Annotated in this window: 45 protein-coding genes, 1 tRNA gene and 4 pseudogenes; 26 read left to right on the forward strand and 24 right to left on the reverse strand. The window is 71.6% G+C overall.

Translation table 11 applies throughout. From position 1 onward, the window contains the following. Positions 1-62 precede the first annotated feature (62 nt). Genes ABZ370_RS42725 through ABZ370_RS42735 form a run of 3 tightly spaced genes read right to left on the reverse strand, consistent with a single transcriptional unit; the run spans position 63 to position 2,824 of the window. The gene (locus ABZ370_RS42725) at positions 63-1,481 is read right to left on the reverse strand and encodes a deoxyribodipyrimidine photo-lyase (RefSeq protein WP_358633575.1); all 1,419 of its coding nucleotides are present in this window, start codon (positions 1,479-1,481) and stop codon (positions 63-65) included. A 24-nt stretch (positions 1,482-1,505) separates the two neighbouring features. Further along, a complete protein-coding gene (locus ABZ370_RS42730; RefSeq protein ID WP_358633578.1) occupies positions 1,506-2,309 on the reverse strand; it encodes an anti-sigma factor in 804 nt (267 codons plus the stop codon). Next, positions 2,306-2,824 (reverse strand): sigma-70 family RNA polymerase sigma factor, encoded by a 519-nt coding sequence (locus ABZ370_RS42735; protein WP_358633581.1) that lies wholly within the window; start codon positions 2,822-2,824, stop codon positions 2,306-2,308. The genes ABZ370_RS42730 and ABZ370_RS42735 overlap by 4 nt, the downstream gene beginning before the upstream one ends. Before the next feature lie 248 nt (positions 2,825-3,072). Here ABZ370_RS42735 and ABZ370_RS42740 point away from each other — a divergent pair, with 248 nt between their 5' ends. Further along, entirely contained in the window at positions 3,073-4,017 is a 945-nt protein-coding gene (locus ABZ370_RS42740; protein ID WP_358633584.1) for a class I SAM-dependent methyltransferase, read from the forward strand. An 18-nt stretch (positions 4,018-4,035) separates the two neighbouring features. Here the strand turns inward: ABZ370_RS42740 and ABZ370_RS42745 are convergent, their stop codons facing one another. The 5 genes from ABZ370_RS42745 to ABZ370_RS42765 all read right to left on the reverse strand — a co-directional run bounded on the left by ABZ370_RS42745 (position 4,036) and on the right by ABZ370_RS42765 (position 9,967). Next, positions 4,036-5,211, reverse strand: a complete 1,176-nt coding sequence (locus ABZ370_RS42745; protein WP_358633587.1) for a S1 family peptidase — start codon at positions 5,209-5,211, stop codon at positions 4,036-4,038. A gap of 186 nt (positions 5,212-5,397) precedes the next feature. After that, positions 5,398-6,234: an aldo/keto reductase gene (locus ABZ370_RS42750; RefSeq protein WP_358633590.1), complete on the reverse strand. Its 837-nt coding sequence runs from the start codon at positions 6,232-6,234 to the stop codon at positions 5,398-5,400. A gap of 44 nt (positions 6,235-6,278) precedes the next feature. Further along, positions 6,279-6,959 (reverse strand): hypothetical protein, encoded by a 681-nt coding sequence (locus ABZ370_RS42755; protein ID WP_358633593.1) that lies wholly within the window; start codon positions 6,957-6,959, stop codon positions 6,279-6,281. 81 nt (positions 6,960-7,040) lie between these two features. Further along, positions 7,041-8,867, reverse strand: a complete 1,827-nt coding sequence (locus ABZ370_RS42760) for an AMP-dependent synthetase/ligase (RefSeq protein ID WP_358633596.1) — start codon at positions 8,865-8,867, stop codon at positions 7,041-7,043. Between the two features lie 221 nt (positions 8,868-9,088). Continuing rightward, positions 9,089-9,967: a LysR substrate-binding domain-containing protein gene (locus ABZ370_RS42765; RefSeq protein ID WP_358633599.1), complete on the reverse strand. Its 879-nt coding sequence runs from the start codon at positions 9,965-9,967 to the stop codon at positions 9,089-9,091. 141 nt (positions 9,968-10,108) lie between these two features. Between ABZ370_RS42765 and ABZ370_RS42770 the strand changes: the two genes are divergently transcribed. Beyond that, positions 10,109-11,200, forward strand: coding sequence for a bile acid:sodium symporter family protein (locus ABZ370_RS42770; protein ID WP_358633602.1), 1,092 nt, complete (start codon positions 10,109-10,111; stop codon positions 11,198-11,200). A 23-nt stretch (positions 11,201-11,223) separates the two neighbouring features. Here ABZ370_RS42770 and ABZ370_RS42775 read toward each other — a convergent pair whose 3' ends face one another. The 3 genes and pseudogenes from ABZ370_RS42775 to ABZ370_RS42785 all read right to left on the reverse strand — a co-directional run. Beyond that, on the reverse strand, positions 11,224-13,167 hold the full coding sequence (locus ABZ370_RS42775; RefSeq protein ID WP_358633604.1) for a sialidase family protein: 1,944 nt from the start codon (positions 13,165-13,167) through the stop codon (positions 11,224-11,226). A gap of 128 nt (positions 13,168-13,295) precedes the next feature. After that, positions 13,296-14,534, reverse strand: a complete 1,239-nt coding sequence (locus tag ABZ370_RS42780; RefSeq protein ID WP_358633607.1) for a serine hydrolase domain-containing protein — start codon at positions 14,532-14,534, stop codon at positions 13,296-13,298. A 112-nt stretch (positions 14,535-14,646) separates the two neighbouring features. Beyond that, positions 14,647-14,751: pseudogene (locus ABZ370_RS42785) on the reverse strand (short-chain dehydrogenase); the annotation flags it as partial. A 418-nt stretch (positions 14,752-15,169) separates the two neighbouring features. On the opposite strand from ABZ370_RS42785, the gene ABZ370_RS42790 reads away from it, so the two are divergent. The 3 genes from ABZ370_RS42790 (at position 15,170) to ABZ370_RS42800 (ending at position 19,120) form a co-directional block, all read left to right on the forward strand. Continuing rightward, complete coding sequence (locus ABZ370_RS42790) at positions 15,170-15,688, forward strand: hypothetical protein (RefSeq protein WP_358633610.1); 519 nt, start codon at positions 15,170-15,172, stop codon at positions 15,686-15,688. Between the two features lie 220 nt (positions 15,689-15,908). Further along, positions 15,909-17,945 (forward strand): DUF6571 family protein, encoded by a 2,037-nt coding sequence (locus ABZ370_RS42795; RefSeq protein ID WP_358633613.1) that lies wholly within the window; start codon positions 15,909-15,911, stop codon positions 17,943-17,945. A gap of 56 nt (positions 17,946-18,001) precedes the next feature. Further along, positions 18,002-19,120 (forward strand): hypothetical protein, encoded by a 1,119-nt coding sequence (locus ABZ370_RS42800; RefSeq protein ID WP_358633616.1) that lies wholly within the window; start codon positions 18,002-18,004, stop codon positions 19,118-19,120. A gap of 173 nt (positions 19,121-19,293) precedes the next feature. On the opposite strand, the gene ABZ370_RS42805 is transcribed toward ABZ370_RS42800, so the two are convergent. The 4 genes from ABZ370_RS42805 to fdhD form a co-directional block, all read right to left on the reverse strand. Next, positions 19,294-20,052: a glucose 1-dehydrogenase gene (locus tag ABZ370_RS42805; RefSeq protein ID WP_358633619.1), complete on the reverse strand. Its 759-nt coding sequence runs from the start codon at positions 20,050-20,052 to the stop codon at positions 19,294-19,296. Then, positions 20,049-21,494, reverse strand: a complete 1,446-nt coding sequence (locus ABZ370_RS42810) for an MFS transporter (protein WP_358633622.1) — start codon at positions 21,492-21,494, stop codon at positions 20,049-20,051. Before ABZ370_RS42810 ends, ABZ370_RS42805 begins: the two co-directional genes overlap by 4 nt. A 74-nt stretch (positions 21,495-21,568) precedes the next feature. Then, the gene (locus ABZ370_RS42815) at positions 21,569-22,153 is read right to left on the reverse strand and encodes a TetR/AcrR family transcriptional regulator (protein ID WP_358633625.1); all 585 of its coding nucleotides are present in this window, start codon (positions 22,151-22,153) and stop codon (positions 21,569-21,571) included. Between the two features lie 91 nt (positions 22,154-22,244). After that, the gene (gene fdhD / locus ABZ370_RS42820; protein ID WP_358633628.1) at positions 22,245-23,108 is read right to left on the reverse strand and encodes a formate dehydrogenase accessory sulfurtransferase FdhD; all 864 of its coding nucleotides are present in this window, start codon (positions 23,106-23,108) and stop codon (positions 22,245-22,247) included. Positions 23,109-23,297: 189 nt separating this feature from the next. On the opposite strand from fdhD, the gene ABZ370_RS42825 reads away from it, so the two are divergent. Further along, the gene (locus ABZ370_RS42825; protein WP_358633631.1) at positions 23,298-23,975 is read left to right on the forward strand and encodes a GntR family transcriptional regulator; all 678 of its coding nucleotides are present in this window, start codon (positions 23,298-23,300) and stop codon (positions 23,973-23,975) included. A gap of 33 nt (positions 23,976-24,008) precedes the next feature. Here ABZ370_RS42825 and ABZ370_RS42830 read toward each other — a convergent pair whose 3' ends face one another. After that, positions 24,009-24,296: a ribosomal protein L7/L12 gene (locus ABZ370_RS42830; protein WP_358633633.1), complete on the reverse strand. Its 288-nt coding sequence runs from the start codon at positions 24,294-24,296 to the stop codon at positions 24,009-24,011. Between the two features lie 191 nt (positions 24,297-24,487). On the opposite strand from ABZ370_RS42830, the gene ABZ370_RS42835 reads away from it, so the two are divergent. The 16 genes from ABZ370_RS42835 (at position 24,488) to ABZ370_RS42910 (ending at position 46,102) form a co-directional block, all read left to right on the forward strand. After that, entirely contained in the window at positions 24,488-25,669 is a 1,182-nt protein-coding gene (locus ABZ370_RS42835; protein WP_358633636.1) for an ROK family transcriptional regulator, read from the forward strand. A gap of 755 nt (positions 25,670-26,424) precedes the next feature. Then, a complete protein-coding gene (locus tag ABZ370_RS42840; protein WP_358633639.1) occupies positions 26,425-27,963 on the forward strand; it encodes a sugar ABC transporter ATP-binding protein in 1,539 nt (512 codons plus the stop codon). After that, positions 27,957-29,036, forward strand: a complete 1,080-nt coding sequence (locus ABZ370_RS42845; RefSeq protein ID WP_358633642.1) for an ABC transporter permease — start codon at positions 27,957-27,959, stop codon at positions 29,034-29,036. The genes ABZ370_RS42840 and ABZ370_RS42845 overlap by 7 nt, the downstream gene beginning before the upstream one ends. Beyond that, the gene (locus ABZ370_RS42850; protein WP_358633644.1) at positions 29,033-30,085 is read left to right on the forward strand and encodes a substrate-binding domain-containing protein; all 1,053 of its coding nucleotides are present in this window, start codon (positions 29,033-29,035) and stop codon (positions 30,083-30,085) included. The genes ABZ370_RS42845 and ABZ370_RS42850 overlap by 4 nt, the downstream gene beginning before the upstream one ends. A gap of 107 nt (positions 30,086-30,192) precedes the next feature. Next, positions 30,193-31,413, forward strand: coding sequence for a Gfo/Idh/MocA family oxidoreductase (locus ABZ370_RS42855; protein ID WP_358633646.1), 1,221 nt, complete (start codon positions 30,193-30,195; stop codon positions 31,411-31,413). A 12-nt stretch (positions 31,414-31,425) separates the two neighbouring features. After that, complete coding sequence (locus tag ABZ370_RS42860; RefSeq protein WP_358633648.1) at positions 31,426-32,427, forward strand: sugar phosphate isomerase/epimerase family protein; 1,002 nt, start codon at positions 31,426-31,428, stop codon at positions 32,425-32,427. Between the two features lie 666 nt (positions 32,428-33,093). Then, positions 33,094-35,532, forward strand: a complete 2,439-nt coding sequence (locus ABZ370_RS42865) for a PQQ-dependent sugar dehydrogenase (protein WP_358633650.1) — start codon at positions 33,094-33,096, stop codon at positions 35,530-35,532. Positions 35,533-35,697: 165 nt separating this feature from the next. Continuing rightward, a complete protein-coding gene (locus ABZ370_RS42870) occupies positions 35,698-37,002 on the forward strand; it encodes a ThuA domain-containing protein (protein WP_358633698.1) in 1,305 nt (434 codons plus the stop codon). 369 nt (positions 37,003-37,371) lie between these two features. Further along, a complete protein-coding gene (locus ABZ370_RS42875; RefSeq protein ID WP_358633701.1) occupies positions 37,372-38,481 on the forward strand; it encodes an inositol-3-phosphate synthase in 1,110 nt (369 codons plus the stop codon). Next, positions 38,478-40,037: an SCO3242 family prenyltransferase gene (locus ABZ370_RS42880; protein ID WP_358633652.1), complete on the forward strand. Its 1,560-nt coding sequence runs from the start codon at positions 38,478-38,480 to the stop codon at positions 40,035-40,037. The genes ABZ370_RS42875 and ABZ370_RS42880 overlap by 4 nt, the downstream gene beginning before the upstream one ends. Continuing rightward, the gene (locus tag ABZ370_RS42885) at positions 40,034-40,933 is read left to right on the forward strand and encodes a sugar phosphate isomerase/epimerase family protein (protein ID WP_358633653.1); all 900 of its coding nucleotides are present in this window, start codon (positions 40,034-40,036) and stop codon (positions 40,931-40,933) included. The genes ABZ370_RS42880 and ABZ370_RS42885 overlap by 4 nt, the downstream gene beginning before the upstream one ends. After that, positions 40,927-41,589, forward strand: coding sequence for an EboA domain-containing protein (locus ABZ370_RS42890; RefSeq protein ID WP_358633655.1), 663 nt, complete (start codon positions 40,927-40,929; stop codon positions 41,587-41,589). Before ABZ370_RS42885 ends, ABZ370_RS42890 begins: the two co-directional genes overlap by 7 nt. Continuing rightward, positions 41,589-42,485 (forward strand): TatD family hydrolase, encoded by an 897-nt coding sequence (locus tag ABZ370_RS42895; RefSeq protein ID WP_358633658.1) that lies wholly within the window; start codon positions 41,589-41,591, stop codon positions 42,483-42,485. The genes ABZ370_RS42890 and ABZ370_RS42895 overlap by 1 nt, the downstream gene beginning before the upstream one ends. 4 nt (positions 42,486-42,489) lie before the next feature. Beyond that, positions 42,490-43,674 (forward strand): metabolite traffic protein EboE, encoded by a 1,185-nt coding sequence (gene eboE / locus ABZ370_RS42900; protein ID WP_358633661.1) that lies wholly within the window; start codon positions 42,490-42,492, stop codon positions 43,672-43,674. Continuing rightward, the gene (locus ABZ370_RS42905; protein WP_358633664.1) at positions 43,671-45,095 is read left to right on the forward strand and encodes a nucleotide pyrophosphatase/phosphodiesterase family protein; all 1,425 of its coding nucleotides are present in this window, start codon (positions 43,671-43,673) and stop codon (positions 45,093-45,095) included. Before eboE ends, ABZ370_RS42905 begins: the two co-directional genes overlap by 4 nt. Continuing rightward, positions 45,092-46,102, forward strand: a complete 1,011-nt coding sequence (locus ABZ370_RS42910) for a sugar phosphate isomerase/epimerase (RefSeq protein WP_358633666.1) — start codon at positions 45,092-45,094, stop codon at positions 46,100-46,102. The genes ABZ370_RS42905 and ABZ370_RS42910 overlap by 4 nt, the downstream gene beginning before the upstream one ends. Before the next feature lie 9 nt (positions 46,103-46,111). Here the strand turns inward: ABZ370_RS42910 and ABZ370_RS42915 are convergent, their stop codons facing one another. The 4 genes from ABZ370_RS42915 to ABZ370_RS42930 all read right to left on the reverse strand — a co-directional run bounded on the left by ABZ370_RS42915 (position 46,112) and on the right by ABZ370_RS42930 (position 52,660). Continuing rightward, entirely contained in the window at positions 46,112-47,503 is a 1,392-nt protein-coding gene (locus ABZ370_RS42915) for an OFA family MFS transporter (RefSeq protein ID WP_358633669.1), read from the reverse strand. Between the two features lie 78 nt (positions 47,504-47,581). Then, positions 47,582-49,732: an acetate--CoA ligase family protein gene (locus ABZ370_RS42920; protein ID WP_358633671.1), complete on the reverse strand. Its 2,151-nt coding sequence runs from the start codon at positions 49,730-49,732 to the stop codon at positions 47,582-47,584. Positions 49,733-49,734: 2 nt separating this feature from the next. Then, positions 49,735-50,961 (reverse strand): formyl-CoA transferase, encoded by a 1,227-nt coding sequence (frc, locus tag ABZ370_RS42925; protein WP_358633674.1) that lies wholly within the window; start codon positions 50,959-50,961, stop codon positions 49,735-49,737. 16 nt (positions 50,962-50,977) lie between these two features. After that, complete coding sequence (locus ABZ370_RS42930) at positions 50,978-52,660, reverse strand: thiamine pyrophosphate-binding protein (RefSeq protein WP_358633677.1); 1,683 nt, start codon at positions 52,658-52,660, stop codon at positions 50,978-50,980. A 424-nt stretch (positions 52,661-53,084) separates the two neighbouring features. Between ABZ370_RS42930 and ABZ370_RS42935 the strand changes: the two genes are divergently transcribed. The 3 genes and pseudogenes from ABZ370_RS42935 to ABZ370_RS42945 all read left to right on the forward strand — a co-directional run. Next, positions 53,085-53,169, forward strand: a tRNA-Leu gene (locus ABZ370_RS42935). Between the two features lie 206 nt (positions 53,170-53,375). After that, positions 53,376-53,429 (forward strand): annotated as a pseudogene (locus ABZ370_RS42940) (hypothetical protein); the annotation flags it as partial. Between the two features lie 83 nt (positions 53,430-53,512). Further along, positions 53,513-53,617: pseudogene (locus tag ABZ370_RS42945) on the forward strand (hypothetical protein); the annotation flags it as partial. A gap of 138 nt (positions 53,618-53,755) precedes the next feature. Here ABZ370_RS42945 and ABZ370_RS42950 read toward each other — a convergent pair. From ABZ370_RS42950 to ABZ370_RS42960, 3 genes and pseudogenes are all read right to left on the reverse strand, one after another. After that, a pseudogene (locus ABZ370_RS42950) lies at positions 53,756-53,866 on the reverse strand (dioxygenase); the annotation flags it as partial. A gap of 154 nt (positions 53,867-54,020) precedes the next feature. After that, a complete protein-coding gene (locus tag ABZ370_RS42955; RefSeq protein ID WP_358633680.1) occupies positions 54,021-54,380 on the reverse strand; it encodes a DUF6069 family protein in 360 nt (119 codons plus the stop codon). An 89-nt stretch (positions 54,381-54,469) separates the two neighbouring features. Then, a complete protein-coding gene (locus tag ABZ370_RS42960) occupies positions 54,470-54,904 on the reverse strand; it encodes a DoxX family protein (RefSeq protein ID WP_358633683.1) in 435 nt (144 codons plus the stop codon). A 584-nt stretch (positions 54,905-55,488) separates the two neighbouring features. On the opposite strand from ABZ370_RS42960, the gene ABZ370_RS42965 reads away from it, so the two are divergent. Continuing rightward, a complete protein-coding gene (locus ABZ370_RS42965) occupies positions 55,489-55,653 on the forward strand; it encodes a hypothetical protein (protein ID WP_358633686.1) in 165 nt (54 codons plus the stop codon). 142 nt (positions 55,654-55,795) lie between these two features. Here ABZ370_RS42965 and ABZ370_RS42970 read toward each other — a convergent pair whose 3' ends face one another. Next, positions 55,796-57,124 carry a family 43 glycosylhydrolase gene (locus ABZ370_RS42970; protein ID WP_358633689.1) on the reverse strand — a complete coding sequence of 443 codons (1,329 nt, stop codon included), beginning with the start codon at positions 57,122-57,124 and terminating at the stop codon, positions 55,796-55,798. Positions 57,125-57,283 lie beyond the last annotated feature (159 nt).

Genomic DNA, 57,283 nt, shown 5'->3' on the forward strand with positions numbered 1-57,283 from the left:
CCCGTAACCGGGGGCTCCGCCCCCGGTTACGGGGAGGGGCGGGGTGGGGGAGACGAGCCCGGTCAGTCGGCGTGGCGGGAAGCGTGGAAGCGGGCTGCGGCTTCGGAGAGGTCGACGATCGGGGCGGGGTAGGGGAGGGCGGCGCGCTCGGGCTCGGGGAGCGTCCAGGGGGTGTGGATGTGGCGGGCGGGGAGGTCGGCCAGCTCGGGGAGCCATCGTCTTACGTAGGCACCGTCAGGGTCGAAGCGGCGGGCTTGCGCAAGGGGGTTCAGGATGCGGTTGGGGCGGGTGTCGGTGCCGGTTCCGGCCACCCACTGCCAGTTCAGCTGATTGTTCGCCACGTCCCCGTCCACCAGCAGATCCAGGAAGTGCCGCGCCCCCACCCGCCAGTCGACGTACAGCGTCTTCGTCAGGAAGCTCGCCACCAGCAGCCGGGCCCGGTTGTGCATCCACCCCTCCGCCGCCAGCTGCCGCATACCGGCGTCGACCAGCGGGTAGCCGGTCCGGCCCGCCTTCCAGGCGGCGATGGCCGCGACGGCGGACTCGTCGGAGCGCCAGCGGTCGCCCCGTGGGCGGTAGTCGGCGTGGGAGGCGTCGGGGCGGGCGGCGAGGACCTGGTGGTGGAAGTCGCGCCAGGCGAGCTGCCGTACGAAGGCGTCGGCGCCCGGCCCGCCGGACTCCCGCGCCCGGCGCACCAGCTCCACGGGGGAGAGGCAGCCGAAGTGGAGGTAGGGGGAGAGCCGTGAGGTGGCGTCGCCCGCCAGGTCGTCCTGGCGGTCGGCGTACGCGGCAAGACCGGACCGCAGCCACGAGTGGAGGCGGCGGCGCCCGGCCCGTTCGCCGCCCTCGGGCAGTCCGGGGGAGAGGCTGCCGGAGGCAGAAAGGGACATGGCGGCGGCCTGTTCGGACCGCACCCCGGACGGCACCCGCAGGCGGCGCGGCGCGGCGAGCGGCCTGCGCTGTGCGGCGCCCTGCCAGGCGCGGAAGTACGGGGTGAAGACGGCGAAGTGGTCCTTGCCCGAAGCCCGGGAACCGCCGGAGGGGGTTACGGTGCCGGGCTCGACGGCCGTGAGCACGGTTCCGTGCACCCGCAGCGCGACCCCGCCCACCCCGCCCACCCCGCCCAGCGCCTCCCGCAGCCGCTCCTCCCGCCGCCCCGCGAACCCGCTCACGCCGCCCGCGATGTGCACCTCCCCGGCGCCGACCTCCTCGGCCACCCGGCGGATCTCCTCCACCGCGTCACCCGTACGGACGACGAGTCGTCCCCCGCGCTCCCGCAGCCCCGCGTCCAGGTCGGCCAGACAGTCCCGCAGGAACGCCACCCGGTTGGGCACGGCGAACCCCGCCGCGGCCACCCGGCGGTCCACGACGAACAGCGGAACGACCTGGTCGGCCGAGCGGACCGCGGCGTGGAGCACGGGGTTGTCGCGCAGCCGCAGATCGGAGGTGAAGACGGCGATCGAGGTGCTGGTTGTGGTCACCCCTCTCCCCTACACCCGGCGCCCTCACCCCGCCGGGAGCGACATCAGCCCGATCGGATCGGTGGTCGGCGCCCGCGAACCCCCGGCGGGCTCGACCGTCACACCCACGCCGGACGCCTTCCCGACCGCGCCGCTCAGCAGGGCGGCCGTGCCGTCGCCGGTCCCGGTGTCCGCGGAGTTCATGAGCCCGGCCGACCGCATCGTGCCGCCGTCGCTGAACCACAGCTGGTACACCCGCCCCTCGGGCGGCTTCGGCAGGCCGGAGGCGAGGAACGCGGCCTTGTCCAGCGCGTGCGAGACCACGACCGTGCCGGTGGCCCCGTTCGTCAGCTTGGCGTTGCGGCTGTGGGCGTCCGGGGCGGCCAGCACCTCGGTCACCGCCTCCACCTGCGCCACGCGCTGTTCGGAAGCGCGGGCCGTATCGCGCGCGTCGGACGCCTGTCCGCTCTGCCACGCGGCGACCCCGCCGAGCGCCACCGCCCCGGCGAGACAGGCGGCCAGGGCGACATTCTGCCACCGGCCGCGCGCGGGACGCCGGTGCGGGGTGACGCCGGCGGAGAACTCCGGTTCGTTCCGCGCCACCCGCGGCGGGTCCTGACGGACCGTGGCGATGCGCCGCATCACATCGTCCTTGAGTACCGGTGACGGTGTCAGTGAGGTGGCCATGCCGAGTTTGGCCGCGGTGGCCCGTAGCTCCCGTACTTCCTGGGCGCAGGCCTCGCAGTCGGCCAGATGCCGTTCGAAGGCCAGCAGTTCCCGCCCGGAGAGGGAGTACACCGCGTAGGCGCCGGTCAGTGTGTGCAGATCCGCTCGGTCCGCTCTGGTCATGCCCCGACCCCCATGCAGTCGCGAAGCCGGATGAGTCCGTCCCGCAGTCTGGTTTTCACCGTGCCGAGCGGGAGCTGCAGCAGCTCCGCCACCTCGCGGTAGGTACGGCCACGGTAGTAAGCGAGCGTCACGGACTGACGCTGCAGTTCGGTGAGGGTCTGCATGCAGCGGCGTACCTGCTCGCGCTCCAGCCTGGCCTCCACCTGCTCCGTCACCTCGTCGAAGGCCGGGGTGCGGTTCAGCAGGGCGGCTCGCTCCTCGCGGTCCGACGCGGACTGCGCGGACCGTACGCGGTCGACGGCGCGCCGGTGCGCGAGCGTCATGATCCACGCCATGGCGCTGCCGCGGGCGGGCTCGAACCGGGCCGCGGTCCGCCACACCTCGACCAGCACCTCCTGGGTGACCTCCTCCGCCTGGGCGGGGTCGCGCAGCAGACTGCGCGTCAGGCCGAGGACGGAGCCGCTCACGGCGTCGTAGAGCGCTGCGAAGGCGTTCTGGTCCCCCCTGGCCACCATTCCGAGCAACTCCTCGAGGTCCGGACCCCTGGGGGCCGGTCCACCGATGAACACGGGCTCTCTCACTAGCCGTCCTTCCGGATGAGCGTTACGACACCACGAAGGTGTCGTATCTCATTCGTCGCCCGAGCGGGTGCGGATTGGTCAACATGAGCCGAACACGTGAGTCGCGGTCGCACGGATCTGCGAATTTGCCGGTCCGGCAAGGAGATTTGGCGCTACGGCCCCGGTGCGGGCAATCTCGGGACATGACCGCACATCATGAGGCACGCCATTCGGCACACGTTCAAGAGCACGTGCACGGTCACGGGCACGGCCATGGGCACCAGTCCACGGACCAGCCCGACTGGGACGCCTTCGCCCCGTTCCTCGAACGCGGCGCCGAGGTGCACACCCCCGTCTACGACCAGGCCACCGCCTGGCTGCGCGAGCGCTTCGCCGCGGGCGGCCACTCCGTACGCCGCGTCCTCGACGTCGGCAGCGGCCCCGGCGTGGTGACCTGCCTCCTCGCCCGGGCCTTCCCGGACGCCGAGGTCGTGGCCCTGGACGGGGCGCCCGCCCTGCTGGAGCGGGCCCGGGAGCGCGCCGCCCGGCTCGGGCTCGCCGACCGCGTCACCACGCTGCCCGTCGAGATGCCGGAAGGACTCGACCCGGCCACGCTCGGCACCGCGGATCTGATCTGGTCGAGCAGGACCGTGCACCATCTGGGTGATCAGCGCGACGCGCTGCGCCGGCTCGCCGCCGCCCTGCGCCCCGGCGGGCTGCTCGCGATCGGCGAGGGCGGGCTGCCGACCCGCTTTCTGTCCCGGGACGCGGGGCTCGGCCGCCCCGGTCTGCTGTCCCGGCTCGACGCCGCCCAGGAGGTGGCGTTCGCCGAGATGCGGGCCGGGACGCCGGGCGCGGTGGAGACCGTCGAGGACTGGCCCGGGCTGCTCACGGCGGCCGGTCTCACCGGCGCCGCCAGCCGCAGCTTCCTGCTCGACGTGCCCGCCCCGCTCGACGCGACGGCCCGCGAGTATCTGCGCGCCGAACTCGTCCGGTGGCGCGAGGCCGCCGCCGACCGTCTCGACGACGGCGACCTCGCCGCCCTGGACCGGCTGCTCGACCCGGACGACGAGGCCGGGATCGCGCGGCGGCCGGACGCCTTCGTGCTGACCGCGCAGACCTTCCACGTGGCGGCCCGGGGGGAGTGAGAGAACGCGTCGGCGCCGTCAGCCGGTGGTGAGGGTGAGCCCGTACGCGCTGAGGATCGGGTTCACCGGCTGGTAGTACGTCGTACCGCCGACGGTGCAGTTGCCGGAGCCGCCGGAGAGGACGCCCTGTGCCTCGGTGCCGGAGACGAACGAGCCGCCCGAGTCGCCGGGCTCGGCGCACACGCTGGTGCGGGTCACGCCGCGGATGGTGCCCTGCGGGTAGACCACGCTGGTGTTGTGCTGCTGGATGGTGCCGCAGTGCCAGCCGGTGGTCGAGCCCGAGCGGCAGACGGACGAGCCGACCGGCGCCTCCTGGGAGCCGGAGACCGTGACGGTGGTGGAGTCGGGGCCGATCACCAGCGGGGTGGGCGTCCAGTCGGGGTTGGTGGCCACCCAGGCGTAGTCGTTGCCGGGGAAGACCGAGCCCTGGAAGGTGCCCTGCGCCACGCGGTTGAAGCCGGTGGTGGTGTCGCCCGCGTCGCCGCAGTGCCCGGCGGTGACGAAACCGGCCTGGGCGGCCTGGGTGACGGAGAAGCCGATCGAGCAGCGGGCGGAGGCATTGATGTAATAGGCCTCGCCGCCCCGCAGGTCATAAAGGGGAGCCGGGCGCTCGGCCGACTCCACGATGCGCACCATGGCGCCGTCGACGCCGCTGGCGTCGATGAACCGCTGGGCCGCGTCTGGCTGGGCCGACTGGACGACCACGCTGTTGCTCTTCACGTCCACGTACCAGAGGGAGGCGGTGGTCGCCGACGGGGGCTGCTCCTCGGCCACCCGGTCCAGCCTGTCCTTCGCGGCGTTCAGCTGCTCCAGGCTGTGGCCGACGACGGTGGCCTTGGCACCGGCGGCCGTGATGGCGCCGCTCTGCGCCTGGTCGGTGGTGCCGACGGTGAGTTCGGCGGTGTTCCCGGTCACCCAGCTGCCCGCGTAGCTGCTGCCGAGGTTCTTGCGCAGGCCGGGTTCGGCCTGTCCGGCCTTGTATTCGTTCGCTATCCGGGTCCGCGCCTCGTCGGCCGTCAGACCCAGGTCGCGCTGCATGGCGGCGAGCACCTCGGGCGGGACCTCCCGGTGGGAGCCGGGCGGCGGGGACGGGCTCGCGGTGGCGGGTATGCCCGCACCGGCGAGGAACAGTGCGGCTATGGCGACGGTGCAGCCCGTGGCGAGCTCAAGACCATGACGACGTCTGCGGCGCATAGTGCGTTCTCCTGTCGCGTGTCACGCTGCGTGCCTTACTGAGCGCTAAGCGTAATTGTGGTGACAGGGGACCGCTCGGCGGAGGTGCGGACATGACGCCGCCCCGCCGCGCGGTGCGCGACGGGGCGGTATGGCGACCGCTTGTCGGTTTGTCAGCCCGCCGGGTTTGTCGGCCCGTCGGGTCTGTCAGTCCGCCAGGTTGAAGGTGTCCGGGTTCGGGCCCAGCCGGTTTCCCGAGTCCAGGGCGCCGATCGCGGAGAGGTCGTCGGAGTCCAGCTCGAAGTCGAAGACGTCGATGTTCTCCTTGATCCGGGACGGGGTCACGGACTTCGGGATGACGACGTTCCCCAGGTCGAGGTGCCAGCGCAGCACGACCTGCGCCGGGCTCTTCCCGTGCTTCGCGGCGATCTCGACGAGCTTCGGCTCCTCCAGCAGCCCCTTGCCCTGGCCCAGCGGGGACCAGGCCTCGGTGACGATGTCATGGCGGGAGTTGAAGGCGCGCAGCTCCGACTGCTGGAGCTGCGGGTGCAGCTCGACCTGGTCGATCACCGGGGTGACCGAGGCCTCGGACAGCAGCCGCTGGGTGTGCGCGGGGTGGAAGTTGGAGAGCCCGATGGCCTTGGCGCGGCCGTCGGCGTAGATCTTCTCGAACGCCTTCCAGGTGTCCACGTACTTGTCGACCTCGGGAAGCGGCCAGTGGATGAGGTAGAGGTCCACGTGGTCCAGGCCGAGCTTGGTCAGCGAGGTGTCGAAGGCGCGCAGCGTGGAGTCGTACCCCTGCTCCGCGTTCCAGAGCTTGGTGGTGACGAACAGCTCGTCGCGGGCGATGCCCGACGCGGCGAGCGCCTTCCCCGTGCCCTCCTCGTTGCCGTATATCGCGGCCGTGTCGATGTGCCGGTACCCGGCGTCCAGTGCGTTACGCACCGCGACCTGTGCCTCGTCGTCCGGAATCTGCCAGACGCCAAAGCCGAGCTGCGGAATCCGAACGCCGTTGTTGAGGGTGATGAAGGGGACCTTGCTCACGAGCAGTCGATCCTTACGTCGGAATGCGAACACGTACTCTGTGGTCAACGATCACCGGGCGCCACGCATTCCCGGTCCACGAGCCGTACCGGGTGCGCGATCTCCGCGCGGAAACGGTGCGGGGTGTGTCCCTCGCGCACCGTCGCGCCCACCGCGACCGCCGCCAGGCTCACCGTACCCCGTGGTGCGCGCACCACCATGGCCAGCCGGTAGGTACCGCCGATGGGGACCGCGCCGGTGCGGCGGATCTCCCAGCCCGGGTCGGGGCGCAGCTCCCGCCGCGCCTCCAGGCAGACCCGCTCGCCCGCCGCCACGGCGTGGTGGCCGTCCCGCAGCCCCAGCCGGGGCCCGAGGCGGACCGACAGCGGGGCGTCCGCGGCCTCGGCGAGCTGATGCGGGGCCATGGACCAGGCGACGGGTTCGAAGGCGGCCGTCTCGGTGGCGGTCGACAGGGTCAGATCGAGGTTGACCGTTCGCAGAGCGGGTTCCGGCGCGTCCCGCGCGCAGCTGACCGCACAGTGCAGCAGATGGTAGACGGCGGTGTGCGCCTCGGCGGCCAGGAAGGCCGACAGTTCCGGGTCCCCGGCGACCAGCTCGGCCGTCACCGGGACGGACACCGGTCCGCCCAGGGTGACATGGCCGGTCAAGGCCGGGGACTGGGGAGTTTCCTCGGAGACCAGGGTCAGTTCGCGCTCGGGAAGTGCGGGGAGAATGACATCGATCATTTCGTGCCCCCTTCGCGGCTCGGTGGTACCCAGGGAGTGCGGGGCGTCCCCTTAAGCCGACAAGCCGACCAGGCGTCCGTGCTAGCCGTTATACAGCGCCTCGACCTCGACCGCGTACGCCTGTTCGATCGCCTTCCGCTTCAGCTTCAGGGACGGTGTCAGGAGACCATGCTCCTCCGAGAACTGCGCGGCAAGTATGCGGAACGTACGAATCGACTCGGCCTGCGAGACGGTGGTGTTCGCCGCGACCACCGCCCGCCGGATCTCGGTCTCCAGATCCGGGTCCCGGACCAGCTCGTTCGCCGCCATCGTCGGTTTGCCGCGCATCGTCAGCCAGTGCGAGACGGCCTCCGGGTCCAGGGTGACCAGCGCCGCGACGTACGGGCGGTCGTTGCCGACCACGATGCACTGGGCCACCAGCGGATGCCCCCGCACCCGCTCCTCCAGCCCGACCGGTGAGACGGTCTTGCCGCCGGAGGTCACCAGGATCTCCTTCTTCCGCCCGGTGATCGTCAGATAGCCGTCGTCGTCCAGCGTGCCGAGGTCGCCGGTGGCCAGCCAGCCGTCGCGCAGTATGGCGTCGGTCGCCTTCGGATCGCCGAGGTAGCCGTGGAAGATCTGCCCGCCGCGCAGCCAGATCTCGCCGTCGTCGGCGATGTACACGGTGGTGCCGGGGATCGGCACGCCGACCGTGCCGAAGCGGGTCCGCTCGGGCGGGTTGGCGGTGGCGGCCGCGGTCGACTCGGTGAGCCCGTACCCCTCGTACACGGTGACGCCCGCGCCCCGGAAGAACAGCCCGAGCCGCCGCTCCATGGCCGAGCCGCCCGACATCCCGTGCCGGACCCGGCCGCCCATCGCGCCGCGCACCTTGCCGTACACGAGCTTGTCGAAGAACTGGTGCTGCATGCGCAGCGAGGCGCTGGGGCCGCTGCCGATGCCGAACGCCTTCTCCTCCACCGCCTCCGCGTACCGCACCGCGATCTCGACCGCCTTCTCGAACGGCCCCGACTTGCCGTCCGCCTCCGCCCGGCGGCGCGCCGCCGCGAACACCTTCTCGAAGATGTACGGCACGGCGAGGATGAAGGTCGGCTTGAAGGACTTCAGGTCGGGCAGGAGCGCGGACGCCGCCAGCTTCGGCTGATGGCCGAGCTTGACCCGGCCGCGGATCGCGGCCACCTCCACCATCCGGCCGAAGACGTGCGCTAGGGGGAGGAAGAGCAGGGTGGAGGCCTCGTCGCCGCGCTTGGAGTGGAAGGCGTCCTCGTACCGCTCGACGACGTTGTCGGACTCGGCCATCAGATTGGCATGGCTGATCACACAGCCCTTGGGGCGGCCGGTGGTGCCCGAGGTGTAGATGATGGTCGCGGTCTGCTCCGGGGTCATCGCCAGCCGGTGCCGGTCGACCAGGTCGTCGTCGATGGACTCGCCGTCGCTGAGCAGCTGCTCCAGCGCCCCGGCGTCCAGCTGCCACAGCCGCTGGAGGTGCGGCAGCCGGCCGACCACCGAGCCGACCGTCATGGCGTGGTCCTCGTGCTCGACCATGCAGGCGGAGACGGACGCGTCGTGCAGCATCCAGAAGACCTGCTCGGCGGAGGAGGTCGGGTACAGCGGCACGCTCTGCGCGCCCACGGTCCACAGCGCGAAGTCGAACAGCGTCCACTCGTAGCGGGTGGGGCACATGATGCCGACCCGGTCGCCGAACCGGACGCCCTGGGCCAGCAGCCCCTTGGCGAGCGCCACCACCTCGTCCCGGAACTGGGCCGAGGTCACGTCCTCCCAGTGGCCGTCGGGCGTCTTGCGCCCCAGGGCCACGCGCTGAGGATCGGACTCCGCATGCTCGAAGACGGCATCCGCCAGTCCTCCGGCCTGGGGCGCCGATGCCATCGGGGGGACGGTGAACTCGCGCAATACCTGCTCCTTGAAGCCGCTCCGCACAGCGCCGCGACCGTACCCGATCCGGCCCTCCGGACGGGAGAGGTGTTTCGTCGGGGAATGGTCGGAATGTGTGCTGACCAGTGAGGTGAAAGAGTGTCAAACGGTCACCGTGGGGCCCGGTTTGTGCTCAGTCTGCCCCTATGCGCCGCATGTGTGGCCGATATGTAAGGACTTCCTCCACGGAATCTCTCCGATCACGGCACAGGCCCGGCCGGATAGGGCACCGGCCCGGCCATGATCGCTTCCGCGAGCCGCTCCGCCGCGGCGCGGGTCGCGGTGTCCCGCTGCCGCTCCCCGTACAGCAGGACGAAGTCCACCGGCCCCAGCTCCGGCAGTCCGGCCCGCTCCGGAACCGGCACCAGGCCCGGCGGGATCAGGCCATCGGTGTGCGCCATCACCCCGAGCCCGGCGCGCGCCGCCGCGACCAGCCCGTTGAGGCTGCCGCTCGTGCACACGATCCGCCACGTCCTGCCGTGCCGCTCCAGCACGTCCAGCGCGCGGGCCCGGGTCAGCCCGGGCGGCGGGAAGACGATCAGGGGCAGCGGGCGGCCGGGGTCCAGCCGCAGCCCCTCCGCGCCGATCCACACCAGCCGGTCCCGCCACACCAGCTGCCCCTGCGGCCGCTCCTCGGACCGCTTGGCCAGCACCAGATCCAGCTTCCCCGCCTCCAGCCGCTGGTGCAGGGTGCCCGACAGCTCGACCGTCAGCTCCAGATCCACTTCGGGGTGATCGCGGCGGAACCCCTTCAGGATCTCCGGCAGCCGGGTCACCACGAAGTCCTCCGACGCCCCGAACCGCAGCCGCCCGCGCAGCCGGGTGCCCCGGAACCAGCTCGACGCCCGCTCGTTCGCCTCCAGGATCGACCGCGCGAACCCGAGCATCGCCTCGCCGTCCTCGGTCAGCTCCACCCCATGGGTATCCCGGCTGAACAGCTGCCGTCCGGCCGCCTCCTCCAGCCTGCGCACGTGCTGGCTCACGGTGGATTGCCGTACCCCGAGGCGGTGCGCGGCCTGGGTGAAGCTCAGGGTCTGGGCGACGGCCAGAAACGTACGGAGCTGGGCGGGATCGAACACGTCTTCCACTGTAAGCAGGGCCCATCACGGAACGCGATAGCAGTCAGAGCGGTATGCGGGATTCCCGATGGGCCCGGCCCCGGGCAGTCTGGAGAGGGCCCCGTACGGCACCCGGGCCCACGGCACCGAGAAAGAGAGTTCATGCACCGCCCGCACCACCTGCTCAGCCCGCTCCGTCACCTCCGTCCGCTCCGTCGCAAGATCAGCCTCCCCTCGTGGCTGCCGGTGGACGGCTTCATCCTCGGCCTGGTCGGCACCGTCGCCCTCGCCGCGCTGCTCCCGGTCAGCGGCCGGGCCGCCACCGTGACGGACGGGGCCACCACGGTCGCGGTCGCCTTCCTCTTCTTTCTCTACGGCGCCCGGCTCTCCACCCGCGAGGCGCTGGACGGGGTACGCCACTGGCGCCTCCACCTGACCGTGCTGACCTGCACCTTCGTCCTCTTCCCGGCGCTGGGCCTGGCCGCCCGCGGGCTGGTTCCGTACGTCCTGACCCAGCCCCTCTACACCGGCCTCCTCTTCCTGTGCCTGGTGCCCTCCACGGTCCAGTCCTCGATCGCCTTCACCTCGCTCGCCCGGGGCAACGTAGCCGCCGCGATCTGCGCGGGCTCGTTCTCCAGCCTGATCGGGATCGTCGTCACGCCGGTCCTGGCCGCTCTGCTCCTCGGCAGCGGCGGCGGCGGGTTCTCCGCCGACTCCATGGTCGAGATCGCCCTCCAGCTGCTGGCCCCCTTCCTGGCCGGTCAGCTCCTCCGCCGCTGGATCGGCGGCTTCATCTCCCGCCACCGCGCGGTGCTGCGCCTGGTCGACCGGGGCTCGGTCCTGCTCGTCGTCTACGCGGCCTTCAGCGAGGGCATGGTCCGGGGCATCTGGCACCAGATCACCCCCGCCCGGCTGGCGGTGCTGCTCGCGGTGGAGGCGGTGCTGCTCGCGCTGATGCTCACGCTGACCACGTACGGCTCGCGGAAGCTGGGCTTCCGGCGGGAGGACCGCATCACGATCACCTTCGCGGGCTCCAAGAAGAGCCTGGCCGCGGGCCTCCCCATGGCCAGCGTCCTGTTCGGCGCGCAGGCGAGCCTGGCCGTCCTCCCGCTGATGCTCTTCCACCAGATGCAGCTGATGGTGTGCGCCGTCCTGGCCCGCCGCTTCGCCGACCGGGCCCCCGAGCCCGCCTCCGGGCCCGCCCCGGAAGCGGTACGGGAAGAGATCGCTCAGCCCTCGGCCGTGAGCCGCTGAGCGATCTCTTCCGGCCGCCTCCGCTACCGGACGCGGTCCAGGGGGAGATGGGCGGTGGCGGACTTCCCGTCGACGGGTGCGTTGAACTCGCGGACCCGGCGGAGTTCGGTGTCGGTCAGCGCCCGGGCGTAGACGCGTACCTCGTCCAGGGCGCCCGTCATCCGGGAGCGGCCGTCGACCGCCTCGCCGAGGTGGAGCGCGAAGGGGGAGGAGCGGCTGATGGTGCCGGGCGCGTCGGGCGCGGAGACCGGGGCGGTGCCGTCCACCGTGAGCGTGAGGCGACCGCCGGTGCGGGTGAGGGCCAGGTGGTGCCATGCGCCGTCGTTGTGGGCGGTGGTGGTGGCGACCGAGGCCGAGGTGTAGGTGGCCGGGCCGTCGACGGTGGTCATCAGGGCGCGGACGCGGCTCGACGACGGTTCGCCGCGCACCCACACCTGGGCCTGCTTGCCGCCGATGCCGCCCATCCAGAGGAAGGGGTGCTGCCCGGAGGCGGCGTTGTAGCGGAACCACAGGCTGATGGTGAAGTCACGGGTGCCGAGCGGCAGCGCGCCGCGGTACGGGAGGCGTACGGCGTCGTCCGTACCGTCGAAGGCGAGCGCCCCGCCGAAGCGGCCCCCGGTCCCGGTGGCGCCGCCGAGGACGGTCGCGGGGCGGGCGCCGGGCGCGCGGTCGTCCGTGACGGGGGAGGGGGCGGCGCGCGGGCCGAGCCAGTCCTCGGTGAAGCGGGCGAAGCGGATCTCGTCGCGGGCGTCCACCGCGCCGCCCTCGTACATCAGCCCGACCGTGCCGGGCGAGACGAGGGCCATGTCGGAGTAGCCGGACCAGTCGGTGGTGACCACCTTGCCGCGGTCGGTCCCCTCCCAGCTGCGTGCCTCGTCCCAGGAGGAACGGATCATCATGGTCCGGCGCCGGTCGGGGTCGGCGGGCGCCGAGAACAGCAGCCGCCCGGGACCGTCGCGGCCCGTCTCGCGCAGCCGGAGGACCGAGCCCTGCACCATCGGCGTGGACAGGTCGGGGAGGGTGCGGAACGGCGCGGCGAAGCTCTCGCCGCCGTCGCGGCTGATGGCGTAGTCGCGGTGGCCGAGGTCGGTGCCGTCCTGTTCGCGCCCGTTGACGTAGACCGAGCCGTCGGCCCGCTCCACCAGCGTCATCTCCGAGGGCTTCTGACGGAACGTACCGTCCTGCGCTATCGGATAGGAGTCCACCGCGCCGACCTTCCAGCGCCTGCCGCCGTCGTCGCTGTAGGCGAGCGCCGCGTGGTTGGCGGTGATGCGGGTGCCGTCGTGGCTCTCGGTGTTGACGGTGAAGAGCAGCCGCCCCTTGTGCCGCCCGTGCTTGAGCTGAATGCCGTGCACCGGGCCGGTGGCGTACCAGGAGTTCCACCCCGGCGGCAGCAGCTCGGCGCTGAGGTCGCGCGGCGTGGACCAGGTGGCGCCGTCGTCGTCGCTGTACTGGAGGTGCGGAGTGCGGTCACACGGCACGTCACAGCTCTGCGAGTCGTCCCGGCCGGTGTTGTACGTGCTGGCCAGCAGGATGCGGCCGGTGCGCGTGTCGACCACGGGCGCCGGATTGCCGTGGGTGTCGCCGCCGCCCTCGTTGACCACCTGTAACGGCCCCCAGGTGCGGCCCCCGTCGGTGGAGCGCTTGAGCACCAAGTCGATGTCCCCGGCGTCGCCGCAGTTGTCCCTGCGGCCCTCGGCGAAGGCCAGCAGGGTGCCGTCCTTGGACGTGACGATCGCGGGAATCCGGAAGCAGGAATACCCCTCGTCCTGGGCGGACTTGAAGAGGATCTGCTGCTCGAAGTCGGTGGCGGAGCCGGAAGCGGTACGGGCCGCAGACACGGTGTCGTCCGTGTCCGCGGCCCGTACCGGAAGAGGAGCCAGGGCCAGCGCCGCGGCGGCGAGAAGCACCGAGGCGCGCCGCCGCCATCGTCTGGTCCGGGGGCGTGTACGGGGATCTGACGCCATGGTCACGACCTGCCCTTCAGAGCCATCTGGACGCCATCTGGACATCAAGACATCACGACATCCCACGTCTCATGGAGACTGTCGCAGAAGTGTCCCGCTTTGCGCCCGGTGGAAACAAGGACCGTGCGTCAGAGTTTGCGTGCGCACATCACGTCGTCGAGCAGTGCTTGAACGGCCCGCTCGGCGGCGAGGAGTTGGTCGTCGTCGGACGTCGCGCCCGTGGTCATGACGACGACCGAGCGCCGCCCACCCGCGTCGGTGGCGGTCCTGACCGTGCCGCCCGCGAGGTCGCCGCCGTGGCCCCAGCGGTATCCGCCGCAGTTCAGCGGCTGCCGGGCCAGCCCGAGGCCGTAGCGCATCCTGGGGAAGGCCATCTCGTAGTCCGCGTTGACGCGGACGGTCCGGCGCATCTCGGCGAGCTGCTCCGGGAGCAGCAGCCGCCCGCCCAGCAACGCGCTGTAGAACCGGCCCAGATCGCGGTCGGTGCTGACCAGGGAGCCTGCGGAGCCTGCCCAGTTGACGTTGCGGACGGTGGTGTCGGTCCACTCGGCGGAGCCGGGGAAGAGGCGGTAGGTGTGTGCGTGCGGGCCCCTCAGATACGGGTCGTCGCCGGATGCGTACGTGCCGGTCAGGCCCAGCGGGCGGACGATCCGGTCGTGGACCTCCTCGTCCCACGACCGCCCGGTGACCTTCTTGATGATCATCCCGGCGAGGAGATAGCCGGGGTTGGAGTAGTTCCACCGCGGGTTCGGGTCGCCCTCGGCCGCGGGCGGGAAGTCGGGCTGGTGCTTCATCGCTCCGGCGACCATGTCCTCGGGGTCGAGGTGCCGGTAGCGGTTCTGCTCGAAGGCGTCGGCGGTGTCCCCGGTCTCCTGTGTGGGGTCGTAGCGGTAGACGCCGCTGGTGTGCTGGAGCAGGTTCCGGATGGTGATGCGGTTGCCGTCGTTGCCGTTGCCGCTGACCACGCCCGGCAGCCACTTTTCCACCGGATCGCTCAGCGACAGCTCTCCCTCGGCGACCAGCTGGAGCACGACCGTGGCCACGAAGGTCTTGGTGACGCTCGCGGCCCGGTAGTTCGCCCCGTACGGCATGGGGCGGCCGGTGTTCCGCTCGGCCACGCCCGCGCGGGCGCGGACCTCGCGACGGCCGTCCCGAACCTCCACGGTGATGCCGGTGTATCCGGCGTCCCGGAGGATCCGGGCCACCCGCCGGTGCAGCTCCTTCGAGGTCAGCGTGGTGGCCGCGGCGGACGCGGTGCGGTGATCGGCCGTGGCCGCCGGGACGGCGGCGGCGCCGACGAGGAGGGCGGCGACCGCCGTGGCGGCCGCGACGAGACGTAAACGGGCTGTTCTGATACGTCTGTTCATGTCGCCCCAGCCTGCCGGGCCGAGGGGGCCCGGACCATGGAGTGGGCCCCCGGGCCCGGGTGGGGGCAGGCCCCGGACCCTGGCGGGGGCAAGCCCTACGTGGCAGGCGCGGTCAGGCCGAGGAGCCACTGTCCACGACCAGGTCGGTGCCGACCACGGAACCCGCCGCCGCGATCTCGTCCCCCTCGGCGAGCCGCCCCAGCGGGGTCTGTGCGCGCGCGCACCAGATCCCGCAGCCGGCCGGAGCCCGCGATCACCGCGGCGTCCGGACTGATGCCTCGAAGGTCGTTCTGCGGCCGGTCGCCCCCGCCAGGCCCGGAATCAGCCACCACCCGACGCTCACGAACCACCCGCCGCAGCGCATGCCTCCATACCCAGAACGCCGAGCGCACCCGGATCCTCGGTGGCCTCGTCAACGCGTACAGACATGCGGCACGACATGCAGGGATGACTCTTCGAGCGGCACACGAAAACGGTGTCATCGAATCATCTCGACTCGTTGTATCGTCCCTGACAAGGATGAACATGCGTGTGCAGTAGATGACTTGATTTGTCCCAGGGGGCGGTGCGCCATCTCGTTCGAAGAAGAGTGGGCTCAACACAAATCCGCAGCAGCCGCGCGGACACAGATGCAAGTGAACAGTTTCGACAGCGGAGGCGCCCCCTCGACGGGGGGCGACCATATGGCCTCCTCCGCCGCCGACAAGAAGAAGGCCGCCTCGTACCTGGAACGGGACTTGCTTCCCGATGCGGTCAAGGCGGGTCAGCACGCGGGAGGCGCCACGCAGTCCGTCACCGGGCTGGCACCGGCCGGCCGAGTGGACGCCGTCGTGTGGGGCGGTCCGGGCGAGCTCGACAAGTGGGAGATCAAGGCCGGCCTCAACGCGGCGATGAGGCACTGGGGCCAGCAGGTGAACAACCTACTGGCACGCCTCAACGGGGAGATGGGGGCGCTGCGTACCGCGAACAACCTCTACATCGGCAACGATCAGTTCCAGCGCTCGCAGTTCAACGACCTCATTCCGGCGGGGCAACCGGGAAGCGGTGTCACCAAGGACACACCGTCCGTGATCGCTCCTCCCAAGCCGCCCGATCCCTCCACCGACCCCAATGGCCCGCTGCTGCTGCCCAATCCCTCGCCCACCTCGGAGTGATCCATGGCCCTGACCTATCAGGACGTGATGACCACGGACTTGTCCATGCTCCAGAGCGCCTCCGAGGAGTGGAAGGCGATGGGGGACAAGTTCAAGACGCTCAAGACGGACTACGACACCCACGTGCGCGGAGCCCTCGGCAACGGGAAGTGGGTCGGCCAGGGCTACAAACGCCGCAGCCAGGAGTGGCGGTATCACGGCGCACGAGCTGTGGGGTGCCATGAAGGAGGCACACGCCGTCGCCGAGCAGCTCTCCGAGGCCCACACCGTGCTGACCCGGCTCAAGTCCGCGCTGAAGGACCTGGTCAAGCAGGCTCGTGAGGACGGCTACAAGGTCGACTCCGTGACGGGCCAGGTCACCACCGACTACGACGCCAAGCGTTTCCAGGACATGACGCCGGAGGAACTGCGCGGGTACAAGAACGACCCAGCGGGCATCGCCGCGCGCGAGCAGCAGCGGACCGACCTCCTCATGGATCAGATCAAGGAGATCGACGAGGCCGACTTCGGCTACCGCACCGCCCTGGAGCGCGTCACCAAGGACGTCGATGGCAAGGGCGTCAACGGAGGCTTCAACTCCAACGCCTCGGGCGACCCGGAGAAGTACGAGGGCCAGCGCGCCGAGGAACTGGCGAAGAAGGTCGCCGACGGCGACGACCTCGGCGACAAGGAGAAGAAGGAGCTGCGTACGCTCCTCGACGGCAACGAGGGCGACAAGGCCTTCAGCCGGACGTTCGTCCAGGGTCTGGGCCCCGAGGGCACCGTCAAGCTCGGCCATGAGCTGCGTGGGATGGGCAAGGACGGTGACTGGCTGGAGAAGAGCGTCAGCACGACCATCGCCGCCGCCACCAACGTCCCCAAGGACATCGAGAAGCTCCCGGTGACCTCCAAGCGCTACCAGGACTGGCTCAACAGCGACGACGGCAAATTCAACAAGGAGTTCCTCGCCGGTCTCAAGAAGGTCGGCACGGAGAACTTCGCCAGCAACACCGAGCCCGTCTACGGCTATCAGGAGTTCGTGACCCTGATGAAGAAGGGCGGGAAGTACGACGGCTCCTTCTTGCAGACCCTCGGCGACGACATCATGGAGACCGAGAAGGACAACAAGGACCGCGGGCTGTGGGACCAGTGGAACGGCAAGCCCGGGCAGAAGGGCGTCGAGTACGACCCGCTGGACGGCGTGCTGGGCCTGATGAGCAAGGACCCGGACGCCTCCACCACCTACCTCGACCCGAAGGGCAGCGACCGTCTCCAGTACCTGCTCAAGGACCGGGACTGGCCCGGCTACCTCCTCAACGGCGGTGGCGCGGCGCCAATCGAGAACAAGGACCTCGCCGACCTGACCAACAAGATCGGTTTCGGCCAGGCGCTGGAGGCGGCGGCCACCGGTGAGGTGCCCGGGACGAAGCATCCGCTGGGCGGCCATTCGGAGGCCGAGGCGCGCGTGATGCAGTACGCCGTCAGCCATCTCGACGACAACATGTCCCCGAACCTCAGGCCGTCGATGGGCCACATCCTGACCGACTACACCCCGGACACGCACGAGATCCTGAGCCAGGCGAATCCCGCCTACGAGAGCGAGAAGCACATTGCTTCGGGGGTCTTCAAGGATGAGCAGGGGAACGTCCGGGTCGCTCTGGACCCGCAGGTCCTCGACAAGGTGATGCGCGGCGTGGCCAACGATCCGGCGGCATTCGGGGACATGTTCAACGCGGAGCGGCAGTACTCGGCCGACAAGCTGGTCCAGAACCCCATCAACGGGGACACCAAGGCCATCGACCAGCGGAACAACGCCATCATGGGTGTCGGCAACGTCTGGGGCCACTATGACGGCGTGATGACGGACGTCGCCCTGGACAAGAAGGATGCCGCGATCCAGTGGGCGCGTGACGTCAACCACCACGTCACCTCCGGGAACGCGGCGGTCGACTTCGTGTCTCCGAAGGCCCCTGCGGCCGTCGTTCCGGGCGTGGACATCGTCGGCCGCGTGGTGGACTTCGGCATGTACGACTGGACCAAGGAGGCCGTCGCGGACGCGACCAAGGTCGGGGGAGAGGAAGCGGCCAAGACGTTCAACACCGGCCACAAACAGATGGACGCGCTCGTCGTGAAGTGGGTCGAGGCCCAAGGCGGCGACCCCGGCATCGAATCCGGCAAACCCTCTCCCGAGATCGGAGTGATCCAGCACGAGGGGCAGGGGACATACAGTGACGGACGGGAGCAGGCATTGATCAACCTTGGGCGTCCCGGTGGGTGACGCACCGCTCGGTAGTGGTGCGGGCCCGTTCCCTCTTGCTGGAGAAACGATCGAGAATGCGTGAAAAGAGAATGAGCCGTACCGGCAAGAAGGTCGGCATCGCTCTGGGCGGGATCCTGGTTTGCCTCCTGCTGGTCGGCGGTGTGCTGTACGCGACCGGGACACTCCAGAGCTGGCGGGACGACCGGGAACTGTCCCGTGCCTGTGAGGGGAGCCTCGCCGGCCAGCAGGTCCGCGATGCCTTGGGCAGCGACGACGTGGGGGCCCGGGACACCTCAGCCGACGGACCGGGGGTGCTGGCTTCCTGTAGGGCGGAAGTCACCGGCGGCGGCAGCGGCCTGAGTATCCAGGTTTACCGAGGCTCGCGGAGCGAGGGCGCCATGGCTTACCTCGGCCGCCGCGGGCTGGCGTCGTACAGCTCGCCGGTCTCCCCGCTCGGCACCTGGCCAGGGGTGCTGCTGAACGACCCTGAGATGCCCCGTGCCTCGCTCTGGCTGCGGTGCCGCGGCGACAAGGACAAGAGTCTGCTGGTCACCGCCCGCCTGAACCGCGATTCGGGCGGAAAGGCGTGGTCCGGCGATAAGCGCCGGGACTTCGCCGCCGCCGTGACGGCGACCTCCAAAAAGGCCGCCGACGCCTTCGGCTGCGCGGATCCGGAGGGAGGTTCCCTCACGGGTCTGGCCGACGACCCTCGCGACCGTCCGGTCCCCATCTCCAAGGCCACGGGTACCTGCGCCGCGCTGCGCCCGCACTCCAGCGCCGCCGCCCGAGCGGGCCTGGACCACGTCTGGACCACGCGGTCCGTCGGATCGGCACCGGTGGAGGACTGCGTGCTCGCCACGTCGGACGATCCGCAGGTGCCCGGGTACTGGATCTCGGCCTACTACGGCCCGTACGCCGAGAGTTTCGCGACCGAGGTCGCCGCCTCGCGCGTGCGGGGGGAGCGGGGGCAGGAGAAGGACGGTCACCTCACGTGGGCGACCGCCGAGTGCCCCGGCACCGACCAGCGGGCGCTGTACGTCCTGCGCGGCATCATTGCTGACACCGGCACGACGACACGTCCGGGAGAGGTGCCCGTGCGACATGACTCGGCCGCCCTCCGGGCCGATCTGCTCACGGCCTTCGCGCGGCAGTCCTCCGAGCGGCACCACTGCGGCGATCTGAAAACGCCCTGAACCCGGAACGACCTGTGCGCCCGCCGAAGGGCCCCGCGCTTGCCGGAAAACTCCTCCGTGCGCGGGGCCCTTCGGCGTATCGGTGCACGTGGAGGATGCCGTCGAGGCGCTCGCGTCGTCACGCGGTGACGGCCCCCTGCCTCGGTGGCGGCAGCCCTATGGCGACCGGGTCGTCAGGCCGAGGAGCCGCTGTCCACGACCAGGTCGGTGCCGACCACGGAACCCGCCGCCGGGGAGGCGAGGTAGAGCACCGCCGCCGCGATCTCGTCCGCCTCGGCGAGCCGACCCAGCGGGGTCCCCGTCTTCATCCGCTCGGCACGGTCGGCCTCGGTCTCGCCGGGCAGCAGCGACATGGGGCCGTCGGAGGCGCCGGGGCTGACCGCGTTGATCCGGACGCCCTGGTGGATGTGGTCGAGCGCGGCCGCCCGGGTCAGCGCGGACACCGCCGCCTTCGAGGTGCTGTACGCGCCGGTGCCCGGAACCCGGAGGTGGGCGCCGAGGTTGGACGAGACGTTGACGATGGCCCCGCCGCCGTTCTCCTTCATATGGGCGATCTGGTGCTTCATGGCCAGCCAGACGCCCGTCACATTGGTGCGCAGCACCGCGTCCCAGTCCTCCTCGCCGACCTCGCCGACCGGCCCCTTGCCGCGGAGTATCCCGGCGTTGTTGACCGCGATGTCCAGCCCGCCGAAGCGGGTGACGGTCTCGCGCACCAGATCCCGCAGTCGGCCGGAGTCGGTGACATCGGTGGTGACGGCGGCGGCCCGGCCGCCCGCGGCCTCGATGAGGCGGACCGTCTCGGCCAGGGTGGCTTCGGTGCGCCCGGCGGCCACGACGGACGCGCCCTCGGCGGCGAAGGCGAGCGCGATGGCACGGCCGAGGCCGGAGCCCGCGCCGGTGACGAGGGCGGTCTTTGCGGTGAAGCGGTTCATCGGATGGCTCCTTGTGCGGTGGAGAAGGGACGGCTCCGCTGGACGCGGAGGTTCAGGGCGGCGGCGGCCGCGAGCGCGGCCCCCGTCGCGGCGAGGGAGAAGGAGTCGTTGCCGAAGGTGAGCACGATGGCGAAGACCACCGTCGGACCCAGCTCCATCGCCGTGTTCAGCACCCCGCCGGCGAGCCCGGTCCGCTCGGGCGGCACACCGTCGGTAGTGAGGACCGCGGCCCCGGCGAAGGAGGCAGCGGTACCGGTCGGCAGCAGGATCAGCCCGGGCAGCAGCCCCGACGCGTACGGGGTGTGGGGGTCGAGCCCGGTGAGAGCCAGCAGGACGAGCCCGGCGGCGGCCGTGGCCAGCCCGGCGGCGGTGACCTTCCGCGGTCCGAAGCGGGCTATGAGCCCGCCCGCCGACCGGCCCGAGGCGAGCAGGGCGACGGCGAACGGCAGGAAGGCGGCCGAGGTCCGCAGCGGGGACCAGTCACGGTCCTGCTGGAGGTGGAGCGAGAACGTCACGAAGGTCATCGCGGTCGCGCAGGCGCTCAGCGCGATGGCCGTGAGGGCGAGGGCCCGCTGCCGGTCCGCCAGGAAGCGGGGCGGCAGGAGCGGATCTCCGGCCCGGCGCTCGGCGTACCAGAACGCGGTGAGCAGCGCGGCTCCGAGGAGCAGCGGCACCAGCACCCCGGCCGATGACCAAGGCAGGGCGTCGGTGACGACGAGCCCGTAACCGGCGAGCGTGATCCCCGCGGTGGCCAGCAGCGCGCCCGGCAGATCGAGCGTCCGGCCCGGGGTCGGCGCGGTGTCCGGAAGCAGCCGGGGCGCGAGCGCCAGGGCGGCCGCGGCCACCGCGAACGGTACGGCGAAGCTCCAACGCCAGGACAGCAGTTCCGCTATGACGCCGGAGAGCACATTGCCCGCGGTCGCGCCGAGCACCGAGAGCCCGCCCCAGGACGCCATCGCCCTCCCGTACGCCGAGGGGGAGGGGAAGACGGCGCGCAGCACGGACATCGCGGCGGGCGCGATCAGCGCCGCCCCCGCGCCCTGGGCGAACCGTGCCGCCAGGAGTGTGCCGATAGCGGGGGCGAAGGGGGCGGCGGCCGAGGCCGCGGCGAAGAGCGTGAGCCCGGCGCCGAGGGCTCGTCGCCCGCCGTAGCGGTCGGCGAGCCGACCACCGAAGAGCAGCAGCCCGGCGAAGGTCAGTCCGTAGGCGGCGCTCAGCAGGATCAGATCGGCGCGCTCCAGCCCGAACGTCCGCCCGATCTCGGGCAGCGGCACGGCGATCGCGGCGAGCGTGAAGATCAGCGTGATCTGGACGGAGCCGAGCAGGGCGAACGCCCGGCGCCGGCGCGTGCCGGTGGTGGCGCCGGTGCCGGTCGCGGTGGCAGTGGCGCTACCGGTGCCGGTGGCGGTACTGGCACCGCAGGGCGTATCCGTGGCGGTCATCTCGTCCCTCATTTTTGACCGATCGGTTTAATATGCGGACATAAAAAAGGCAGCGTCGAGGCGTCGCTCTTTCCTCAGTCCAGCAGTGCCAGCGCCTGCTCCGCGGCGTCCCGCACCCGGGCGGGGTCGTCCGACGCCTTGCCCACCACCCGTAGCCCTTGGAGCAGGACGAACAGCATCCGGGCCAGTGTGCGGGGGTCGCGGTCCTCGGGAAGCTCCCCCTGGGCCTGGGCCCGGATCAGCGCGGAGTGCAGCGGGGTCTCGACATGGTCCCAGCTCACTTCCACCCGGCGGGCCATCACCGGGTCGTGCGGGGCCAGTTCGGCCGCGGTGTTGGTCACCAGGCAGCCTGTCAGCCGCTGCTCCGGGGAGGCGGCCTCCTCGGCGAAGCGGTGCACCAGCGCCCGCACCGCGGGCAGTGCGGGGCCCGGCTGGGACAACTCGGCCAGCAGGGGCGGATCGCGGGTCTCCGCATAGCGGTCCATCGCCTTCAGGTACAGCTCGCGCTTGTTCCCGAAGGTCGCGTAGATGCTGGCGCGGCCGACGCCGAGGTGCTCGACGAGGTCCGCCATCGAGGTCGCTTCATAGCCGCGCCGCCAGAACAGCTCGAGAGCCGACTGGAGCGCGGCCTCCGGATCGAATTCCTTGGTTCTGGCCATGGGGAAACCCTAGCACCTATCCAGAACGGTCGGTCAATAATTCGTTCGAGTGACAGAGGCAGGGATAGAGGCAGAGGCAGCGGCAGTGCCGTCAGGCGCCGCCGACCGCCGTCGGCAGGGCGAGCCGGTGCTCGCCCGCGTACACGTTCATAGACGTGCCGCGCAGGAAGCCGACCAGCGTGAGCCCCGCCTCGTCCGCCAGGTCCACGGCCAGCGAGGACGGCGCCGAGACCGCGGCCAGCACCGGGATGCCCGCCATGACCGCCTTCTGTGCCAGCTCGAAGGAGGCCCGGCCGGAGACCAGCAGCACCGCCCCGGACAGCGGCAGCAGCCCCTGCTGGAGGGCGCGCCCGACCAGCTTGTCCACCGCGTTGTGACGGCCCACGTCCTCCCGTACGTCCAGCAGCTCGCCCTCCGGCGTGAACAGCGCCGCCGCGTGCAGCCCGCCGGTGCGGTCGAAGACGCGCTGGGCGGCGCGCAGCCGGTCGGGCAGGGCGGTCAGGGTCTCCGGGGTGATGCGCACGGGGGCGCCCGGGGCGTCGTCCGGCCCGTCCAGCTTCCAGCGCGCCGTGGTGCGGACGGCGTCCAGGCTGGCCTTGCCGCACAGGCCGCAGGACGAGGTCGTGTAGACGTTGCGTTCGAGGGTGATGTCGGGGACGGGTACGCCCGGGGCGAGCTTCACGTCCACCACGTTGTAGGTGTTGGAGCCGTCCTCGGTCGCGCCCGCGCAGTAGACGATGTTCGCCAGTTCGTCCGCGCTGCCGAGCACGCCCTCGCTCACCAGGAAACCCGCGGCCAGCGCGAAGTCGTCACCCGGCGTGCGCATGGTGATCGCCAGTGGCCGTCCGTTCAGCCGGATCTCCAGCGGCTCCTCGGCCACCAGGGTGTCCGGGCGGGTGCTGACCACCCCGTCCCGGAGGCGGATGACGCGGCGTCGCTCAGTGACCCGTCCCATTCGATCAGTCCCGGTTCTGTGCGTGGGTTGTGTGCGTGGATGCGTGCGTGGATACGTGCGTGCTGGGAGGTCTCATTGTCCTGTACGTGGGCCTGAGACCGTAGCCCCGGTATGCGTAAACTGTAGACAATAACCAATCCGGAACCACCCCTCCGGGAATCCGGCCGACACCGATCCACAGGGGGCGCGATGCTGTCCAAGGGGCTGCCGCAGGGCGCGGTGCCGAGGCTGGAGCGGCCCGGGCCGCTGCGCGAGCGGGTCTACGAGGCCCTGCTCGAACTCATCACCACCCGCGCCCTCCGCCCCGGCCAGCACCTCGTCGAGAGCGAACTGGCGAGCCAGCTCGGCGTTTCCCGGCAGCCGGTGCGCGAGGCGCTCCAGCGGCTCAACACCGAGGGGTGGGTCGATCTGCGCCCCGCGCAGGGCGCGTTCGTCCACGAGCCCACGGAGGAGGAGGCCGATCAGCTCCTCACCGTCCGCACCCTGCTGGAGGCCGAGGCCGCGCGGCTGGCCGCCGCGGGCGCGGGGCCGGAGGGGGTCGCGGCGCTCGAGGAGGTGTGCGCCACCGGTGAACGGGCCGTCCTGGACGACGATGTGGACGGCGCGGTGGCCGCGAACGCCGAGTTCCACGCCACGGTGATGGCGCTCGCCGGGAACGCGGTGCTGGCGGATCTGGCCGCCCAGGTGCACCGCCGGGTCCGCTGGTACTACACCCCGGTGGCCCGGCAGCGCGGCAAGCAGTCCTGGACCGAGCACCGCGAGCTGATCGCCGCCATCGCCGCACGCGACGAACGGCGCGCCACGGAGATCATGCGCGCGCATACGGAGCATACGCGCCACAGCTATCACGAGCGCCCCAGCGACTGACTCCCGCTCCCGGCCGTGTTCCGTGCCCGGCACTCAGCCGCGGGTGCCGTCCATGCGCTCGACCGCTTCCTTGGCCTCCTTGAGGTCCGCGTCCGTGACCTCGCGGTACTCCTTGATGGCCTGGATCTTCTTGTTCTCGCGCAGCAGCGCGGTCACCCGCTCCAGCCCCGGCTCCTCCTGGCGGACGCCCAAGTGATCCAGGATCAGGTCCGTCTTGCGCTCCAGCCGGGCGGCCCGGCGCTCCATCCGCTTGAAGCGGGCTTCCAGGGAGCCGTACATCAGGACGACGGCCACGACGAGGACATAGGTCGCTATTTCCATGATCGAGATGGTAGTCGGTCGGCACTGACGGGAAATCGCCCCTGAGGCGGCGTGAGTTTGTCCTTCCACAGGAGAAAGTCCGCATGGATTGCGGCGCAAGTTCTTCCCACCCCCGACAACCGCTGCTACGTTCCCCGTGAAAGCCCGACCATGTGCATGCCGATGACGGCGGGAGGGGTGGCGTGAGGCGCATGACGGCACGACCCGCGAACGCGCATCAGGCCCGGCTGCTCCGCCTGTTGCGCGACGGTGGCCCCAACTCCCGGGCTCAGCTGGGCGATCAGATCGATCTCTCGCGTTCCAAACTCGCCGTCGAGATCGACCGGTTGCTGGAGACCGGACTGGTGGCCGCCGACGGGCTCGCCGCTTCGCGGGGCGGGCGCCGCTCGCACAACATACGGCTCGCGCCCGCCCTGCGGCTGCTCGGCGTCGACATCGGCGCCACGTCCGTCGATGTGGCCGTGACCAACGCGGAACTGGAGATTCTCGGCCACCTCACGCAGCCCATGGATGTCCGCGAGGGCCCGGTCGCGGTGTTCGAACAGGTCTTGGCCATGGCCGCCAAACTCCGCGCCTCCGGCGTCGCGGAGGGCTTCGACGGCGCGGGCATCGGAGTGCCGGGCCCCGTCCGGTACCCCGAGGGCGTGCCGGTCGCACCGCCGATCATGCCGGGCTGGGACGGCTTCCCCGTACGGGAGGCGCTCAGCCAGGAACTGGGCTGCCCCGTCATGGTCGACAACGACGTGAACCTCATGGCCATGGGGGAGCAGCACGCCGGAGTCGCCCGCTCCGTCAAGGACTTCCTCTGCGTCAAGATCGGCACCGGTATCGGGTGCGGCATCGTGGTCGCCGGGGACGTCTACCGCGGAACGACCGGCAGCGCGGGCGATATCGGGCACATCCAGGCCGAGCCCGACGGCCGCCCCTGCGCCTGCGGCAACCACGGCTGCCTGGAGGCCTACTTCGGCGGCGCGGCCCTGGCCCGCGACGCCGAGGCCGCCGCCCGCGACGGCCGCTCCGCCGAACTCGCCGCGCGGCTGGACGCCGTGGGGCACCTCGCCGCCACGGACGTCGCGGCGGCGGCCTCGGCCGGTGACGCCGCCGCCCTCGAACTCATCCGCGAGGGCGGCATGCGCACCGGCCAGGTCATCGCCGGGCTCGTCAGCTTCTTCAACCCGGGCCTGGTGGTGATCGGCGGCGGCGTCACCGGCCTCGGCCACACGCTCCTCGCCGCCATCCGCACCCAGGTCTACCGTCAGTCCCTTCCGCTCGCCACCGGCAACCTTCCCATCGTGCTGGGCGAACTGGGCCCCGCCGCGGGAGTTACCGGCGCGGCCCGTCTGATCAGCGACCACCTCTTCTCCCCGGCCTGACCCTTCCCGTCCGGCCTTCGTTTTCTACGGCCCGCCCCGCTGAACGGACCGTACCGAGGCACAGCGCGCGGCACCCGTGACCTCCACGAGCGTGCTTGTTCCCCACCCCGCCCCTACCCGACCCCGGGGGCTCCGCCCCGGACCCCGAACCCGGATGCCTGGCCCCGGAATCCCGACCCCGGAACCGAGGCCCGGATGCCTGAGCCCGGACTCGGCCCGGATTCGGACCCGGACCTGAAACCCTCGCACCCGCACCCGCACCTGGACCTGGACCCGGACCCGGACCCGGACCCGGACCTGGACCCGGACCTGGACCCGAACCCGAACCCGAACCTGGACCCGAACCCGAACCCGAACCCGGACCTGGGCTCGGACCGGACCTGGACCTGGACTCGGGCCCGGACCTGGACTCGGACCCGGCCCGGACCTGGACTTGGGCCCGGACCGGACCCGAACCGGACTCGGACCCGGCGCCCCGGCGCCCCGGCGCCGGAAGCCGGGGGCACGGGGCACGGCGCGCCCGGTCTCCGGGGCGCCTGCCGCCGGTGGGCCCGGGGGCTTCGGCTCCCACCAGCCTCTCCGGCGTTTGAGGAGCGGGGGCCGGGGCGGCGCCCCGGGGGCGAGGAGGGGCGGGGTGGGGGAGAGGCACCGACCGCACACCAGCCGCACCGCCACAGCACTCCGCACCGCCAGAGCACCCCGCACCGCCACAGCGAACCCGCACCGCCACAGCGACCCGCCCGAGGAGGCTCGCCATGGCACCACCCGATCCGCGTCCGCGTCAGTCCGACCCGCCCCCGCTCCTCACCATGTCCGGCATCACCAAGTCGTTCCCCGGCGTACGGGCCCTCGACGGCGTCGATCTCGACGTCCAGGCGGGCGAGGTGCACTGCCTGCTGGGGCAGAACGGCGCGGGCAAGTCCACGCTGATCAAGGTGCTGGCCGGGGCCCACCAACCGGACGGCGGGGACATCGTCTGGCAGGGCGCGCCCGTGGTCCTGAAGTCGCCGGTCGCCGCCATGCGCCTAGGCATCGCCACCATCTACCAGGAACTCGACCTGGTGGAGGGCCTGTCCGTGGCCGAGAACATCTTCCTCGGCCACGAGCCCGCCACCGCGGGCTTCGTACGGTCCCGCGCCGCCCGGGCCACCGCCGAGCTGCTGGCCCGCCTCGGCCACCCCGAGATCGACCCGAGGCGGCTGGTGGGCGAACTCTCCGCCGCCGCACAGCAGATCGTGTCCATGGCCCGCGCCCTCTCGCACGACGTACGGCTGATCGTCATGGACGAGCCGTCCGCCGCGCTCGACCCCGACGAGGTCGACAACCTCTTCCGTATCGTCGGCGACCTCACGACCGGAGGCGTGGCGGTCGTCTACATCTCGCACCGGCTGGAGGAGATCCGCCGCATCGGCGACCGCGTCACCGTGCTGAAGGACGGCCGCGCCGCCGCCCGCGGGCTGCCCGCCCGTACGACGCCCACCCGCGACGTCGTCGCGCTGATGACGGGCCGGGACGTCGAGTACGCGTTCCCGCGCCGCACCGGAAAAGCCACTCCGCAGGAACCCGTGCTGCGGCTCCAAGGGCTGGCCAGAACAGGGGAGTTCGAGCCGGTCGACCTCGACCTGGCGCCCGGCGAGATCGTGGGGCTCGCCGGACTCGTCGGCTCCGGCCGGTCCGAGATCCTGGAGACCGTCTACGGCGCCCGCCGCCCCACCGCGGGCCGTGTCCTCGTCGACGGCCGCCCGCTGCGCCCCGGCAGGGTGACCGCCGCCGTGCGCGCCGGGCTCGGGCTGGCGCCCGAGGAGCGCAAGGCGCAGGCGCTGCTGATGCTGGAGTCCGTCACCCGTAACGTCTCCGTCTCCTCCCTCGCCCGTTTCTCCCGGGCCGGGTGGCTGGACCGCGGCGCCGAGCGGGACGCGGCCCGCCGCAGCGTGCGCGATCTGTCGCTGCACCCGGACGACCCGGAGCGGCCGGTGCGCACGCTGTCCGGCGGCAACCAGCAGAAGGCGGTGCTCGCGCGCTGGCTGCTGCGCGGCTGCCGGGTGCTGCTGCTGGACGAGCCGACCCGCGGCGTGGACGTCGGCGCCCGCGCCGAGCTGTACGCGGTGATCCGCCGCCTCGCCGACGACGGCATGGCGGTGCTGCTGGTCTCCAGCGAACTGCCCGAAGTCCTCGGCCTCGCCGACCGGGTGCTGGTGCTCCGCGAGGGGCGGGTCGTGCATACGGCGGCCGCGGACGAACTGGACGAGCACCGCGTCCTCGATCTCGTCATGGAAGGGAGCCCGTCGTGCTGAACTCTCCCGGAGGCGCCGATACCGGGGCCGATACCGGGGCCGACGCCGATGCCGTCCCCGGCGCCGCCGCCACGCTTACCAAGGCCGCCGGGCCACCCGGGCCCCGCGCACCGGCCAAAGGCGGTCTCGGCGGCCTCAGCCGCCTCGCCGACCTCCGCAACCTCTCCCTCCTCGGCGTGCTCGCCGTCCTGGCCGTCGTGGGCGGCATCACCAAGCCCGACGAGTTCCTGAGCACCGACAACCTCCAACTCGTCCTCACCCAGGCGTCCGTCATCGGCGTCGTCACCGTCGGCGTGACCTTCGTCATCACCAGCGGCGGCATCGATCTGTCCGTCGGCGCGATCGTCGCGCTCGCCTCGGTGTGGGCCACCACGCTCGCCACCCAGGACTACGGCTTCGGCGGCATCCTGCTGTGCGCCGTGCTGGTCGGGCTCGGCTGCGGCCTGGTCAACGGTGTGCTCATCGCGTACGGCGGCATGGTGCCGTTCATCGCCACGCTCGCCATGCTGGCCTCGGCCCGCGGCCTCGCGCTCCAGATCAGCGACGGCAGGACGCAGGTCGTCACCGTCAAGCCGGTCCTGGACCTCGGGCTCCGCGACTCCTACGTGCTCGGCATCCCACCGCTGGTGCTGATCTTCGCCGCGGCCACGGTCCTCGGCTGGCTGCTGCTGGGCCGTACGACGTTCGGCCGACGCACCGTCGCCATCGGCGGCAACCCGGAGGCGGCCCGGCTCGCGGGCATCGACGTACGGCGCCAGCGGCTGATGCTGTACCTGCTGTCCGGGCTGTGCTGCGGCATCGCCGCGTTCATGCTCGTCGTCCTCACCGGCTCCGGCCAGAACACCAACGGCAACCTGTACGAACTCGACGCCATCGCCGCCGCCATCATCGGCGGGACCCTGCTCAGCGGCGGCCGCGGCACCATCACCGGCTCCGTCCTCGGCGTCCTCGTCTTCACCACGATCACCAACCTCTTCGCCCTGAACAACCTCCAGAGCGATGTCCAGCAGATCGCCAAGGGCGCGATCATCGTCGCCGCCGTCCTGGTACAGAAGGGTCGTTCGACGTCATGAACCACACCCCGGGAAACCCCACCAGCCGCAGAAACCTCCTTCTGGGCACCGCCGCGGCGGGCGCGCTGTTCGCGGCGGGCTGCACCAGCAACGAGAACAACGACAGCGAGGACGAGGGCAAGCAGCCCGCCGGTGCCGCCGACGACAAGCCCGGTAAGAAGGTCACCGTCGGCTTCGCCGGTCCGCAGGCCGACCACGGCTGGCTCAACGCCATCAACCAGCAGGCCAAACGGCGCGCCAAGGAGTACGAGGACGTCACGCTGGTCAGCACGGAGGGCTCCAACGACACCGCCCAGCAGATCGGCCAGATCGAAACCCTCATCAACAAGAAGGTCGACGTCCTGGTCATCCTGCCCGCCGACGGCAAGGCGCTCACCCAGGTCGGGCTGAAGGCCATGAAGGCGGGCATCCCCGTCGTCAACCTCGACCGCGTCTTCGCCTCCCCGCAGGCGTACCGCTGCTGGATCGGCGGCGACAACTACGGCATGGGCCTCAACGCGGGCCGCTACATCGGCGAACAGCTCAAGGGCAAGAAGAACGCCAAGGTGGTGGAGCTGGCCGGGCTGGACAACCTGGAGCTGACCCGGCAGCGCACGGCCGGTTTCGACGACGCCCTCAAGAACTACCCCAACATCAAGAAGGTAGGCCGCCAGGCCGCCGAGTTCACCGTCGAGTCCGGCCAGTCGAAGATGGCACAGCTGCTCCAGGCCCACTCCGGCTTCGACGCCCTGTGGAACCACGACGACGACCAGGGCGTCGGCGCGGAGCGCGCCATCCAGCAGGCCGGACGCGACGAGTTCCTGATGGTCGGCGGCGCGGGCGCCAAGCGCGCCATGGACGCCATCAAGGCCGACAACACCGTCCTCAAGGCCACCGTCCTGTACCCGCCGACGATGGCCGCCTCCGCCATCGACCTGGCCCGCGCGCTCGGCCAGGGCAAGGGCGTCGGGGGCCTGGCCGAGCTGGAGATCCCGGCCTCCCTCACCCTCTACTCGGCCGTCGTGACCAAGGAAAACGTGGACGAGTACCTGCCCACGGGATTCAGCTAAGGGGTGTCTTGTCGGTCGGTGTCTTGCCGGTCGGTCCGGCATGACCGGCAAGACACCCCCTCGGCCCCGTCTCCACCGCGCATCCACCGCGATCTGTGAGGAGCCTCATGGAAAGCCCCGCAGCACAACCTGCCGACAACACACGGCAGACCCTCGGCATCGGCATGGTCGGCTACGCCTTCATGGGCGCCGCCCACTCCCAGGGCTGGCGCACCGCGGGCCGCGTCTTCGACCTCCCCCTCCGCCCCGCCATGGCCGCCATCTGCGGCCGCGACCCGGACGCCGTCCGCGCCGCCGCGGACAAACACGGCTGGGCGGCCGCCGAGACCGACTGGCGCGATCTGATCGCCCGGGACGATGTGCAGCTGGTCGACGTCTGCACCCCCGGCGACAGCCACGCCGAGATCGCGATCGCCGCGCTGGAGGCCGGTAAGCACGTGCTGTGCGAGAAGCCCCTCGCCAACTCGGTCGCCGAAGCGGAGGCCATGGCCGCCGCCGCCCGCCGGGCCCGCGCCCGCGGGCAGCGGGCGATGGTCGGCTTCAACTACCGCCGTACGCCCGCGATCGCGCAGGCCCGCCGCATGGTGGCCGGGGGCCGGATCGGCGTCCTGCGCCATGTACGGGTCACCTACCTACAGGACTGGATCGTCGATCCGGAATTCCCCCTGGTGTGGCGGCTGCGCCGGGAACTCGCGGGCTCCGGCGCGCTCGGCGACCTCGGGGCGCACATCGTGGACCTCGCGCAGTACCTGGCGGGGGAGCGGCTGGTCGGCGTCTCGGCGCTCACCGAGACCTTCGTACGGGAACGTCCGCTGCCCGCCGGAGCGGCGGCGGGACTCGCCGCCACCGGCGCATCGGGCAATGGCCTACCGCGCACCGGCCCCGTCACGGTCGACGACGCGGCCCTGTTCACCGGCCGCCTCGCCTCCGGCGCCCTGGCGTCCTTCGAGGCCAGCCGCTTCGCCGCCGGGCGCAAGAACTCGCTGCGCATCGAGCTGAACGGCGACCACGGCTCGCTCGCCTTCGACCTCGAACGGCTCAACGAGCTGTCCTTCCACGACCACACCGAGCCCGCCGCCGACTCCGGCTTCCGCCGCATCCTGGTCACCGAACCCGACCACCCCTACCTGGAGGCCTGGTGGCCGCCGGGCCACGCCCTCGGCTACGACCACACCTTCGTCCACCAGGCGCGCGACATCGTGCGGGCCATCGCCACCGGGACCGACCCCGAGCCGTCGTTCGAGGACGGGCTCCAGGTGCAGCGGGTGCTGGCCGCGGTCGAGGAGAGCGCCGAGAAGAACTGCGTCTACACCCCCGTGCCCGCCTGAGGAGGAGGCCACATGCCCAGACCCTTCACCCTCTTCACCGGCCAGTGGGCGGACCTGCCGCTGGAGGAGGTCTGCCGACACGCCCGCGACTTCGGCTACGACGGCCTCGAACTCGCCTGCTGGGGCGACCACTTCGAGGTCGACCGCGCCCTCGGTGAGCCCGGCTACCTCGACGGGCGCCGTCAGCTCCTCGACAAGTACGGCCTCCAGTGCTGGGCCGTCTCCAACCACCTGGTGGGCCAGGCCGTCTGCGACCACCCCATCGACGAACGCCACCAGGCCATCCTCCCCGCCCGCATCTGGGGCGACGGCGACGCGGAAGGCGTACGGCAGCGGGCCGCCGCCGAAATGGCCGACACGGCCCGCGCCGCGGCCGCCTTCGGGGTGCGTACGGTCATCGGCTTCACCGGCTCGTCCATCTGGCACCTGGTCGCCATGTTCCCGCCGGTCGTGCCCGGCATGATCGAACGCGGCTACGAGGACTTCGCGACCCGCTGGAACCCGATCCTGGACGTCTTCGACGCCGAGGGCGTGCGTTTCGCCCACGAGGTCCACCCGAGCGAGATCGCGTACGACTACTGGACGACCCACCGCGCCCTCGAAGCCGTAGGCCACCGCTCCGCCTTCGGCCTCAACTTCGACCCCAGCCACTTCGTCTGGCAGGACCTCGACCCGGTCGGCTTCCTGTGGGACTTCCGCGACCGGATCTACCACGTCGACTGCAAGGAGGCCCGCCGCCGCCTCGACGGCCGCAACGGCCGCCTCGGCTCCCACCTCCCCTGGGGCGACCCCCGCCGCGGCTGGGACTTCGTCTCCGCGGGCCACGGCGATGTGCCCTGGGAGGACGTCTTCCGCATGCTGCGGTCCATCGCGTACGAGGGCCCGGTCTCGGTGGAGTGGGAAGACGCGGGCATGGACCGCCTGACCGGCGCCCCCGAGGCCCTGCGCCACCTCAAGTCCTACGACTTCGACCCCCCGACAACATCCTTCGACGCCGCCTTCGGCAGCCCCTGAGGCCCGGCGGCTTCTTCCCCCACCCCGCCCCTTCCCGAAACCGGGGGCAGGCCCCCGGACCCCCGGCCAGGCAGGCCGAATGATGCCGGGCCGCCGAAGCGGCCGGAGCGCGCGCCGACGCGCACACCGGCACCTCGGCGCCGAACCGGGAGCAAGCCCCCAGGCCCCCGGCCTCGGATGCGCGGGGCGAGGGCAAGGTGCGTCGAGGCGGCGCCACTTCCCCCACCCCGCCCCTTCCCGAAATCGGGGGCAGGCCCCGGGCCCCCGGCCCGGACGGGGCCACGTCCCCAAGCCCGGGGCCCGGGCCCGAACAGCGCGCCCGGGGGCGGCGGGGCGCAGCGGGCGGTGCCGCGTGCCTGTTCCGCCTGCCCCGCCGGGTCGGGGGCCTGGGGGCTTGCCCCCAGTTCGGGAAGGGGCGGGGTGGGGGGAATGGCGCCGCGCAACCAGCCACCCGCTTTGTCCTTCCCGGGGACCAAGCCAACCCACCCCGTGTCAAAGGGGTTTCCGAACCGGACAAACCCCGCTACCGTCCTTGAGATGTACCGGTCACATAGGGGCCCCTCACCCCGGACCGGTCACCGAATCGGCGCGACGGCGCGCGCCTGTGCCAGGTCGGGCGGTCAACGGCCCCCGTCCGTACACCCCCTCTTTTCCCGGAGGATCAGCGTGCACAGGAAACGGCATGGACTGCGCGGCTCCCTCGCGCTCCTCACGAGCTCGCTGCTCGTGGGCACGGGGCTCGCGTTCACCGCATCCCCATCAGCGGGAGCGGACCAGGCAGCGGAGAAGTTCCAGCAGGTCACGCTCGCCAAGGGCGCGGCCGAGACCGGTGAGCCCATGTCGCTCGCCGTCCTCCCCGACCGATCGGTGCTGCACACGTCCCGCGACGGCACCCTGCGGCTGACCGACGCGGGCGGCGACACGAAGGTGTCCGGCAAGCTCCCGGTCTACTCGCACGACGAGGAGGGGCTGCAGGGCGTCGGCATCGACCCGGAGTTCGACGAGAACCGCGCCATCTACCTCTACTACGCGCCCCCGCTGGACACCCCCGAGGGCGACGCCCCCAACGAGGGCACGGCGGCCGACTTCGCGAAGTTCGACGGCGTCAACCGCCTCTCCCGCTTCACCCTCAACACCGACGGCACCCTCAACACCGGCAGCGAGAAGAAGATCCTCGACGTCCCCGCGTCCCGCGGCCTCTGCTGCCACGTCGGCGGAGACATCGACTTCGACGCCGCCGGCAACCTCTACCTCTCCACCGGCGACGACTCCAACCCGTTCGCCTCCGACGGCTTCACCCCCATCGACGAGCGGCCGAACCGCAATCCCGCCTACGACGCCCGCCGTTCCGCGGGCAACACCAACGACCTGCGCGGCAAGATCCTCCGGATCAAGGTGGCCGCGGACGGCTCGTACACCGTCCCGGACGACAACCTCTTCGCGCCCGGCACCGACAAGACCCGGCCCGAGATCTACGCGATGGGCTTCCGCAACCCGTTCCGGATGAACATCGACAAGCCGACCGGCACGGTCTACGTCGGCGACTACGGACCGGACGCGGGCGCCGCCGACCCCGAGCGCGGACCGGCGGGCATGGTGGAGTTCGCGCGCGTCACCAAGCCGGGCAACTTCGGCTGGCCGTACTGCGTCGGCGACAACAAGCCGTACCGCGACTACGACTTCGCCACCGGCACCTCCGGCCCGGCCTTCGACTGCGCCGCGCCGAAGAACACCTCGCCGCACAACACTGGGCTGACCGATCTGCCGCCTGCCCAGCCCGCCTGGATCCCGTACGACAACGACTCCGTGCCCGAGTTCGGCACCGGCTCCGAGTCGCCGATGGGCGGCCCGGTCTACCGCTACGACGCCTCGCTCGACTCGCCGGTCAAGTTCCCGGAAGGCTACGACGGCGACTTCTTCGCCACCGAGTTCGGCCGTCAGTGGATCAAGCGCATCGAGCAGGGCGCCGACGGCACCGTGGAGAAGATCAACGACTTCCCGTGGACCGGCACCCAGGTCATGGACTCCGCCTTCGGCCCGGACGGCGCGCTGTACGTCCTCGACTACGGGCTCAGCTGGTTCGGCGGCGACGAACACTCCGCCCTCTACCGCATCGAGAACGCCACCGACGGCTACTCGCCGATCGCCGAGGCCGCCGCCGACCGTACGTCCGGCAAGGCCCCGATGAAGGTCGCGTTCACCTCGGCGGGCACCGCCGACGCCGACGGCGACACGCTCACGTACCGCTGGGACTTCGGCGACGGCCACACCTCCACCGCCCCGAACCCCACCCACCGGTACACCAGGAACGGCACCTACACCGCCACCGTCACCGCCAAGGACCCCTCCGGCCGCAGCGGCAGCGCCAGCGTGCACCTCACGGTCGGCAACACCGCCCCCAAGGTGACCCTGCAACTGCCCGGTGACGGCCAGCTGTTCACCTTCGGCGACGAGGTGCCGTTCAAGGTGAAGGTGACCGACCCCGAGGACGGGAAGATCGACTGCACCAAGGTCAAGGTCACCCATGTCCTCGGCCACGACAGCCACGGCCACCCCATCACCTCGGCCACCGGCTGCTCCGGAACGCTCAAGACCAGCGCCGACAGTGAGCACGACCCCAACGCCAACATCTTCGGGGTCTTCGACGCCGAGTACACGGACAACGGCGGGGGCGGCCAGCCGTCGCTGACCACCCACGACCAGAGCGTCGTCCAGCCCCGGCACCGCCAGGCCGAGCACTACGGCGACTCGCAGGGCGTCTCGGTCATCACCCACACCCCGGCCAACGGCGGCAAGACGGTCGGCAACATCGACAACGGCGACTGGATCGCGTTCACCCCGTATCTCCTCGGCAACGCCAAGGACTTCACCGCACGCGTCTCCTCCGCGGGCGCGGGCGGCACGCTCGAAGTACGCGCCGGCTCCCCGACCGGGCGGCTGCTGGGCCAGGTCACCGTGCCGGTGACCGGCGACTGGGAGACGTTCCAGGACGTCAAGACGGAGCTGAGCAAGCCCCCGACCCGTACCACCACGCTCTACCTCGTCTTCAAGGGCGGGGCGGGAGCGCTGTACGACGGGGACGACTTCACCATCGGCACCGGCTGACCGCCCGCGGCCCGGGGCGGGCCTTCTGTCCGCCCGCCCCGGGCCCGGGTCCGCACCCGGAGGAAGGAGTACCCGGCCATGCCCCCGCACCCCCGCCGCTCCAGACCCCGACTCCGCTCCAGACCCCGACTTCCCCTTCTACGGACAACCGCCGTGGCCGCGCTGATGCTCGCCGCCACGGCCCTGCCCCCGGCGGCGGCCTCCGGCGCGCCCGCGCCCCCACCGGAGAACGACCGCGTCCTCGTCTTCTCCAAGACGGCCGCCTACCGCCACGACGCGATCCCCGACGGCATCGCCGCCATCCGGGAACTCGGCGCCCAGCACGGCTTCGCCGTCGACGCCACCGAGGACGCCACCGCCTTCACCCGCGCCAACCTGGCCCGCTACGACGCCGTCGTCTTCCTCTCCACCACCGGCGACGTCCTCGACACCGCACAGCAGTCCGCCTTCGAGCGCTACATCCGGGCGGGCGGCGGATACGCCGGGGTGCACGCGGCCGCCGACACCGAGTACGACTGGCCGTTCTACGGCGGCCTCGTCGGCGCGTACTTCCGGACCCACCCCGCCGTCCAGCAGGCCACCATCGGCGTCGAGGACCGCGCCCACCCGGCCACCGCGCACCTGGGCGCGGCGTGGCAGCGCACCGACGAGTGGTACGACTACCGCGACAACCCGCGCGACGGGGTCCGCGTCCTCGCCACCCTCGACGAAGCTTCGTACGAGGGCGGCACGATGGGGGAGGACCACCCCATCGCCTGGTGCCAGGACTACCGCGGCGGCCGCGCCTTCTACACCGGCCTCGGCCACACCAAGGAGTCCTACGCCGACCCCGCGTTCCGGCAGCACCTGCTCGGCGGCATCCGCTACGCCACCGGCGCCGCGCAGGCCGACTGCCGCCCGGAGCGCGGCTACCGGCCGCTGTTCGACGGCACGTCGGTGGCGGGCTGGAAACAGGCGGGCCCCGGCGGCTTCACCCTCGACCCGGCCACCGGCACCCTCACCTCGACGGGCGGCATGGGCCTGCTCTGGTACGAGGCGCGCGAGCTGCGCGCGTACTCGCTGAAGCTGGACTGGCGGATGGCCGGGGCGGCGGGCGACGACAACTCCGGCGTCTTCGTCGGCTTCCCCGCCTCCGACGACCCCTGGTCGGCGGTCGACCAGGGCTACGAGATCCAGATCGACGCGACGGACGCGCCCGATCGCACCACGGGCGCGGTGTACGGCTTCCAGTCCGCCGACCTGGCACGGCGGGACGCGGCGCTGAACCCGCCGGGGGAGTGGAACACGTACGAGATCCGGGTGCGGGGCGAACGGCTCCAGATCTGGCTGAACGGCGTACGGATCAACGACTTCACCAACCACGACCCGGTGCGCAGCCTGCGCCAGGGCCACATCGGCATCCAGAACCACGGGGACGGCGACGAGGTCGCGTTCCGCAACATCCGCGTCAAGAAACTGCCGCCGTCCTGACGGACCTCACCGGCCCGCACCGGACCTGACCGGACCTGACCAGTCCTGAGCGGCCGCCCGATGGCCCGAGGGGAGCCGTCGGGCGGTATCAGGCGGCGGGGAGGAGTACGCCGCCTCCTCCCCGCCGCGGCGGGGCCATTCGGCCCCGGCGGGCGGGCGTGGTGCCGCGGGCGGCCCGGCCCGCACCCCGCGTCACAGCACCGAACCACCCCCGGCCACCACCGCCATCGCCACCGCGTACCCGTACCCGCGTCACCGCCACCCGGGAGGCAGCCAGTGACCACCGGCCCCGACACCACCCACCGCCACCTCCAGCACCCCCACCCCACAGGCGCCCCGGGCGGCGGCCTCCGCACCGGCGTATGGCTCATCGGCGCGCGCGGTTCGGTCGCCACCACTGCCGTCGCCGGGTGCGCCGCCGTCGCGGCGGGGCTGCAACCGGCGACCGGCCTGGTGACCGAGACCGCGCCGTTCGCGGACAGCGGCAGCGGCAGCGGCGACGGCAGCGGCGCTGGCCTGCCCGCCCTCGGTGATCTGGTCTTCGGCGGCCACGACACCGCCACCACCCCCCTCCCCAAGCGCGCCGAGGCGCTGGCCGCCGACGGGGTGCTGCCGTACGGGCTGCCCGATGCCGTACGCGCCGAGCTGACCGCCGCCGACGACGCGATCCGGCCCGGCGGCCCGCAACCTGGCGATACCCGCGACGACGAAGAACTGATCGCCGCCTTCGCCCACGACCTCGACGAGTTCGCCCGCACCCACCGCCTCGCCCGCGTCGTCGTCGTCAACGTCGCCTCCACCGAACCGGCTCCCACCGACGGTGAACGGTTGCCGCCCAGCTCCCTCTACGCGTCCGCCGCCCTCCGCGCCGGGTGCCCGTACGTCAACTTCACGCCCTCCGCCGGGCTGCACCACCCCCGGCTGCGCGCGGAGGCCGCCCGCGCCGGAGTGCCGTACGCGGGCCGCGACGGCAAGACGGGCCAGACGTTGCTGCGATCCGTCCTCGCGCCGATGTTCGCGCAGCGTGCGCTGCCGGTACGGGCGTGGTCCGGCACCAACCTGCTGGGTGGCGGCGACGGCGCCGCGCTCGCCGACCCCGCCGCCGCGGCCGCGAAGAACGCGGGCAAGGCGCGGGTCCTCGCCGACACCCTCGGCGAACTCCCCGACGGCGAGCTGCACATCGACAACGTGCCCGCGCTCGGCGACTGGAAGACGGCCTGGGACCACGTCGCGTTCGACGGGTTCCTCGGCTCCCGCATGGTCCTGCAGACCATCTGGCAAGGCTGCGACTCGGCCCTCGCCGCGCCCCTCGTCCTCGACCTGGCCCGCCTCACGGCCCGCGCCCACGAGGCCGGTCTCACCGGGCCGCTCACCGAACTCGGCTTCTACTTCAAGGACCCGGACGGCGGCCCGTCCGCCCTGGCCGACCAGTACACGGCCCTGACCGGCTTCGCGGCCCGACTGCGGGAGCAGCCGTGACATCGGTACGGGGACGAGCCCGCGCCTGGGCCGAACTGCTCAGGATCTCCGCCCTGTTCACGGTCCCGGGGGACGCCCTCGCGGGCGCGGCGGCCACGCGGACGGCCCCGAACCGCGGCACCGCGCTCGCCATGGGCGCGTCGCTGTGCCTGTACGAGGCGGGCATGGCGCTCAACGACTGGGCGGACCGCGACATCGACGCCGTCGAACGCCCCGGGCGCCCCCTGCCGTCGGGCCGGATCACCCCGGCCGCCGCCCTCACCGCCGCGACCGGCCTGACGGGAGCGGGGCTGGTGTGCGCGGCACTGGCGGGCCGCCGGACACTCGCCACGGCCGCGGCCCTGGCGGGCACGGTGTGGGCGTACGACCTGGGGCTGAAGCACACCCCGGCGGGCCCGTACACGATGGCCACGGCCCGCTCCCTGGACCTGCTCCTCGGCGCCACGGCCACGTACGCCCCCGCCGCCCGAGAAGCCATGGCCCCGGCCGCCCTCCTGGGCGCGCACACCCTGGCCGTGACGGCAGTCTCCCGCCACGAGGCAACCGGCGGCTCCTCCACGGCCCCCGCCGCCGCCCTCGCCACGGCCGCGGCGATCGCCTGGGCGGTCACGAGAACCCCCACCAGCCCACGGGCGGGCCTCGACCCCACGACCGATGGCCGGGCGGCGGCCATGTCCGCAGCCCGGGGGCGTGGTGTCGCGGCCAACAGCCGCGCCGGGGCGGTCGCGGCGACCCGCTCACGGTCAGGCTGGTCCCGGGCGTTCGCCCGTCGCGGTGCCGCCCCCGTAGCCAGCGGCCTCCCGGCGTCCCCCGGCGGACTGCCCGCGGGCCGTCGGGCGCTGCTGGCACCGCCCGTGGCAGCACCCCGGCCCGCCGCGCCGGACCACGCCGCCTCGGCCACCAGCCCACGGCCTGGCGTCGATGCCCCCGGCGGTGGCCGAGCCGAGTCGGACGCGGGGCCCGCGACAGCCGACCGGCAGCCAAGCCGGACCTGGCCGTTTGTCCGCCGCGCCGCCGCCCCCGGAGGCAGCCCCTCCCCGGTTTCCCGGAGCGCTTTGCCCGTCAGCTCCGGTCCGGCTTCGTCGGACCGTGCCGTCGCGGCTACTGGCCTCCGGGTGGGCGCGGCCCCCACGGCAGCCGACCGGCAGCCAAGCCGGACCTGGCCGTTTGCCCGCCGCGCCGCCGTCTCCGCAGGCGGCCGCCCCCCAGCGCCCCGCGGTGGCCTGCCCGCCAGCTCTCCGGCCCTGCGGCGCCTGGCCGGGGGGTCGGTCCGTGGCGCCGCCACGGCCACCGCGCCCCGGCCGGGGCCACGGCGTGCCGTGCCGGCCGCCGCGCTCGGTGCCGCCTACCTCGTCACCGCCGCACGTCCCCTCGCGCACGCGGCGCTCAATCCCTCCCCCCACCTCCTCCAGCGCGCCGTCGGTGGCGGCATTCGGGCGATGATTCCGTTGCAGGCGGCGCTTGCCTCGCGGGCGGGGGCCGGGCGGGTCGGGGTGGGGTTGCTCGTGCTGATGCCCGTCGCGCGGCGACTGTCCAGAAAGGTCAGCCCGACATGACCGACACGGCCACCCCGACACCGGCCGCCGCCGCGCTCCGCTTCGCGTACGGCACCAACGGCCTGACCGACCTCCGGCTCGACGATGCCCTCACCCTGCTCGCCGACCTTGGCTACGACGGGGTTTCGCTGACGCTCGACCACATGCACCTCGACCCCCTCGCCCCGGAGCTCGCCGCCCGCACCCGCCGTGTCGGGCAGCGGCTGGCGCGGCTCGGGCTCGGTGTGGCCGTCGAGACCGGGGCGCGGTATGTGCTCGACCCGGGCCGTAAGCACCACCCCACGCTCCTCGATCCCGACTCCGAGGCCCGCGCCGCGCGCGTGGATCTGCTGCTGCGTGCCGTGCGGGTGGCCGCCGAGCTGGGGGCGCACGCGGTGCACTGCTTCAGCGGGACGCGCCCGCCGGGGACGGACGAGGACGCCGCGTGGCAGCGGCTGGCCGACGCCCTCCACCCCGTGCTGGAGGCCGCCACGTCCGCGGGCGTTCCGCTGGCCGTCGAGCCCGAGCCGGGGCATCTGCTGGGCGACCTGGCCGGGTTCCACCGGCTCCGCCGGGTGTTGGGCGATCCGCCCGCCCTCGGGCTGACGCTCGACGTCGGCCACTGTCAGTGCCTGGAGCCGCAGCCGCCCGCCGACTGCGTCCGCGCGGCCGCGCCGTGGATACGCCATGTGCAGATCGAGGACATGCGGCGCGGTGTGCACGAGCATCTGCCGTTCGGGGAGGGCGAGATGGACGTCCCGCCGGTGCTGGAGGCCCTGCACGCCATCCATTACGAGGGCCTGGTCGGCGTCGAACTGCCCCGCCACTCCCACGCCGGGCCCGAGCTGGCCCGCTCCTCCCTGGCGTACCTCAAGGCGGCGGAACAAGCCGCCGCCAGGGGAGGCGTCGCATGCTGATCGCCGACCTGCGCGCGACCGTACGCGAGCGCCTGGATACCGACGCCGCCACCTGGCTGGACCGCGCCCTCGCCGAGGCGTCGGCGACGGCGACGGCGGCGACCCAGGGGCCCACCCCCACCTGGGAGGCGGACTTCGCCGCCGCGGCCCGCCACTGCCGAAACAGCGGCCAAAGCAGCCAGAACAGCCAGAACGGCCAGAACCGCGAACTCGCCGACGCCACCCGCATCCTGCTCCTCCACGCCGCCCGCCCCGACATCCCCACCCTCACCCGCCTCTACACCCACGGCACGGCCGCCGAGCGCCGGGCCGTCCTCCTCTCACTGCCGTATCTCGACCCCGGCCCGGACGCCCTCCCCCTGATCGAGGACGCCCTGCGCACCAACGACACCCGCCTGGTGGCCGCCGCGGTCGGCCCGTACGCGGCCCGCCACCTCGGGACACACGGCTGGCGGCAGGCCGTACTGAAGTGCCTGTTCACCGGGGTGTCCATCGACGCCGTCGCCGAGTGGCCCGCCCGTGCCCGGGGCGACGCCGAGCTGGCCCGCATGCTGACCGACTACGCGCACGAACGCGGCGCCGCCGGGCGGGACGTGCCCGCGGATCTGAACCGCGTCCTGGCGCGGGCGGCCCACACCACCCCCGAGGAGCCCTGATGCGCATCTTCGACCCGCATATCCACATGACCTCCCGCACCACGGACGACTACGAGGCCATGTACGCCGCGGGCGTGCGCGCCCTCGTCGAGCCGTCGTTCTGGCTCGGTCAGCCCCGCACCTCGCCCGCCAGTTTCTACGACTACTTCGACGCCCTCCTCGGCTGGGAACCCTTCCGCGCCGCCCAGCACGGCATCGCCCACCACTGCACCCTCGCCCTCAACCCCAAGGAGGCCAACGACCCCCGCTGCCTCCCCGTCCTGGACGAACTGCCGCGCTATCTCGTCAAGGACGGCGTGGTCGCCGTCGGCGAGATCGGCTATGACGCGATGACCCCCGCCGAGGACACCGCGCTCGCCGCGCAGCTCCAGCTCGCCGCCGACCACGGCCTGCCCGCCCTCGTCCACACCCCGCACCGCGACAAGGCCGCGGGCCTCGCCCGCACGCTCGACGTCGTCCACGAATCCGCCCTCCCCACCGGCCGCGTCCTGCTCGACCACCTCAACGAGACCACCGTAAAGGCCGCCACCGACAGCGGCTGCTGGCTCGGCTTCTCGATCTACCCGGACACCAAGATGGACCCGGACCGCATGGTGCGCGTGCTGCGCGAGTACGCCACCGAGCGGGACCGCATCCTGGTGAACTCCGCCGCCGACTGGGGCCGCAGCGATCCGCTGAAGACGCGCCACGTGGGGGAGGCGATGCTGGCGGCGGGCTTCACGGAGGACGACGTCGACCAGGTGCTGTGGCGCAACCCGGTGGCGTTCTACGGGCTCAGCGGGCGGCTGGATCTCGACGTCGAGGAGGCCACACCCCAAGCCACCCACGAGGGGAACTCCATCCTCCGCGGCGCCCCGGTGACCACCACGACCCCGGTACCGACAGAAGGCCGGTGACCCCATGCGCTTCCGCCACCCCGACGGCTCGACCGTCCACCTGGCCTACTGCACCAACGTCCACCCCGCCGAAGACCTCGACGGCGTCGTGGACCAGCTCCGCCACCACTGCGAGCCGGTCCGCCGCCGCCTGGGCCGCGACCGGCTCGGCATCGGCCTGTGGCTGGCCCGCGACGCCGCCCGCACCCTGACCGCCGACCCGGCCGCCCTCCGCCGCCTGCGCACCGAACTCGACCGGCGCGGCCTGGAGGTCGTCACCCTCAACGGCTTCCCCTACGAGGGATTCGGCGCCCAGGAGGTCAAGTACCGCGTGTACCGGCCGGACTGGACGGAGCCCGAGCGGCTGACGCATACCGGCCATCTGGCCCGGCTGCTGGCCGCCCTGCTCCCGGACGACGTCACCGAGGGCAGCGTCTCCACCCTCCCGCTCGCCTGGCGCGCGCCGTTCGACAGCACAAAGCGGCGGGCCGCGCTCGGCCACCTCACCACGCTCGCCACCCGCCTCGACGCGCTCCAGGACCTCACCGGCCGCTCCATCCGCATCGGCCTGGAACCCGAGCCGGGCTGCACCGTCGAGACCACCGCCCAGGCCATCGAGGCGATCACCGCGCTCCCCGACGGCCCGCCCCGGCACCGTATCGGCCTCTGCCTGGACACCTGCCATCTCGCGACGCAGTTCGAGGACCCGCACACCGCCACCGCCGCCCTCACCGCGGCCGGTGTCCCCGTCGTCAAGGCGCAGCTCTCGGCCGCCCTGCACGCCGAGGAGCCGCACCGCCCCGCCGTACGCACCGCCCTGGCCGCGTTCGCCGAGCCGCGCTTCCTCCACCAGACCCGCACCCGTACGCAGACGCACGGCATACGCGGCACCGACGACCTCGACCAGGCCCTCGCACCGGACGGGCTCGACACCGCCGCCCCCTGGCGCTCCCACTTCCACGTCCCCCTGCACGCCCCGCCCGAGCCGCCGCTCACCTCCACCCTCCCCGTCCTCACCGACACCCTCGCCCAGCTGGTCGGCGGGCCGGTGCCGCTCACCCGCCACCTGGAGGTCGAGACGTACACCTGGCAGGCCCTGCCGCCCGAGCTGCGGCCCCGCAACCGCGACCGGCTGGCCGACGGTATCGCCGCCGAACTCACCCTGGCCCGCGACCTGCTGACCGACCTCGGCCTCAAGGAGCTGCCATGAGCGCCACCGGGGAACCCACCCCCCTCCTCGTCCTCGACGTCGTCGGCCTCACCCCCCGCCTCCTCGCCCACATGCCCCGGCTGCGCGCCCTGGCCGACTCCGGTTCGTACGCCCCGCTCGGCACCGTGCTGCCCGCCGTCACCTGCGCCGCGCAGTCGACGTTCCTCACCGGCACGACGCCCGCCGAGCACGGCATCGTGGGCAACGGCTGGTACTTCCGCGAACAGGGCGACGTCCTGCTGTGGCGGCAGCACAACGGCCTGGTCGGCGGCGACAAGCTGTGGGACGCGGCCCGCCGCGCCCACCCCGGGTACACCGTCGCCAACATCTGCTGGTGGTACGCGATGGGCGCGGACACCGACATCACCGTCACCCCGCGCCCCGTCTACTACGCCGACGGCCGCAAGGAGCCCGACTGCTACACCCGGCCGCCCGCGCTCCACGACGAACTCACCGCCGCCCACGGCACCTTCCCCCTCTTCCACTTCTGGGGTCCGGGCGCCGATCTGGTCTCCTCCCAGTGGATCATCGACGCGACCCGCCACATCCTGCGCCGCCACCCCACCGACCTCACCCTCACCTACCTCCCCCACCTCGACTACGACCTCCAGCGCTACGGCCCCGACGACCCCCGCTCCCACGCCGCCGCGGCCGCCCTCGACACCGCCCTCGGCCCGCTGCTCGACGACGCGCGGGCCCGCGGCCGGACCGTCGTGGCGCTGTCCGAGTACGGCATCACCCGCGTCTCCCGCCCGGTGGACATCAACCGGGTGCTGCGCCGCGCCGGGCTGCTGGAGGTGCACACCCAGGACGGCATGGAGTACCTGGACCCGGGCGCCTCCCGCGCCTTCGCCGTCGCCGACCACCAGCTCGCCCACGTCTACGTCCGCCGCGCCGAGGACCTGGCCGCCACCCGGGCTGCCCTCGACGGACTGCCCGGCCTCGCCGAACTCCTCGACGACGAGGGGAAGAAGGCCCACGGCCTGGACCACCCCCGCGCCGGGGAGCTGGTGGCGCTGGCCGAACCGGACGCCTGGTTCACGTACTACTACTGGCTGGACGACGCCCGCGCGCCCGACTTCGCCCAGCTGGTGGAGATCCACCGCAAGCCCGGCTACGACCCGGCCGAGCTCTTCCTCGACCCCGTCGATCCGTACGTACGCGTCAAAGCGGCCACCGCGCTGGCCCGCAAGAAGCTCGGGATGCGCTACCGGATGGCCGTCGTCCCGCTCGATCCGTCCCCGGTGCGCGGCAGCCACGGACGGCTGCCGGAGCGGGACGAGGACGGGCCGGTGCTCATCTGCTCCCGGCCGGACGCCGTCACCGGCCGGGTGGCCGCCACCGACGTCAAATCGCTGCTGCTGCGCCTCGCCGGACTGGACCACACCCCAGACCACAACCGACAGGAGACCCGCACGTGACAAGCGCCCAGTACCCGGAACTCGCCGACAAGCTCCGCCGCCGCGGCTTCCTCGGCGTCGCCGCCGGAGCCACCGCGGCCACCCTGCTCGGCACCACGCCCGCGAACGCCACTACCGGTGAGCGGCGCGGCCCGATCGTCCCGCGCGGCCACCTCGGCATCCAGCTCTACACCCTCCGCGACCAGGTGCAGTCCCTCGGCTTCGCCCGCGTCTTCGAGGAACTCGCCCGCTACGGCTACGACCAGGTGGAGTTCGCCGGATACACCCAAGGGGCGGCGGGAGCCATCACCCTGCGCCAGCTGAAGCGGCTCCTGCGGGACAACGGGCTGCGCGGCATCGGCAGCCACGTCGGTTACTACGCCGACGACCCCAACGCCTACACCTTCGCCACCAACCTCACCCAGGTGCTGGACGACGCCCAGGCCCTCGGCCTGCCCCACGTCGGCACCGCGTCCGGCCCGTGGCGCTACGGCACGACGGTCGACGGCTGGAAGCGCTGCGCCGAGGACTTCAACACCTACGGCGCGGTCGCGAAGGCGCGCGGGATGAAGTTCTACCAGCACAACCACGCCGAGGAGTTCTCCTTCGCCACCGACCGGCCGGATGTCCGCCTCTACGACGTGCTGCTCGCCGAGACCGACCCGGACCTGGTCCACCTGGAGATGGACATCTACTGGGCGTACGTCGCCCAGCACCGCTTCGGCAGACGGGCCGACGGCACCCCGGCGCCCTTCGAACCGCTCGACTACGTCCTGGCCGACCCGGACCGCTATCCGCTGTTCCACGTCAAGGACGGCGAGCGCGACGAAACCGTCCCCGACGGCTACCGGATGGTGGACGTCGGGGACGGTGACATCGACTACGTACGGTTCCTGGCCAAGGTCGGCCGGACCCACGGAGGGCGCCGAGGCCACCAGTGGATGGTGGAGCACGACAACCCGGCCGATTCGCTCACCACCGCCCGCCGCTCCGCCCGCTATCTGCGCACCGGGCGGTGCGGCGACTGAGCACGTGGCTCATACGGCCTCGCGGCTGATCGGCCGCGGGTTCGGGGTGATGTCCCGGACCCGCGGCCGGCCCGGCTGCCGCAGCAGCAGGGCGACCGCGGCGGCCAGCATGGAGATGCCCCCGGCGAGCGCGTACGCCCCGTCGTAGCCCCAGTCGTCGACCACCATCGAGCCGAGCCCGCCGCCGAACAGCCCGCTGATCAGCTTTCCGCTGTACACCAGGCCGTAGTTGGTGGCGTTGTAGTTCTCGCCGAAATAGTCGGGGGTGAGGGCCGCGAACATCGGGTAGAAGGCGCCGCCGCCGAACCCGGAGAGGAAGGCGAAGACCAGGAACAGCCACTCGCTGCGGATATTTCCCGCCCAGATCACCCCGAACTGGGCCAGCCCCAGCACCACGATGACGAACACCAGGGTCGTCTTGCGCCCCCAGAAGTCCGAGAGCCACCCCACCAATCCGCGGCCCACCCCGTTGATGACGGACATGATGCCCATCGAGGAGGCCGCGACCAGCGGGCCGAAACCCACCTCCTTCGCGTAGTCGACCTGGAAGGAGATACCGAAGATGGACACCCCGGCGGTCAGCACGAGCGAAAGCCACATCAGGGGCAGCATGCCCGACCGGATGGCCTCCTTGGGGGTGTACTGACGCACCGCGGGCGGATTCTTCGCCAGGCTCTTCGCGCCTTTCGCGTTGCCGCCGAAGGTGAGCGGGTCGATGTGCAGGGGCCACCAGTTCTTGGGCGGGTCCTTGAAGAACCAGCCGCAGATCGCGACGACGGCCAGCACGTAGATGCCGATGAAGTCGAGCACACCGTGGTAATTGCCGGTGTCGAACCAGTAGTTGAAGATGAAGATGAAGGGCAGCGAGCCATAGGCGAAGCCGCCGTTCACGAATCCCGTCTTCGCCCCGCGCCGCTCCGGGAACCACTTGCCCACCATGTTGATGCAGGTGGCGTAGACGAGCCCGGAGCCGAGCCCGCCGACCACGCCGAAGCCGCAGATCGCGGCGAAGACGTCGTCCAGGTGCGATAACGCGAGGAATCCGATCAGGCAGAGCCCCGCCCCGATCAGCATCGCCCGGCGGGCGGTCAGAATGCCCTTTTCCCGCAGCCAGCCCGCCGGGAAGGCGATTCCGGCCTGGAAGAAGACCCAGACGCTGAGAATCCAGAAGGTGTTGCTCTGGGTCCAGCCGTGGGCCTCCGAGAGCGTGTCCTCCGCGGAGCCGTACGCGTACTCGGACACGCTGATCGCCATCATCGCGATCCACGGCAGATACACCATCAGCTTCCGGTTGAAGCCGAGGATGTCACGGTCCGTCTCGCCGACGCGGTACACGCGCCCCTTGCCGTCCTGTACCTCCCGGAAAGCGACTATCCCTTCCGGTCGTTCCGCTGTGCTCATGTGCGTCCCCTTGGCTTCGAAGTGATCCGGCCGGCGCCCCCTGTCCCAACTCTTCGTGCTGCGGAGAACGGGTGCGGTTTACGTGAGCAGCCGCGCCGACCGGGCCCAGCGGTATTTCGCGCCCAGCACGGCCACCGGCTTTTCCGTGGTGTAGGGATAGGCGACGACGCCGCGCTCGAAGAGGTACTGGCTCGCCTCCTCGACTTCGGTGTCACCCGCGAGCGAGGCCACCACGGGCTTCGCGATGCCGCGCGCCCGGAATTCGGCCACGATCCGCGCGGTCAGTTCGGCGAAGACCATGGGCGGGGTGACGATGGTGTGCCAGTAGCCGAGGACGAGCGCGTGGATGCGCGGGTCCTCCAGGCCCAGCCGGATGGTCGCCTCGTACGTGGACGGCGGCTCGCCGCCCGTGATGTCGACCGGGTTCCCGGCCGCGCCGAACGGCGGGATGAAGCGGCGGAAGGCGGCGTCCAGATCCGGCGGGATCTCCATCAGCGACAGCCCGTTGTCCACGATGGCGTCCGACAGCAGCACCCCCGAGCCCCCGGCGCCGGTGATGACGACGACGTTGTCACCCTGCGGCGTGGGCAGCACCGGCAGCGCCCGCGCGTACTCCAGCATCTCGTTCAGCCCCGGCGCCCTGATCACCCCGGCCTGCCGCAGGATGTCGTCGTACACCGCGTCGTCCCCGGCCAGCGCGCCGGTGTGCGACCCGGCGGCCCGCGCGCCCGCCGCCGTACGGCCCGCCTTGAGCACCACGACCGGTTTACGCGGCACGGTCGCGCGCGCCGCCTCCACGAAGGCGCGGCCGTCCTTGAGGTCCTCCAGGTGCATGGCGATGCACTGGGTGTTGGGGTCCTCGCCGAACCAGGTGAGCAGATCGTCCTCGTCCACATCCGACTTGTTGCCGAGCCCGACGATCGCCGAGACGCCGGTCTTCGTCGTCCGCGCGAAGCCGAGGATCGCCATCCCGATGCCACCGGACTGCGAGGTGAGCGCCACCGGCCCCTTGACGTCGTACGGGGTGCAGAACGTGGCGCACAGATCCTGCCAGGTGGAGTAGTAGCCGTAGATGTTCGGCCCCAGCACCCGGACGCCGTGCTCCTCGGCGATGGCCACGATCCGGTCCTGCAGCGCGTGCTCACCGGTCTCGGCGAAGCCGGACGGGATCAGCACGGCGTTCGGGATGCCCTTGCGGCCGACCTCCTCCAGCGCGGCCGGTACGAACTTCGCGGGGATCGCGAAGACCGCCACATCCACCTCGCCCGGCACATCCGTCACCGACCGGTACGCCTTGCGGCCCAGGATGTCGTCGGCCTTCGGATTGACCGGGTGGATCTCGCCGGGGAAGCCGCCGTCGATGAGGTTGCGCATCACCGAATTGCCGATCTTGCCCGGCTCGTTGGAGGCGCCGATCACCGTCACCGAACGCGGCCGCATCAGCCGCCCCATCGCGCTCAGGATCTCCTCGCGGGAGTAGCGGCGGCGGGCCGGTGGGGCGTCGTCGCCGATCAGCAGCCGGACATCGGCGGCGAGCACTCCGCTTCCGGTCGCGAAGACCGGGTTGAGATCGGCCTCGGTCACTTCGGGAAAGTCCGTGACCAGGTCCGACACCCTGACGATCAGATCGGCGAGCGCGTCCCGGTCCACCGGCTCCGCGCCCCGCACCCCGCGCAGCACCTCGGCGGCCCGGATGCCGTCCAGCATCGACAGCGCGTCGTCCCGGCTCGCCGGGGCCAGCCGGAAGGTGATGTCCTTCAGCACCTCCACCAGCACCCCGCCGAGTCCGAAGGCGACGATCTTCCCGAACGTCGGATCGGTGACCGCGCCGACGATCACCTCCTGCCCGCCGCCCGGGACCATCTGCTGCACCTGCACGCCCTGGATGCGCGCTGTCGGATCGTAGGCGCGGGCGTTGGTGACGATCGCGGTGTACGCGCCGCGCACCTCGGCCGCCGAGCCCAGCCCGACCCGTACGCCACCGGCGTCCGTCTTGTGTGAGATATCCGGCGAGACGATCTTCAGCACCACCGGGAAGCCGATCCGGTCCGCGAGCGCCACCGCGTCGTCCGCGCACTCGGCCAGCCCCTCGGCGGGGGTCGGTATGCCGTACGCGTCGGTGATCCGCTTGCCCTCGGGCGCGGTCAGCGTGGAGCGCCCCTCGGCGCGTACGGCGTCCAGCACCGCGCGTACGGCGTCCGTGTCGTACGTCCTGTCCTGCGTGCCCATCGTCAGATCACCCCGTTCGTCTTGAGCAGCCGCACGTCGTCGTCGCCGAGCCCCAGCTCGCCGTAGATCTCCGCGTTGTGCTCGCCCAGCAGCGGGGAGCGGTCGACCTCCACGGGGGAGTCGGAGAGCTTGAGCGGGGAGCCGACCGTGGTGAACGCCCCGCGCTCGGGATGGTCGACGCGGACGACCATCTCGTTGGCCGCCAGCGAGGCGTCCTCGACGATCTCCTTCGTGGACAGGATCGGCCCGCACGGGATGTTGTGGGCGTTCAGCTGCTCCAGGACCTCCCACTTGGGCAGCGTGCTGGACCACTCCTCGATCAGCTGGAACATCTTCCCCAGCTTGGGCAGCCGCACCTCCGGCGTCGCCCACTCCGGGTCCTCGGCCAGTTCGGGGCGTCCGATGAGCGCGGTGATCGGCTCCCAGCCGACCGGCTGCACGATCACGTACACGTAGTCGTTGGGGCCGCCGGGCGCGCACTTGAGCGCCCAGCCGGGCTGCCCGCCGCCGCTCGCGTTGCCGCTGCGCGGCACCTCGTCGCCGAAGCTGTCGTTCGGGTACTCGGCGAGCGGGCCGTGCGTCAGCCGCTGCTGGTCGCGCAGCTTGACCCGGCACAGATTGAGCACCGCGTGCTGCATGGCCACGTTCACCCGCTGGCCGCGCCCGGTGCGGGTGCGCTGGTAGAGCGCGGCCAGGATGCCCGCCACACAGTGCACCCCGGTGCCCGAGTCGCCGATCTGGGCGCCGGTCGCCAGCGGCGGCCCGTCCTCGAAGCCGGTCGTGGACATCGACCCGCCCATGGCCTGCGCGACCACTTCGTACGCCTTGAACTTGGTGTACGGCCCCTCGCCGAACCCCTTGATCGACGCGTACACGATGCGCGGGTTGATCTCCTGGATGCGCTCCCAGGTGAAGCCCATCCGGTCCACCGCGCCCGGCCCGAAGTTCTCCACCATGACGTCGCTGCGGCGGATCAGCTCGGTGAGGATCTCCTTGCCGCGCTCGGACTTGGTGTTGAGGGTGATGCTCCGCTTGTTGCAGTTGAGCATCGTGAAGTAGAGCGAGTCGACGTCCGGGAGGTCGCGTAGCTGCTTGCGCGTGATGTCACCGGTCGGGGACTCCAGCTTGACGACGTCCGCGCCGAGCCAGGCCAGCAGCTGGGTGGCGGACGGACCGGACTGTACGTGCGTCATGTCGAGGACGCGGACGCCCTCCAGAGCCTTGGTCATGGTCGGCGGGGCCCCTCTACTTGTACATGGTCTGGTTCATCGTTCCGGGGGCGTACGCGTCCGGGTCCACCCAGACGTTGATGAGCGACGGCTTGCCGGACTCGCGGGCGCGCCGCAGCGCGGGCGCGATGTCGGCCGGGTCCCGTACCTCCTCGCCGTAGCCGCCCAGCATCCGCGCGAACTGGTCATACGGAACGTCGCCGAGGGTGTTGCCGATCCGCTCGCGCGTGTCGCCGTACTTGGCCTTCTGGCCGTAACGGATCTGGTTCATCGACGAGTTGTTGCCGACGATGCCGACGAACGGCAGATTGAAGCGGACCAGCGTCTCGAAGTCCCAGCCGGTCAGCGAGAACGCGCCGTCACCGAAGAGCGCCACCACCTCCTTGTCGGGGCGGGCCTGCTTGGCGGCCATCACGAACGGCACCCCGACACCGAGCGTCCCCAGCGGCCCCGGGTCCATCCAGTGGCCGGGCGTACGGGGCTGCACGACCTGCCCGGAGAACGTGACAATGTCGCCGCCGTCGCCGATGTAAATGGAATCCTCGGTCAGAAAGTCGTTGATCTCGCTGACCAGGCGGTACGGATGAATGGGGGAGGCGTCGGACCGCAGCTGCGGCAGCCGCTTCTCGATCGCCTTCTGCTCGGCGGCGCGCAGCTCGTCCAGCCACTCCTTGCGCGTGCCCGCCCCACCGTTGAGACGGCCGGACGCCGCCTGGGTGACAGCTGACAGAATCTGATGACTGTCACCCACTATCCCGAGATCAATATCCCGATTCTTGCCGACCGTCCGGTAATCCAGGTCGATCTGCACCACGGTCGCATCGGGCGACAGCCGCTTTCCGTACCCCATCCGGAAGTCGAAGGGCGTGCCGACGATCACGATGAGGTCGGCGTTGGAGAACGCGTACCGCCGGGACAGCTGGAAGTGATGCGGGTCCCCGGGCGGCAGCGTGCCGCGCCCGGCCCCGTTCATGTACGCGGGCACGTTGAGCGTCCGCACCAGCTCGGCCGCGGCATCGGTCGCCCGGCACGTCCACACCTGGCTCCCCAGCAGGATCGCCGGCTTCTCCGCGTGCACCAGCAGATCGGCCAGCTTCTCGACCGCCTCCGGATCACCCGCGCTACGGGTCGACGCCCGATACGCCCCCGCCTTCGGCACCCGCGCCTTCTCGACGGGCACCTTGGCGTCCAGCACATCGCGCGGAATCTCCAGGAACGACGGCCCCGGCGCCCCGTGGAAGCACTCCCGGAACGCCATCGAGACCATGTCCGCGGCCCGCGCGGTATCCGGCACGGTGGCCGCGAACTTCGTGATCGGCGCCATCATGTCGACGTGCGGCAGGTCCTGGAGGGACCCCATCTTGTGCTGCGTATGCGCCCCCTGACCACCGATCAGCAGCATGGGCGACTCGGCCCGGAAGGCATTGGCCACCCCGGTCACCGCATCGGTGGTCCCCGGCCCGGCGGTGACCACCGCACATCCGGGCTTCCCGGTGATCCGGGCATGACCATCGGCGGCATGGGCGGCCACCTGCTCGTGGCGGACGTCGATGACATCGATGCCCTCGTCGACGCACCCGTCGTAGATGTCGATGATGTGGCCGCCACAGAGGGTGTAGATGACGTCAACCCCCTCCGCTTTGAGCGCCTTGGCGACCAAGTGCCCCCCGGAGATGAGGTCCTGGCTGTCCTCGGGCATGGCGAATCGCGTCCCTTCGTAGGGGTCGGGTCCCGCGTAGATTGCATACAGTCGACGTTATCCTGTATGAAACCCGTTATCCCGCATCGGCCGATCGATGTCCAGGGGTCGTACACCAATCGTTCGATCAAGTCCCCTCGCGGGCGTCTCGCCCGTTAACTCTCCGTGGAGCGCGCCGCATTGGCGCCGCGAGACATCGCCCGGCGTACTCCTGTGTCACCGGGGCCGCCGCATGATCCGCCCGCGCCGCCTCACCGCACCGCGACGCGTCACGCTCCGTGACACCACGTATCCGCACCCCACCCCACCCCCGCATCACCGCAGGTCGGCGCGGGGTCGGGCGGCACGCATACGCCGGTGAAACGCACCCCAAAACCTTGGTATCGTTATCCATGTCGCCGCGGGGAACCGCGGGGCACACCCTGTCCGGGTGGCGGAATGGCAGACGCGCTAGCTTGAGGTGCTAGTGCCCTTTATCGGGCGTGGGGGTTCAAGTCCCCCCTCGGACACATATTGAGCCCACGGGCTTCATGAGAGTGCTGGTCGAGTCTGCATCTCGGCCAGCTTTCCAGCAGCAGCCATCCCACCGTCAGGGCGCTCACCCGGCGTCCCTGCTGTGTCGGCTCCTTCGCCGGATGCCGCAGTGACTTCGTCGTCCAGCGCAGCGGCGACATCGGCGATTGCGCTGCGGCTGTGCAAGCACGTTGCCTCTCGGGTGGCCGAGTTCACGTCCGCCCTCGGACGCCCGCCCGGCCTGGCCACGGTGCTCGTCGGTGGCGACCCTGCCTCGGCGGTCTACGTCGCGAGCAAGCAGAAAACCTGCGTCCGTGCACGCCGGCCGGCGTCATGGAAATGCTTGCGGAGGCCGGTGCGCAAATCCGCGGTGCACGTGCCGTCGTCGTGGGTCGCTCGAACCTCTTCGGCAAGCCGATGGCGCAGCTGCTGCCGAGCGCCGATGCCACCGTCACGATGTGCCATCCCTGCACGGTGGGCCTCGCCGACATCTGCCGCCAGGCACATCCTCGTTGTCGCAGTGGGCCAATCGCATGCCCATGCGGTCGATGGGCTGGTTGCGGTGCGGGAGTCGGTAGCGGCGCCGAGGGTGAGGAGTGCTTCAGGGGCGAGGCTCGGCATGGACAGTTGCACGACAGGTACGTCGGCGGCGGGGTACATCGCCATCAGTGGGATGAACGCGCCGTGGTCCAGTCGGGGCGTGTCTGGGTGCTGGGCGAGGCCGGCCCGTGTTCGGGTCACGCGCTGCCTGGCGGTCGGAACCTCGTCCGAGGCAAGAGAGGTGACGCCCTTGCGCTTCACCGTGGTGCGGCGCAAGGGCGTTCGACAGTCCACGGCCGTCCGGGGGTCAGTCGCGGTCGCTGACGGGAAGGGCGCGCTGGTAGGCGAAGACGCTGATCGCGGCCACCGCGATGTGCATGAGCAGCAGGGCGATGACTCCGGTGGCGTCGGCGTGCGGCTTGAAGTCGCTGACGAGCATGGCCAGGTCGGGGACGAACGAGATGACAACCACGACGGGGACGAGGGTCTTGAGGAGTCTGCGAGCGCCGGCGCGGCGGCGAATGAGGGCCCAGCCCGCGGCGCCGACGAGTACACCGAGGATGGTGAAGGAGATGTAGGCGCCCGGCTGCAGGGGTTGGAAGTTGTCGGAGGCTCCGGCTGCGAGGGCGGTGGCCGCGATGACGGCGTTGACAATGGAGGAGGCCACAATCGCGCCTGCCAACAGGATGACTACCGTCAGGGGGGCGGGTCGAGTCGCGGCGGGAGATGAGGAAAGGGTCGGCACGAATCGTCCAATCAGGGTCGCAGACAGGGGGCGGCAGGGCTGGGAGGGGGTGGGCCGCCGGTCAGAACGCGTAGGAGCCGAAGCGGCGCCAGGCCACGACGGCGGCCGACGGCGGCCGGGCCGAGCAGCACCAGGTTGACGGGGATCGCCTGCATCTCCTTGCGGCGGGCATGGAGCAGGGCCGCCCCGAGCATGGTGAGCGCGAGGCCGGCGGTGGCCCAGGCGACGAGGGCCGGTGCGAAGCCGAGGGCCGCGGGCAGGATCAGTCCGAGGGCTCCAAGGACTTCTACGGTGCCGATGGCTCGGACCGCTCCTCGCGGAACGTGCTCGACCCAGGTCATACCTGAGCCGACCAGCTTCTCCTTGAACTGGCTGAGCTTCATCGCACCGGCTGCGAGAAAGGCCGCCGCAAGGACGCCCGCCATGATCCGCAAGGTGATGTTCATCAGGGGCTCTTCTGGTCAATGAATTGAACATTCAAGTCGAAAATAGAAGGCAGTCACTTGAAAAATCAAGTGTTGCGACTTGATGACTCACGTCACTAGGGGTTTTCTGGCCGCTTGATGATTCAAGTTATGGTGGAGAACGTGAGCACAGATGGGCCTCGGTGGCTGAGCGACGAGGAGCAGGCGACCTGGATGGCGTTGTTCGGGGCCATCGTGCGGCTGCCAACCGCCCTCGACGCCCAACTCCAGCAAGACGCGGGCATCAGAAAGAGGGCTGGATCTACCGCACCCCCGCCCCCGGCGACGGCCGCTACACCCTGGCCGTACTCACCACCGAGAGATGGGACAAGGTCGTCACAACGGCGCCCGGCCACGTGGCGGAGGTGCGCCGTCTGGTCTTCGACCCACTCACCAAGGCCCAGCAGAGGCAACTGCGTGAGATCGGCCGCCGCATCTTCGATGCCAGCGTTGTCGATGGCGACTGCCCGGGGAGCGACAGGGCCTGACGCCGCGGACTATCCACCGACAGTTCCGGAGAGACTCACGTCTTCCATTTACCAACTGCCTTGATCCGATCCTTCGCCATGCAGATCCTCCTCGGCCGCATCGGCATGCGGGGACGTTACGCAGACTTGTCGAGCAACCTCTCCACCTACGAAGCGCAATATGTCGCCCTTGCTGACGGCCTGGGCCTGCCATTGATCACCAGTGACGCCAGGAATCGGCAAAAGCGGCGCGGCACGCTGTGAGATCGAGACGTTTGAGGCTTCTCTCTGACGAGCCGCCGCTTCGCCGGGATGTTCACCGGGGCGACGGTGGCCGGGCCCAGGAACGTGAAGCCCCATAAGGCCGTCGCGGCCGACAGTCCGACGAATGCCGTCGTGTGGGACGTCACCGTATGACCCGGTTCCGGCGCTGGACGTACAGGCGGTTGCCCGCCGGGCCGGTCCATTCCAGACGGACGACGCCGGGCACGGCGGCGTCGGCGACGCGCGACGGGGCGGACCAGTAGCCGAAGGCCGGGTTGCGGAAGAAGGTTGCCCAGAGGTCACCGTGGTGGTCGGCGAAGAAGTTGTTGTGCCCGGCGCCTACGCCTGCGGTCCAGCGCGGGGAGTACGGGCCCTCGAAGCGGTCCGAGACGGCGACGATCGCGTCGTACTGGTACTGCACGCGGCCGGTCCCGGGTGGGTCGTAGGCGTGGCGGGTGGTGCCGTCGGCGTTGACCGAGGTGCGGTTCCACGCGGCGTGGAGGAGGTAGTACTTGCCCCCGTGCTGGAACACGTACGCGCCTTCCAGGTACGGCTCGGGGGAGTAGGGCGTCTGCTGGAATGTGGGGAGGTTCGTCGTCGGGACGATGTCCTCCATGTCGTCCCGGAACTTGGCGTACAGGTTGTTGTGCAGCACCAGCCACGCGTCGTCGCCCTCGGTGTAGAGGCTGCCGTCGATGTGGTGGTAGGCGCCGGGCTCGATGAAGTCCGGCCCGCCGGGGGCCAGGTCGCCGAAGGGCTTGTCGCGGTTGCCCTCGACGAGCCGGTACGGGCCCTCGACGCCGCCCTCGCTCACCAGTAGGAACGAGCCGACCTTCCGCGAGTGGTCGCCCATGCACGCGACGATGTACCACCGGCCGCGGAAGTAGTGCACCTCCGGCGCCCAGGCCTGACCGCGCTTGCCGAACCGGTCGTCGTGCCAGTACTCCTGCCACGGAGCGACGACCGTGCGGCCGGGCCGGTTCTCGCCGGCGAACTCCGGCGACCACACCTTGCCCCGCTCGGCGCCGGGCCGGACGCCGGTCGTGTCGACCAGTCGCCAGGGCCCCCGCAGCGACCGGGACACCCACACGAAGATCCCGTCGTTCCACGGCCCGGCGGCGGTGAGCCCCGGTGCGCGGGTGGTGCCGGTGGCGACGTAGAGCGGACGGCCGCCGACGGTGAAGCAGTTGACGTAGGTGTCCCGCATCCAGACCCGGCCCTGCTCCTTGTCGCGGGGGCGCAGCTCCAGCGGGAGGACGAAGGAGTTGTCCTCCCGCGGCCACAGGTCCAACCGGGTGTCCGCGAGGCCGTACGGCTCGGGGGCCGGCCAGTTCGACGGATACCGCCCTCTCTGCGGGGGCGCCGCCTGCGCGGCGGCGGCCCCGGGCAGCGCCGCCGCGCCCAAGGACCCTGCGACACCGGTCAGCAAGAACCGCCGGTCGAGGTGTAATCCGTGCTCGGAGCTGGCCATCAGTGGGTCCTCCTCCTCGTCCGTGCAGGACGCCGGTGCCCTGCCTGGGACACGTTAGAGATCCGTTCCAACGGTGAACAGATGGCCGAAACGCCCGCCCGGGCCACCGGAAATCGCCCCGTTGCCGGGAGTGCGCCAGCCTGAAGCCCCCGGAACTCC

It is taken from the genome of Streptomyces sp. NPDC005962, assembly GCF_040629205.1.
In the GTDB taxonomy this organism is placed as follows: domain Bacteria; phylum Actinomycetota; class Actinomycetes; order Streptomycetales; family Streptomycetaceae; genus Streptomyces.

Excerpts from the sequence above, each read along its gene's own strand:
- ABZ370_RS42730 (WP_358633578.1), bottom strand. The coding sequence starts at position 2,309 with ATGACCAGAGCGGACCGAGCGGATCTGCACACACTGACCGGCGCCTAC.
- ABZ370_RS42735 (WP_358633581.1), bottom strand. The coding sequence starts at position 2,824 with ATGGTGGCCAGGGGGGACCAGAACGCCTTCGCAGCGCTCTACGACGCC.
- ABZ370_RS42740 (WP_358633584.1), top strand. The coding sequence starts at position 3,073 with ATGACCGCACATCATGAGGCACGCCATTCGGCACACGTTCAAGAGCAC.
- ABZ370_RS42745 (WP_358633587.1), bottom strand. The coding sequence starts at position 5,211 with ATGCGCCGCAGACGTCGTCATGGTCTTGAGCTCGCCACGGGCTGCACC.
- ABZ370_RS42755 (WP_358633593.1), bottom strand. The coding sequence starts at position 6,959 with ATGATCGATGTCATTCTCCCCGCACTTCCCGAGCGCGAACTGACCCTG.
- ABZ370_RS42770 (WP_358633602.1), top strand. The coding sequence starts at position 10,109 with ATGCACCGCCCGCACCACCTGCTCAGCCCGCTCCGTCACCTCCGTCCG.
- ABZ370_RS42775 (WP_358633604.1), bottom strand. The coding sequence starts at position 13,167 with ATGGCGTCAGATCCCCGTACACGCCCCCGGACCAGACGATGGCGGCGG.
- ABZ370_RS42780 (WP_358633607.1), bottom strand. The coding sequence starts at position 14,534 with ATGAACAGACGTATCAGAACAGCCCGTTTACGTCTCGTCGCGGCCGCC.
- ABZ370_RS42795 (WP_358633613.1), top strand. The coding sequence starts at position 15,909 with ATGAAGGAGGCACACGCCGTCGCCGAGCAGCTCTCCGAGGCCCACACC.
- ABZ370_RS42800 (WP_358633616.1), top strand. The coding sequence starts at position 18,002 with ATGCGTGAAAAGAGAATGAGCCGTACCGGCAAGAAGGTCGGCATCGCT.
- ABZ370_RS42805 (WP_358633619.1), bottom strand. The coding sequence starts at position 20,052 with ATGAACCGCTTCACCGCAAAGACCGCCCTCGTCACCGGCGCGGGCTCC.
- ABZ370_RS42810 (WP_358633622.1), bottom strand. The coding sequence starts at position 21,494 with ATGACCGCCACGGATACGCCCTGCGGTGCCAGTACCGCCACCGGCACC.
- ABZ370_RS42815 (WP_358633625.1), bottom strand. The coding sequence starts at position 22,153 with ATGGCCAGAACCAAGGAATTCGATCCGGAGGCCGCGCTCCAGTCGGCT.
- fdhD (WP_358633628.1), bottom strand. The coding sequence starts at position 23,108 with ATGGGACGGGTCACTGAGCGACGCCGCGTCATCCGCCTCCGGGACGGG.
- ABZ370_RS42825 (WP_358633631.1), top strand. The coding sequence starts at position 23,298 with ATGCTGTCCAAGGGGCTGCCGCAGGGCGCGGTGCCGAGGCTGGAGCGG.
- ABZ370_RS42830 (WP_358633633.1), bottom strand. The coding sequence starts at position 24,296 with ATGGAAATAGCGACCTATGTCCTCGTCGTGGCCGTCGTCCTGATGTAC.
- ABZ370_RS42835 (WP_358633636.1), top strand. The coding sequence starts at position 24,488 with ATGACGGCACGACCCGCGAACGCGCATCAGGCCCGGCTGCTCCGCCTG.
- ABZ370_RS42840 (WP_358633639.1), top strand. The coding sequence starts at position 26,425 with ATGGCACCACCCGATCCGCGTCCGCGTCAGTCCGACCCGCCCCCGCTC.
- ABZ370_RS42850 (WP_358633644.1), top strand. The coding sequence starts at position 29,033 with ATGAACCACACCCCGGGAAACCCCACCAGCCGCAGAAACCTCCTTCTG.
- ABZ370_RS42855 (WP_358633646.1), top strand. The coding sequence starts at position 30,193 with ATGGAAAGCCCCGCAGCACAACCTGCCGACAACACACGGCAGACCCTC.
- ABZ370_RS42860 (WP_358633648.1), top strand. The coding sequence starts at position 31,426 with ATGCCCAGACCCTTCACCCTCTTCACCGGCCAGTGGGCGGACCTGCCG.
- ABZ370_RS42870 (WP_358633698.1), top strand. The coding sequence starts at position 35,698 with ATGCTCGCCGCCACGGCCCTGCCCCCGGCGGCGGCCTCCGGCGCGCCC.
- ABZ370_RS42885 (WP_358633653.1), top strand. The coding sequence starts at position 40,034 with ATGACCGACACGGCCACCCCGACACCGGCCGCCGCCGCGCTCCGCTTC.
- ABZ370_RS42890 (WP_358633655.1), top strand. The coding sequence starts at position 40,927 with ATGCTGATCGCCGACCTGCGCGCGACCGTACGCGAGCGCCTGGATACC.
- ABZ370_RS42895 (WP_358633658.1), top strand. The coding sequence starts at position 41,589 with ATGCGCATCTTCGACCCGCATATCCACATGACCTCCCGCACCACGGAC.
- eboE (WP_358633661.1), top strand. The coding sequence starts at position 42,490 with ATGCGCTTCCGCCACCCCGACGGCTCGACCGTCCACCTGGCCTACTGC.
- ABZ370_RS42905 (WP_358633664.1), top strand. The coding sequence starts at position 43,671 with ATGAGCGCCACCGGGGAACCCACCCCCCTCCTCGTCCTCGACGTCGTC.
- ABZ370_RS42915 (WP_358633669.1), bottom strand. The coding sequence starts at position 47,503 with ATGAGCACAGCGGAACGACCGGAAGGGATAGTCGCTTTCCGGGAGGTA.
- ABZ370_RS42920 (WP_358633671.1), bottom strand. The coding sequence starts at position 49,732 with ATGGGCACGCAGGACAGGACGTACGACACGGACGCCGTACGCGCGGTG.
- frc (WP_358633674.1), bottom strand. The coding sequence starts at position 50,961 with ATGACCAAGGCTCTGGAGGGCGTCCGCGTCCTCGACATGACGCACGTA.
- ABZ370_RS42930 (WP_358633677.1), bottom strand. The coding sequence starts at position 52,660 with ATGCCCGAGGACAGCCAGGACCTCATCTCCGGGGGGCACTTGGTCGCC.
- ABZ370_RS42960 (WP_358633683.1), bottom strand. The coding sequence starts at position 54,904 with ATGAACATCACCTTGCGGATCATGGCGGGCGTCCTTGCGGCGGCCTTT.
- ABZ370_RS42965 (WP_358633686.1), top strand. The coding sequence starts at position 55,489 with ATGCAGATCCTCCTCGGCCGCATCGGCATGCGGGGACGTTACGCAGAC.
- ABZ370_RS42970 (WP_358633689.1), bottom strand. The coding sequence starts at position 57,124 with ATGGCCAGCTCCGAGCACGGATTACACCTCGACCGGCGGTTCTTGCTG.